This is a genomic window from Vreelandella neptunia, assembly GCF_000712975.1.
GTDB classification, from domain to species: Bacteria; Pseudomonadota; Gammaproteobacteria; order Pseudomonadales; family Halomonadaceae; genus Vreelandella; species Vreelandella qaidamensis.
The window spans coordinates 461,372-519,042 of record NZ_JHQL01000003.1 but is presented as its reverse complement, the minus strand read 5'-3'; the positions used below and the strand labels follow the sequence as shown (position 1 = coordinate 519,042).

Here is a 57,671-nt window from a genome sequence, read left to right as displayed (position 1 = left end):
TAGCCCCGAAGCAAATGCCAAACCACCGGTTGGGCACCACTTTCCCATTGTTTACTTTTTTTAATTAACTTGCTGTGTTTTGTGAAAGCATTATGCAGCTGCGGTAATCTGCCAGTCATCACGCCCTGCGCTCTTTACTCGGTAAAGCGCTTTGTCAGCCGCTTCATAGGCAGTAGAGAGCGTGAACTCCCCTGCAGTAAAGCGCACAGCGCCAATACTCAGCGTTACCCTTTCATTATCTGGATGCGCAGGATGTTTAAAATCGGCTTCCTGTAAAGCAGAGGTCACTTGATCACAATAACTAACCAATAGCGCATCGTCATTACAAGGCACTACAGCAGCAAACTCATCACCTCCGAGTCGATACAGTTTTGCATCTTTACCAAGCACGTGTTTGAGAAGGCGTGCTAGGCGCCGCAATAGTTGATCTCCTTCGGGGTGGCCCAAAAAATCGTTGTATTGCTTAAAAAAGTCAATATCAACCAAAATCAAGGCAAGGGATTCCCCTTCGTTATTGACGATATCTTGATGCAGCGCACTTCGATTGCCTATGCCTGTCAGGGGATCGCACATTGCCTGCTGCATCCAGATCAACATTTGCTCTGTGGCGTGCTCAGTACGTCGCAACTGACGCTCATGCATTCGCCAAAACAGTAGCCCCAGTACAAAAATCACCAAACTAGAATAGGTGACAACCTGATTATGACGGCGTGTGTTTTGAGAAAACTCATTAATCGCCATACCACGCAGATCAAGCTGGTTCATCTCAATGCGTGTTAAGCATTCAATGGGGCCTAATAATTCAGCGGCGGCGTCAAACGGTGCCACGTTATTTTCATCGAGGCGTTGGGTCAGCAACGTTAGGGTCTGAAGACTGGTATTGGTGCAAGTATATTTTTGACGATACACGTCAATATCAATTAACCCATAGGCGAGATCTAGATTAAGCCTAAGCGCTTGCTGCTCATCTTCAAACAGCGATTCGCTAAGTAAATAGCGCTGGGCACGCTGTAAATACTCCCGTGATCGGGTGGCTAACTGTTGTCCTGTCAAACTGCCTGTTTGGCTAAAATACGCTTGTATCTCTGGGTATACCCAGCGAGCTTCGTATACTATCACCACCATTAGCGCCATAAAGCTCATTAGGCTTAACGATAGCCATGTCACATAGCGCCGCTTCCTAGCGAAAGGATTAGGCGGCGGTTGGACGGTCACCACTGAGCCTCGATGCTACGAATCATCCAGATCCAATCATTGAATTCACGCAGATTTTCGATATCTCGTTGATCGTCGTACGACTGTTCTACCAAGCGCAATGGCCCACGAGAACGCAATGTAAGAGGCTCTCCATCCTCTTCTGTCACCATTAACCATTTAGGATCATCCCAGCCACTGAGCGTTACTTCGTAATCATCCCATGCTGTAAAATGCAATGCAGGGGGAACTTCGCCAAACTGATCGACTAAAAAACGACGAAACTCAAGCCCACGCATAGCCACTTCGCGCCCTTGAAAGGGGTCAAATAGAGTCACCGTCGTTGTCGACTGCTGACGTAATTCATCGGTGGAGAGCGTTGTAGTTTTCTCACCATTAATAACACTTAATGCCTGAGCATAAGCTGGCATGGATAGCCAACTAAGTAATAGCAGAAAGCAAACAGCGCTAGCCTTTAGAAAATGATGCGTGAAACCGCGTATGGCAACAATGGAAGTAACAGCATTCATGGCAAACGTTTTCCTAGCAGTTTTATGCCTTAATTTTGCTGCTGTGTACTCTACCAGACAGATCAGCTAATTACTTAGAAACCATTCTTAACGAAACAGTTTTAGGATATCCATTTTTGCCAACAAAATTTTTTACCAACAAAAAAAGCCGGCCCAAATGGGCCGGCAACAGGAAGCTCACTATCAAAAGCAAGCCCCCTCCCCTGACGACTGTCACAACAAGCGGCGTTAATGCTTTTTACGTTCATCCTTTCGGAGATGATCACGCACGACAAAACCTACCCAACCAATCATAAAAACGATCATTAACGCGACAGTAACTAGACCGAAAATAACAGTATCATCCCAGTACATGGTGATCCCCTCCCCCCGTGATGTATGACACCATCGTAGTGTCTTAACACTGGCAGGAAGCTGACCTGGGTCAAGCTTTTTAAAGGGGCTAATTTCGGCCTATCAGGAACTTGATATGGATCAGTTTTTAACGCTTAAAGAGCCTTTCAGCGTTAAATACGTCGTACATTTTGTTCGCATTGACGTTTTAATGGCTCTTAAAATTAAAAGCCCCAGCAATGCACAAAGCAATAGACAATGTCTGCCCATTAACCATTAAAGCACTTTTCGATCTTCTACTTTGCTGTGTTCAGTTCCTGGAGGCAGTGGATGCCCTTTGGCCAATTCTGCACGGGTAGCATCCCGCACTTCTAATACATTAACCTGATAACGAAGTGTGTGACCTGCCAGCGGGTGGTTCGTATCGACCGTTACTATGTCACCATCAATGCTCAGCACCGTGACAATTTGCGGGCCTGCTTCTCCTTCAGTTTGGAAACGGCTGCCCGGTTCCAACACCGCGTTGCCAAACGACGCACGATTAACTTCTTGCACTAAGTCTTCATTGCGAATTCCGTAGGCATCAGCAGGTGCAAGCGTGACTCGCAGCTCATCTCCAGCCGTTTTATCTTCCAAAGCACGCTCTAAACCAGGCAAAATATTATCGTGCCCATGGAGATACTCTAGGGGCTTAGCACGCGCGTTGGAGTCGTCAAGCACGCGGGTGCTGCCATCGCTAAGCACATCGCTTAACACGTAGTGTAAAGTGACTACCTGATGGGCTGTAATCGACATGGAAAACTCCTCTCCGGTAAGCTATCAGCTTTGTCATGGATATCAGGCCTAGTCTATCACTGACCAGTTTTTAGTGGGCCTAGATGCAGACGTTTTCTTTCCAGGAGTGTTAATCCACATGCCCACCCCGATACCCCGGCGTAGTTGGTCGAGTGCGCTCGGTATTTACTGTCGCGCCCCTGTCATCACTATGTTGTTTTTAGGTTTTTCTGCAGGCCTGCCTTTTTTGCTGGTGTTTTCTACCCTTTCTGCATGGTTACGCAGCGATGGAGTAGAAGTGGCCGCTATTGGCTTTTTCGCCTGGATTGGCATGCTCTACTCAATCAAGTTTTTTTGGGCACCTATTGTTGACCGACTTGCACTGCCAATCCTGACGCGTTCGTTTGGACAGCGCCGTGGTTGGATGCTGCTTGCCCAGGGAATGATTGCGATAGGGCTAATTGGCTTAGCGGGGGTAAGCCCGGTGGGCAATTTGGGCTGGGTGGCGACCTTTGCGCTGCTGGTAGCCTTTGGCTCGGCCACCCAGGATATCGCCATTGACGCGTATCGCATCGAATCAGCAGATGACGATGTACAGGCTGCGATGGCTTCTACTTACATTATCGGCTATCGCGGGGGGCTGCTAGCAGCGGGTGCGGGTGCGCTCTACGTTGCCTCAGCATTTTCCTGGAATGCCGCTTATCTTTCCATGGCGGCGCTAGTAGGCATTGGCGTGATCACTGTGCTTATTCGCCCTGAACCAAAGCGCGCTTCGCTCACGGTTCAACTCATTCACGAACCAAAGGTCCGTGCCTTCATTCGTGCCAGCCGTGGCCAACCAAAAGTTTTGCGGCGTTTAGGTGCTTGGGTGATTGGTGCCATTGTGTGCCCTTTTACCGACTTCTTCCGTCGCTATGGGGTAAAGGCGCTAGGCATTTTAGTCTTTATCGCAGTGTTCCGAATTAGCGACCTTGCCATGGCCTCTATGGCAAATCCACTGTATATCGACTTAGGCTTTTCGCTGGCCACTATCGCTAACGTCACCAATATTTTTGGTATTGCCATGAGCATTACGGGAGGAATTCTTGGCGGTTTGCTGGTTGCTCGCTACGGCATTGGGCCACTGCTTATCATTGGCGCTGGCTTTGTCATGGTAACCAATCTACTGTTTGCAGCTTTGGCATTGATTGGCAACCAACTGCCCATGCTGGTGGTCACCATTATTGGCGACAACCTTGCCAACGGATTAGCTAGTGCGGTCTTTATTGCGTTTCTCTCTAGCTTAACGTCGCGGGCGTATACCGCGACTCAGTACGCACTGTTTTCGTCGCTGATGACACTACCAGGCAAATTTCTAAGTGGTTTTGGCGGGCTGGTCGTCACCGCTCAGGGATACGCCACTTTCTTCGTAGTGGCCACTCTGCTCGGGTTACCCGCCATTCTGCTAGCCATCTGGATCAGCCGAGATAAGCAGTTGGTGCCTACCCCAGTGATCGCAGAAGCAAAATAAAGCTAGCGGTGATCCGCTAACCACGCCAGCGCTCCTGGCGTGGTGCGCCACTGGTCACGCATCAACGTACGATATTGCCATGCTTCTGCGCGGGAGCCAGGATCGACCTGACCATCCGCGTGAGGCATTGAAGGCCGCGGGTTCTCGGCGCATAGCAGCTCAAGGGCGTAGCGATTATGGGCGATCACATCCGCCAGTGCTGCTTCAGCGGCATCGTGATTTTCCAACCGATACAGGGCTAGAGTACGGCCCATCAATAACCCCAATTCTAAAGAGCCATCGTCTTTTTGAGGCTCCTCAGTGAGCGCTAGCGCTTCTTCATTGCGGTCATCACGCAATAATTGATCAAGTACCAACTCCCTCAAGCCGAGGCTGTCTTCCGGATCGATAGCGAGCAGCTCTTCGGCCAACTCGCGGGAGTGCTGGCGCGCTCCGCGCTCCATGCCTACCACCAGCGCAAGGCCTGTCCGCAGTAGCATGGCGTTATCTGCATCATCCCAACATAGGCTGCCGTCACCTGCAGCGCGAGCCTGCTCTAGCCAGCGGGAAAGGCGCAACGCCAGCGGTTCCAGCAACCCCGGTGCCATCCACGGCAGGCTACCAAAGCGACTGGTCAGTGCCAGGGTTAAATCTTGCACTACCTGGGGGGCATCCAACCATTCTGGGTGAGCACACAGCTCAGACATCCAGTCTATTGCATTCACCCACGGATCATCGCGAAAGCCCAAGGCAACTTCTTCATCGACCATCACTTGAAACTGTTCGTGCCAGGCCGCAAACAGGGTTTCTTCACGTGCAGTGGTGGTGTAGTGCAACCTTCCGGAATCGGCATCTTGCTCAATGGTAAGCTTTGGAGCGATAGGTAGTGCAGCTAACAGTGCCTGCAACGACACCAGCGGCGTCGCCATATCTTCTTCAGCACTCAACAGCTGGTCGGCTAGGGTGGCACCCGGGTTTTCTGCCAGGGCTGCTAGAAATTCAAGCTGCTCTTCATCTAGCTCACCCTGACGAACAAGACGGCGATACCAGAAATTAGCACGCTCTTTGGCCTCGGCTTCATGGCCTTCATGCAGCAGCAGCATGGCTTCAATATAGGCTAGCGTCGGTGAATCCGGCAGTGCCTGCTGCGCTTTTACGAACGCGGCACGGGCGCTGTCTAAGTCATCGTTATCCAGGTGCATTAAGCACAGCCTTTCTAGCGCTACACCGCGCAAAAACAGCGGGCCGCGTTCCATAACGTCGTCAAGCAGATCAGCACGCTTACGGGTAAAGCCACGCTCTTGATAAATATCTAGCAAAATTTCAAAGGCAGGCTCGGCCTGCTCCGGCAAACGCGACCAATCACTGCCATCAAACAGAGACTCAAGAATCTGCATTGAACGCCCGGTTTGGCCGCTTTCAGCAGCAATTAACCCGGCTTCTAATAGGGCCTGGGCAGGTGCTTGTTGGCTTTCTAGTGCTGCTTTAAGCGTAGCGCCCTTCCACTCACGCAGGGAAAGCATCCACATCATCTGTTCAGGTATATCCGTGGGGAAGTCAACGCGGTAGCAGCACTGTTTGAACTTGCGCCCTGAATCACACCAGCAAGGCTCATTGCGGCCTGGGGTGGCCAACGGTTCGCTTGCAAAATCAAGCCGCTCTAGCGGCGTTTGCGACCATAAAATAGGTGCAAGCGCCTGAGCGGTTGCCACATCGCCATTAAACGCATCCGCGCCTTCGGCACGCACCCAGGTCATAAAATCGGGGTAGTGTTCTTGCTGCCTAATTGCCGAGAGTGCCCCAGAGGCAAATCCCAGCAGTTGATCGACCCATACCGCCAGCATTGCCGTCTCCACTGTCTTCAAAACGCTATTGAAAAGCGCAATAGTCTAGCATGACAGGCGACGCTCCCGCAGCGGCTATTCATTATGGGGTGCGTGCCCAGGCTAGCAGTGGCTCGGTGCGGGTATGCATATCTAGACGTGCTTTAAGGCGCACTAAGTTCCAATAGTGCCCATTCAGCGCGCGGGAAAGCAGCAAAGTATCTGCTGGCGGTTGCAGACGATCCATGGCGGCCCACACTTTTGGCGTTAGCTCGCGCAAGCGACGGTGTACCCGCACATCACTGAAATCCTGCTCACCTGGGGCAAACAGCGGCGATACGCATTCTGCAGACTCCCGATAAAGTGCCAGCGGCGCGCCCTGCCCCTGGCGACCACCCATTTTCATTAGCGCATCATCCATCGCCATGGGGTCTTGAGCCAGCGTGGCATCTAATAACTGCATCATGGCTTTCAAGCGCGCTTCCGGCACTGGTATCACTGCGCCGAAATCATAGATAACCAAGCGCCCTTCTGCATCTGCTGCAAAGTTACCGGCATGGGGGTCAGCGTGCAGCTCACCATAGGTAAACAGCTCCTCGGTAATCCAATCAGCCAGTGCTACCGCAACTTTCTGGCGAGTGGCATCATCGGTGCTTTCTAACTCACGAAGCGGTGTGCCTCCTACGTAACGCATCGCCAACACATGCTGCCCAGATAGTTCAAACAGCGGCTCAGGTATCACCAGCTGAGGATTATCCTGATACCGCTCACGATAGCGGGCCAGCGCTTGCGCTTCAGCGTGATAATCTAACTCTTCACGCAGCCCCGCCGCTAACTCTTCAAAGAGCGCATCCAAACGCGCTTGGGGCACCTTGAACCAACGCCCCAGGCTCATAATACGTTTCACCTGTTTCAGATCGCTCTCAAGCACATCCGCAAGCCCAGGATACTGCACTTTAAGCACTACGGTTTCGCCTGCAAGGGTGATTGCTTTATGCACCTGCCCCATCGAGGCACTAGCAAACGGGCGCTCTTCTATTTGGCTAAAATACTCATCAATATCACCATACTGAAGCACCAACGCTTCACGAATACGCGGCCACGGCATGGGCTCTGCCTGACGTTGTAAGCGAGCGAGTTCGTTCGCTAAATCTGGGGGCAACAGGTCATCCCACTGAGACATAATTTGCGCCAGCTTCATGGCCGGGCCTTTTAGTTCAGAAAGCCCTTCAAACAGCGCTTCACCCAATGCCCGCCAATCAGCTTGGCCACCTAAACGGGTTTTCAGCAGCGCCCCGCCAGTGCGGGCACCTAGCCCTAATAAACGTCGTGTTCTACCGCGCTCGCGCATGTAAACCGCCTCAGTAATTGCTTTCTGACAGCTTACTCAATTTGTTAATTTTATACAAAAACTATACACAAAAATAAACCCATCCACTTATAAAACAACTCCATTTAATTATCTATGGCATAGGCAACACGCTAACCTGTTGCAAGTTCTGCTAAAATGGCAATTTGTTGACCAAACGCCAGGGCCACACACTGTATGCGCTTGATTATCGCCGAGAAACCCAGCCTTGCACGGGCCATTGCTGACGCACTACCCGGCAGCGCAAAACGCCAGGATGGCGCTATGGTCTGCGGCGACACCACGGTAACGTGGTGCCTAGGCCACTTGCTGGAACAGGCACCACCCGAAGCTTACGACCCTGCCGATAAACAGTGGCGACTAGACCGGCTGCCCATTGTGCCGCAGCAGTGGAAACTGATGCCGCGACCTAAGGCGCGTGGGCAACTGGCAGTGATTCGCAAGCTGATTAAGCAGGCCACCAGCGTGGTCCACGCTGGCGATCCAGATCGCGAAGGCCAACTGCTAGTGCAGGAAGTAATTGAGTACATGAAGTATCGCGGCCCTGTTCAGAGGCTGCTGATCAGCGACCTTAACAAACCCGCCGTGAGCCGTGCACTTGCCAAGCTGCGCTCCAATATGGAATACCAGCCGCTGTTTCAAGCGGCACAGGCGCGCTCGCGTGCTGACTGGCTTTACGGCATTAACTTAACCCGCGCCTGGACGCTAACCGGCCGCCAAGCAGGGCATGACGGCGTGCTTTCCGTTGGCCGTGTGCAAACCCCAGTACTGGGGCTGATCGTGCGCCGCGACAATGCCATTCGTGACTTCAAGCCCCACCCGTTCTACCCGCTGTGGGCGGATTTACAGGTGGCCCAAGGCCAGCTGCGCGCCTGGTGGGCACCTAAAGCGCACCAGCCCTTAGATGAACAAGGACGGCTGATTGATCGCACTCCCGCCGATGCCTTAGCAGCACGGCTTCCCGGCGCTCGGGGCACCCTAACCACCCTCGATCAACAGGAAAAACGCCAAGCGCCGCCGCTGCCCTATTCGCTTTCTGCGCTACAAGTAGACGCCGCGCGCCGCCATGGGCTTTCCGCACAGATGGTGCTGGATATTTGCCAGCGGCTTTATGAACAGCACAAATTAATTACTTACCCTCGCTCCGACTGCCGCTACCTGCCCGAAGAGCATCTAGCGCTGGCCCAACGTAGCTTAAGCAGCGCCTGCCAGAACGATGACACGCTGCGTCAGTGGCTGAATGGAGCCGACTTTACCCTGCGCTCAAAAGCCTGGAACGACAAACAAGTAGGCGCACACCATGCCCTAGCACCAACGGGCAAGCCCGCCGACTTTAGCCAGCTTTCCGCTACTGAAGGCCATGTATTTCGGTTGATTGTGCGCAATGTGATGGCGCAGTTTTACCGGCCGCTGCGCACCTTTGAGGTGAAAGCTGAGTTCACCCTGTTAGATGAAGCGTTCCGTGCTCGCGGCCAGAGCATTCTTGATTACGGTTGGAAGCCACTCTTCACCACCCGCGATGAAACTCCACCGCTGCCGCCACTCACCCAGGGGGAAGCTTGCCAAGCACTTGGCGCAGGCGTTGAAGAGAAAGAAACCCGCCCGCCGGAACCGTTCACTGATGCCAGTTTAATTAAAGCGATGATGAACATTGGTCGCTACGTAGATGACCCCAACGTGCGCCGTACGCTACGTGACACCGACGGCCTTGGCACCGAAGCAACCCGCGCAGGTATTATTGAAACACTGGTACAGCGTGGCTACTTGGTGCGTCAGCAAAAAGCCCTGCGTGCCACCAAGCTGGGCTGTGCGCTGATCGCTGCCTTACCAAGCGCCGTAAGCACGCCGGAACGCACCGCCCTTTGGGAACAGCGGCTTAGGGCAATCTCAGAACAGCAGGATGACCCTGGCGCGTTTCAGCAAGCACTCTTGGATGATCTTTGCGGACTACTTACCCACAGCGATGCGGCCAAGCTAAGGCAGAGCCTGCAAACAGCCCAAGGCGAGGCCAGTGGGCAGACAAAGCGTGTTAGTAAGTCGAGAAAAAGCTATACGAAAAAGAAAAGTACCGGTGTCAGAAAAAAGACGAGCTGAAATTATTAACCACCGGCAATCATCATATTGCCGACTAAACCAAGCAAGAAGCCAGTAACCGCACCCACTGCAGGCATACTATGATGTGCAAGCTTAGATTCTGGTGCAATATCCTGGAAAACTAAATAAAGGATTCCCGCACTGGCAAACAGCATTAAAGCGCCCATCAACTCGTCATACTGAGACAATAAGTAATACCCTGTGGCGGCAGAAGCGGGCCCCACTAACGCTAAACCACTAAAAGCTAGCACGATTTTATTTGATGAGAGTTGAGAGTGACTGCTTAACTCCTCAAAAGCATTAAACCCTTCAGGTAAGTTTTGCAGAATCATTAACAGGGCCAACAATAATCCAGCGCTTCCTCCAGCGGCAAAGGCTGCGCCTAAAGCAATGGCTTCTGGGATAAAGTCAGAAAGCATCGCGACCAGCTGTCCAACAGAGCTGTTCAGCCTACTTAAAAAAGTATCCAAAAGATAAAAGCACACCCCTCCAGCGGCAAAACACAATGCGGAAAACAAAGGAGACAGTTTGCTCGTTCCCTCAGGAACTAGCACCAAAGCGACTGCCGATATAAGCGCACCCCCGCCAAAAGCAACAATGAAATGCCGCCACGAAGTACCCAAGAAATAAGGATGCACAAGATCAAGCCTAGCGAGCAATGCCCCCGTGGGCATCGCCGCGCCAGCTAGCAATGATAATAATAAGATATACGTAATTTCAGTCATCGATATTGGCTATCACTCTGCTTATAGACCATAGACTTCAAGCACTGCCCTCTCACGACTTTACAGCTCATCTGACAACAGTGGCGGCATCGGACAGTCGAGGATATCGGCCATTACCCGGAACAACTCAGCTTCAGCTGGGCGAATATGCCCGCTATGCTCAATGCAGCGCGCCATGGCTTGTAAAAGAACGGGCTTTTGCAGCGGCTTTAAGCGCCGTAAGCGCTCCACGGCCAAACTTAACGCCCGCATATCACTTACTTCGTTAGTGGCAGACAAGGCGAACGGCAGCTCGCTTTCCGCTGCGTTAAGCGCCGCGCTAACCTCTTCAGGGTTATCCTGGTCAGGGTTATCCTGGCCAGCTGCCGCTAGCACACTGAGTAGGCGCTGGCACTCTCGCTGTAAATCGCTGAGTTTAAGATGAGCGAGTCCACTGTTCTTTTCGCCCAGATTGTTCAGCAGCAGCTGATACAGCGTCCATTCAAACAAACTGACGTGGCCATCCGCGTTGATCAACCGCTCCATACAGAGGCGAAAGTGTTGAGCCTGCTCAACGGAAAGTGACTTTAAGGCTGGTAATGCCAATTCAACTAGCGGCAGTCGTAACTCAATATCCAACCTCAATACTTCTGGCCCAATGTCCATTAGCACGCGATAAACATCTGGCAAGGCAATTTGTTGTAATGCCTCTAGCTGCTGCTCACGAACTGACGGTTTATCACTTAATAGCAGCGCATAGATTAACGCACGAGCAGTATAAGGTTCATGGGCTGCGGTTTTGATTCGTTCTGGCAGCGCCTCTAGCGTTGCCCTGGCTTGCGCCAGATGGCGTTGAGTGGGCTGGCCGATGGCGTTAATGGCCGTTTGAGCAGAAGCTGCGGTTAATACAGCAGTCATCGTCCCTTTGCTTAGCTTCGCATCAGAGCGGTCTTCACTGCCATCTTCACTATCTTCTGAGCCGGGGGTGTCATGATCAGTTTGCTGCGAGTGCCAGCGAACCTCGAAGCGGCCATCCCAGTCTGGCATTACCCGTTGAATACGATTTTTAAGTGGCGGATGGGTCGCCATCATACGAGTCAACCCCAGTTTTATGCCCTGGCCGAAAAACAGGTGGCTGAATTCCGCTGCCTGAGGCGCTTTCAGGTAGGAACCCTGACGATGCGAGCCGATCTTGACCAGCGCATTACCAATGCCATAGGGGTTACGAGTGAACTGTACTGCCGAAGCATCCGCCAAATATTCGCGCTGCCGACTGACCGCTGACTTAATCAGATTGCCAAAAAAGGTGCCTGCATAGCCGACCACCATTAGCGCCGCTCCCAGCCCCAAAATTACCGCCGCTGAGTTGTTACGTTTACTGCCGCCAGCACGCCGATAGCGCATGCTACGTAGCAAAGTGCCACCCAATAGCCCAATCAGAAGAATACCGTGGAGGATGCTGACCAAGCGTATGTTTAGCCGCATATCGCCGTACAGAATATGACTAAACTCATGCGCAACGACACCTTGCAACTCTTCCCGCGTTAGATTGCGGATGGTGCCACGGGTAATACCAATCACCACATCGGTGGTTTGGAAGCCTGCGGCGAAAGCATTAATGCCCTCTTCTTCTACGACATAAACGGAAGGCACTGGCGTGCCCGATGCAATGGCCATTTCTTCAACCACATTGAGAATGCGGCGTTCATCGGCGTCGTGGGTCGTTAGATTAATCTCTCGTCCACCCAGCGCTTCAGCGACTGCCCGACCACCACCACTTAGCTGACGTTGTTTAAATAGACCGCCGAGCACCACAACAGCCAGCACCCCAATAGCCACACCAGCAACTAGCTGAAATGAGAGCGCGGACCACATTCCCTGTGCCGAAAGGCTGGTTTGTTCTGCACCACTCATCAGATGCAAGGCGATGGCAACGACCAATGTCGTCACGATCACCAACGCCAGCACTGCCAGTACCAGCAAGATAACCAGATGCCAGGTTTTGCGCTGAGCGTGTTCCTGAGCAGTGAAAAAATCCATGTAATCCTGGCTCCTGCGCTATAGCTTAGAACGACACTTTGGGTGCCACCTGGATCTGAGCGCTGTCTTCAAACTCTAACAGCGAAGCATCTTGGCCATGCCCAAACATGCCAGCCACCGCCACTGGGGGGAAGCTCTGCCGATAAGTGTTGTAGTGCATCACCGCATCGTTAAATGACTGACGCGCAAAAGCCACCTTGTTTTCCGTGCTGGTGAGCTCTTCTGACAGCTGCATCATATTTTGCGAGGCTTTCAGGTCTGGGTAAGCTTCCATGACGACATTGAGCCGCCCCATCGCTTGAGTTAGCGCACCTTCAGCACCGCCAAGATCAGCAATTGCTTTGGCGCTACCTGGATTCGCCGCTGCCGCTTTAAGTCCGGCCACTGCCGTGTTGCGAGCCTCAATGACTGACTGCAGCGTTTCCCGCTCATGGCTCAGATAGCCTTTGGCGGTCTCTACTAAGTTAGGAATTAGGTCATGCCGCCGCTTAAGCTGTACTTCAATCTGGGCAAAGGCATTTTGATAACGGTTTCGTAGCGAAACGAGCCGATTGTAGATGGCGACGACATAAAACACGATAATCGCCACTACCACTAAGATAATGATCGTGGTGAGCATATATCCCCTTCCCTAGAGTAAACATTGATAGTTAAAAAAACAGGCCGTGACAACTTATTGACGGGGACGCTTGTTAGGCCGCACAACCAACCAGCTAGCGAATACCAAGCTACCAAACGCCGTATAAATTAGTATAAACACCCACTCTGGTGCAGTGAAATAAAGCAGGCTATTCAACCAGTGTTGAATAAAGGAGCCTGCATAGGTAGCGGCTCCCGCTTCTACCCTCAGTGCCATCTCCCAACGGGTAAGTGGGCAAACGATCCCAAGCCACGCCTGCACGACTACATAACCGATAGCGCAAAGATGGATGAGACGGAAAGTCCGGTTACGCACCCAACCCCAGTTAAGCAAATAGCCTGCGTAGACAGCAATGAGACCAAGTACCACAAAGGCCACAAATAGCACATGAATGACCAAAACGGTGTCTGCTAGAAATAACAGCAGCGCCTGTTGCGACATGACAAGTCACCCCTGAGAGTTAGACAGCTCATGAACTATTTGGTATCACGCTCAGCTGTCTCCAACATTGTCTTTAAAGCTATCTTCAAAACCATTTTCAAAACAATCTTCAAAACCATTCTCAAACAGTGGTTGGCGAATTGACAGAAACCTCTGTTTTCATCAACTATCAGTAGCGATATTGAATAACGACTCATGTACGCTGTGTTCTGCGTCATTCACGCTGGTCAACATACTTGGCGCAGCCCAATGACGCCTTTGCTTTTTGAACAATAATTAATCAATAGTATTTAGGAGTTATTAATGAGCACATCTGTCACGCTACGTGAGCTTTCGGGGCTTGAACTCTCCCCTAGCAAGCTTTCCGAGTCTGCATTAATCCTTATCGACTGCCAAAACACCTACCGGGAAGGTGTCATGCAGTTAGAAGGCGTGGAAGAAGCCTTGGTAGAGGCCAAAAAACTCCTCGAAAAAGCGCGCGACGCAGGCATTCCGATCATTCATATTCAGCATGATAGTGGAGAAGGGTCGCCTTACGATACCAAGGCGCCCATTGGGCAGATAGCGGATATAGTGAAGCCAATCGCTGGCGAGCCGGTGATTACGAAAGCGTTCCCCAACGCCTTCGTTCAGACTGAACTTGAAGCGCAGTTGAAAAAGAGCGGCTGCAATAAACTGGTGCTAGCTGGTTTCATGACCCATATGTGTGTCAACTCCACCGCCCACGGGGCATTTAATCTTGGGTTTGAAGTCACAGTGGTTGCTAGCGCGACGGCTACCCGCTCGCTACAGGCTGACCAAGGCAAGATATTATCAGCTCAAGCGGTTCATGAGGGAGCACTAGCCTCAACACGAGACCTGTATGCTGCCGTAGTCGATACCGTTGACGACTTGCCCGTTTAATTAGTGGAGAGATCGTTTAGCGCGATGCGCGACAAGGTGGGGTTTATTCAGACGTTTACGCTTCGTCGCGCATCATCCTCAGAACTGCTTTACTTGGCTTAATGGCTACTGTTATGCACTAGGTAAGCGCCCAAAAGTGCGCTATGTGACGGGTCGAAGAAATGCCGACTTCCAACATATATTTGTCTTCTTCCCCAAGGCCTTCGTCGCCAACGGCCATAATTGGCGTGCCGTGACCCATCCCTTCGATGATGTACTCTTCAATCACTTCTTTTCCGTCTGTGTTGCACCAAACCTGGCGGGGAAAACCATCGACCTGCTCCACCCGTGTCGGCGATCCTTCAACGTTATGAACTTGCTGCCATTGGCGAACAATGGAGTCAGCATTAGCCTGATCGACAGTCGAATCGCTACCGCCATGCCAGACCGAAATCGTTGGCCAAGGACCCTCATATGTCGAGGCTCCGCGCACCAGCGCGTCGAGCTTGCTATCTGAAGGGCCACCATATCCTTTCATACGAACAACCGCTTCCATCAGGTTATCAGCGCTGCGGTAAGGTAGCCCTGCGATAATCGCGCCGCCCGCAAACACTTCGGGATAAGTCGCCAGCATGACCGATGTCATTGCCCCGCCTGAAGACATCCCGGTAATAAAGACCCGCGTAGGATCAATATCATGGTCCTTCACCACCTGCTCAATCATATGACGAATAGACAGTGGCTCGCCTTTACCGCGGCGGCTGTCGCCAGAACTGAACCAATTAAAGCTACTAATCGGATTATTGCTTTTCCTTTGCCCAGGATATAAAAGTGCTATCCCGCATTCATCCGCGAGCGCCGACCAGCCTGACCCGAGATCATAACTTTCCGCTGACTGGGTGCTGCCATGAAGAACAACCACAAGCGGCCCATTCTTAGAGAAGTTCTTTGGAATATAGGTATCCGCCTGCAACGCCCCAGGGTCCGACCCAAACTCTTTCAAATCAGTTAGTCGATCTTGGCTACCTGAAGTTCTCGGCATAAGGCCTCCTTGACCAGCGTAGTACGGCGCATACTGCTTATAGATACGGCTTGCAGTGGAAAGCATATTCAGAACGGTTCCTTCAGGAATTCTAGTTGCTTCCTGTAGGGAAGACCGCTCATCACTCCAACGATTGATACGTTCAGCTTGCGAGCCCTCGATGCCTTCTGTTCGCTGCCAACAGCCACTGGAATCAGCGCCACTGCATAGAGCGCAAGGCCCACAGAGGCAAGTAAGAGTCGAGCAATAAGTGAATCTTGAGCGGTGACTGCCAAGAGCATGGCTATCGTTCCGAGCGTTAGGGCAAAGATAATTTTCATAACATGTTCCTTACATTGGATCGACTTAATGCAGACTTCTGCGACCCTCTACTCGTAAATACCCTTCAGGCACGCCCGGCATGGTGGCTCACTATGTGTAGTAAATGCTGTTAAACCATCATGACGGCATCTGATCGGCCAAGGGTAAAGATTGCGTGTTGAAATCACTATAAAGCGACCGCCCCTAACAACAAGGACAGCCTGCAAGAAGAAAAGGAAGGTAATAGCAAAGTTTCAAATACGACAAGTAAAGCGCGCTGCATCCCTTGCAGCGCATGGCGCAACGTCCTTGTTTAGGCACTTCCTTTGCCACGCTCACCGTTAGGATGAACCTTAAAATATGCATTCACTGTGCGCTGGCGAACGTAACAGGATTAAATGTTAGAGGCGGCGCTAAACCCTGGCAGGCAGATTAATAACGTTTAGTCAGGCACCCTTCAAAAGATCATCTCATCGTGAAACTAACGCCCCCAGCTCCCTACATTTGAATACTCCTCCAAGAAGGCAACAGAGTTTGTTCATCCATCATTTAGAGTTTGTTCACTTAACGCAGAACTATTGCTAATTGAAATGTTATTACATAACATTAACCGCTTGTATTATTAGCTATTGCCCTACACCCCATCTCTAGGAGCTTCACCATGTCTCGCCGTTTGTTAATGCTCACCCCGATTGCTGCTGCCGTACTGATGGCGACACCTACCTGGGCCGCTGACCATCAGCATGACCATTCTAACCACAATCATTCAGCACATGAGCATAGCCACCATGACCACAGCAGCCACACTCATCCGTCTGAACATGCTAATAACGGCCACGACAAACAGAACTTCAACCTAAACATTTCACTAACCCTGGAAGGTATCTACCACAACCGCTTTTCGGGTGAGGAGCACTCTCCTGCCGGTTTTGGCCATAGTGGACACGACGCCGAGCACGGGCATGATGATCACAGCCATGAAGGCCACGACCACGCCCTGGAAGATGGTTTTAATCTGGGTCATTCAGAAGTAGTAGTGCAAGGAGGAAACGACTACTTGAATGGTACCGCTGTCATTTCCCTAAGTGAGGACGATATCAGCCTGGAGGAGGCTTATCTGACCTCTCAGCAGTTGCCTGCTAACCTGAAACTCAAAGCTGGTAAGTTTCTTTCTGACGTAGGTTATATAAATAGCCGACACCCCCATGCCTGGGACTTTGTCGAACGTCCGCTAGTTAATCAGTATATTCTTGGCGAACATGGTTTGCTGGATACTGGTGTGCAACTTAGCTGGGCGCCTACCGCTAGCGTTTTAGTTGGCACCGAACTTTTCCAGGGAGAAGGCGAAGGCTTTAGCCAGTTCAGCGAAGGCGGCTACGAAGCGCGTAAAAGCGGCCCTCGCGTCAGCACACTGTTTGCCAAATTCCAGCCTGATATCGGTCTAAGACAAACCCTCGACCTGGGTGTTTCAGCAGGTTATAACCGCCAATTTGTTCGCGTTGATGACCACGGCCACCATGCGCATAGCGCCGAAGGCGACAACTGGTTTGCCGGACTAGATGCCCGCTATCAGAGCGATGGCGGCCAGCCGGGTGTTCAGGGCGATTGGCAGCTAGGGGCCGAGTACTTTTATACCGAGCGTGATCTGCGCGAACACGTTCAGCATCACGACCACTTTCATTCCCGGGATGCCTATACCGAGCAGCAGGATGGCGCTTACCTGGAAACCATCTATGGCATCGCGCCACGCTGGGAAATAGGTCTACGCACTGAAGCGCTAGGCATGAGCAATCGCGTGATGGGCACTCATCCTACGGCCATCGTGTCAGAAGATGTTTCTTGGCGTCACAGCGGCCAGCTAACTTGGCATCTACGTGACAACATGTTTCTACGCGCCCAAGTCACCCAAGAAGACTACGCCGGTGAAGAAGAGAGCTGGGTGGGCATGCTGCAGTTCAACGCCACCTTTGGTGGCCACGCTGGTCACGATCACTAGCGTTAACTCTCTTTATACGATGAGATAGAAACAGGGCGGCACCGTTAAAGTGCCGCCCTGCTACGTTTTTACCGCGGTACATTAAAGATTACTAGGGTTGCTGCTGCGCACTGCACTCCTTAAGTGCATCGGCCAGCTGACGCAGCAACTGGTCATAAAGTGTTGGCCCAAGCGGCAACTCGACGCCCAGCGGATCAATCACCCCCATGACAGCCGGGGTATCGCCGAAGACATTTTCTACCATCGCCGGGTTGAACTGAGGCTCACTGAACACGCATTGAATATCATTTTTCAGCACGTGTTGTTGAATAGCTTCAATACGCGCAGGACTTGGCGTTGAGGCATCTCCAAGCGAAATGGCACCTTCCGAAGGCACATCAAAACGCTGTTCAAAATACTGGTAGGCATCATGAAAAACCACGAAGCGTGGTGCTGGCTGCATTGTTAGCTGGTTTTCTAGCGCTATCTGCAAATCCAGCAGACCCGCTTTGGCTTGGGTTGCGTTGGACTGATAAATTTCAGCATTTTCTGGGTCCAGTACGCTTAAACGACGAGCAATGGCATCTAGCCATAAACGCGCATTTTCTGGATCAAGCCAGCCGTGGGGGTCTAACCCGTCATGATGATGATCGTGGTCGTCATGGTCATGGTCATGGTCATGGTCATGGTCGTCGTGTGCTTCCGTAAGGGCAACCGACCTGTCGCGATAATTCAATACCTGCGTTTCTTCCAGCGCCATCAACTCCAAATGCTCCGCCTCTGAAGCCAACGACGCCAGCGGATTTGACAGCCAAGGGGTCAAGTCAGTGCTGACCCATACCACAAGCTCTGCCGTATCTAACGCTTGTGCTTCTGAAGGGCGCAATGAATACCCATGAGGAGACGCCCCTTGTTGCATAAACAGCGTTGGCTTCCCTAGCTCCCCCATCACCTTGCTCACCAGTGAATAAACCGGTGGAATATCTACCGCCACACGCGGCACGTCAGCGATTGCAACTAATGGAAGTCCCGCCAGCAAAGGTAACGTAATTTTAGTAAGTGATTGTTTCATAACAGGCTCCTTTATGGATAGAAAACACTAAACAGTCCAGCAACTGATCACTACAAAGCATCGGATAGTGTCGTCACCAACGCTCTATCGACGCGCCACCATTTAGATCTTGTTAGCCTATTAAATTATGTTATAACATAACAATAAATCAACTCGGAGTTTGCTATGTTTTCGCGTTTATCGTCAACAAGCACGCCTAGCTCTAGCACCTCTCTTCCAGATCAAGCGTTATTGAGTACCGAACAACTTTCTGTTCAATTTGGCCAACGTCCTATCTTGAAAGATATCAACTTGGTGCTACAACCTGGCCGGATTGTCACCCTCATTGGCCCAAACGGTTCTGGAAAGTCCACTCTAGTCAAAACCCTAGTGGGAGCCATAAAACCGGCAGCAGGGCGAATCATCCGCTCTCCTGCTCTCAAAATTGGCTATGTGCCCCAACGGCTTCATCTTGATGACACCTTGCCGATGACAGTGCGCCGCTTTGTTAATCTACCCCACCGACATGCCAGCCGTGATATTACTGAAGCGCTGGAACAGGCAGGCGCTGAACATCTTCTGAATGCAGCTATGAATCACCTTTCTGGCGGCCAGCTACAAAGGGTGCTATTGGCGCGCGCCCTACTTTCACGCCCAACACTTTTATTGCTCGATGAAGCTACTCAGGGCCTGGATCATCGGGGCGTTGCTGAATTTTATCAGCGCATTGAGCAAATTCGTCAGCGCTCTCAATGTGCCGTCTTAATGGTCAGTCACGATCTGCATGTAGTGATGCGCACGGCTGACCACGTGATCTGCCTAAATGGCCATATCTGCTGTGAAGGCCAACCTGAGCAGGTAGCGTCATCACCTCACTATCATGCTCTTTTCGGCGATCAGGTTGCCAGCACGCTGGCTTTTTATCGTCATCAACACGTGGGCCATCATGATGAGGAGAGGCTGCACCATGCTGGATGATTTTATGTGGCGTGCCGCTCTGGCGGGGTTAGGTGTAGGGTTAGCCGCTGCCCCTCTGGGGTGTTTCGTTGTTTGGCGGCGGATGGCCTATTTTGGCGATGCCACCGCCCATGCGGCCATTCTGGGAGTAGCATTGGCGCTACTTTGGAATATTTCCCTCTTTGCCGGTGTGATTAGTGTCGCTCTGCTCATGGCATTGTGCGTGTCAACGCTAAGTGGCAAAGGCTATGCTATGGATACACTACTGGGCGTCATGGCGCATTCGGCCCTGGCCATAGGCTTGGTGGCCGTCTCTTTTGTCTCAGGGGTACGCATTGACCTGCATGCTTATCTGTTTGGTGACATTCTTGCCGTAGGCAAAACCGATCTATTAATTATCTGGTCTGGGGCCCTGCTAGTGATCGGCCTTATGTTTTGGCGCTGGCAAGCGCTATTAACTGCCACGTTAAACGAAGAATTAGCCTATGCCAGCCACATCAACCCACGCCGCGAGCAGTTAGTGCTGACCGTGGCGCTGGCTATTGTCGTGGCCGTCGCCCTTAAAGTGGTTGGCGCACTTTTGATTGCTGCGTTACTGATTATCCCTGCTGCAACGGCACGGCCTTTCAGCCGCACGCCAGAGCAAATGGCTATTATTGCTGCGATGATTGCCATGGCCGCTACAACTGGTGGGCTGCGGACTGCTTATACCTTTGACACACCGACGGGGCCAACCATCGTCACTCTGGCAACCCTATTTTTCGTGATTGGTGCGCTGGCCTCGCGGAGTTGGCATTACTTTTTTTCCACACGGCAATGACCAAACCATGCGTTTTTAACGTATGCGCTAGGCAGCGTCCCAAGATAACCTTCGGCGATACTCTCTTCTGATGATTGGCCGGTTGCCTTCATTTCCTTATGCTGAACACGGTAAGCTTGGCGGTAACACCGCTACTGATGGCTAATAATCAACGATGACTTCCCATTGGATACTTGGCCCTGGGGCCATTGGTCGCCTGTTGGCGCATTCGCTTTCCCCCTTCACTGACGCCACATTGATTGGCCGACGTGCGCTGCCTGAACACCAACGCCTAACAACACCAGAGGGTGAAGAGCGAACTCAGCGGCTAGCCAGCGTTACGGTTGCGGAGCTAGCCTCTTATCCACTGCCCGCGCCTGAGTTTGTACATATCACCACCAAAGCCATGGCCGCTGAGACAGCGCTTGCCAGCATTGCAGATATGGTTCCACCCACTACCCCGCTGGTGCTGTGGCAGAACGGTTTTTTGGCGCAGCCACGGCTGACTGATAGGTGGCCAGGGCCAGTGCTGTGTGCAACGACAACCCAAGGCGCTTACTTAACTGGCAGTGATGGCGTGGTTCACGCCGGGCGGGGGCCGACCTTTATTGGCGACCTGAACAATCAACACGGTGAACTGGCGGAAGTAATGACGCAGGCACTCACCCAGGCAAATTTTGCCGCAACAGCGGTGAGTGATATACGCCAACGCTTGTGGCAAAAATTGGCGGTGAATGCAGCGATTAACCCACTGGTGGCGCTCAATGGGGTGCGTAATGGGGAACTGCGCAGTGACGCGTATGCGGTTCGTGTAGAAGCGGTGATAGCGGAGGTCGCGGCGATTTTAGAGCAGGAAAGCATTGCACCATCGGCTGGTGGCAAAGGCGAAGACGCGTGGTTGGCGTTGGTATGGCAGGTCGTAGAAAACACTGCTAACAATAAGGCGTCGATGCTGCAGGACGTTGAAGCTAAACGCCCCACCGAGCGCGGGGCAATTTTGGGACCATTGATTGAAAGCGCCGAGCGGCATGGGTTGGCGTGTAGGGAGTTGAAGAAGCTTAATAGTGAGTTAGCTAAATTGGAGGCGGCGTTTTAGGAAAACTTAGTGGCTGAAGCATCGCGCGCTAAAGCGCCCTCCCATACTATTCAGTTGCCCGCTGCGCTGCCAGGGGTGTGCCGTACCCACCAATCCCGGCAGCACTGCACGCTGCTTTGCGGGTGCGCTTCGCTTACCACGCCCTACAAAACCACAACTATTTCACACTCCTCACGCCAACTCCTTACTCCTCACGCCTTATCTTGATAGAACGTCAGCAGGCTGGAGAAGTCGAGTTTGCCGTTGCCACCTGCTTTATGCAGGGTGAATAGCGAACGTGCCGCCGACCCCATGGGCACCGGTGAGGCGCTTTGTTGGCTAACATCCATGGCGAGGCCCAGGTCTTTAATCATCAGATCTACCTGGAAGCCGCCTTGATAGCCTTTTGAGGCAGGGGCATTTTCCATCACGCCGGGATAAGGGTTGTAAACGTTAAGCGCCCAGTTCCCCCCAGAGCTTTGCTTCATAATTTCGGACAATACTGCAGGGTCCAGGCCGTTTTTAACGCCCATATTGATCGCTTCGCAGGTGCCCGCCATCAGGATGGAAAGCAGCATGTTGTTGCATACTTTCGCCACCTGCCCTGCGCCATGGTCGCCAGCGTGGAAGATATTCTTACCCATCACCTCAAGGACGGGCTTGGCCTGTTCAAATTGTGCAGCGCTACCGCCAACAATAAAGGTCAAGGTGCCTGCCTGGGCTCCACCTACCCCACCAGACACGGGCGCATCGACAAAGCCAACACCTTTTTCAGCGCCAGCGGCAGCAACGCTGCGGGCGGTATCTGCATCAATGGTCGAGCAGTCAATCACCAAAGCGCTCTTTTTAATGACATCAAACAGCGGTTGGTCACCGTCTACATACAGCCCACGTACGTGCTTGCCTGCGGGCAGCATAGAAATAATAAAATCTGCGTCGGTGGCCGCTGCCTGAGCAGAAGCCGCCACTTCACAGCCTTGAGATTTCGCTGTTTCCAACGCTTGTTCAGAAAGGTCGAACGCGCGAACGTTAAAGCCCGCTTTCGCCAAGTTGGCCGCCATGGGGCCGCCCATATTGCCTAAACCGATAAACGCGACAGTGGTCATCTTTGTTGTCCTTATTCGAAAATTGACTAGGAAACGGATTAGTGAAGATCCGCCAGAGGACTCTTTTCCCACGGCGAAGCCAGCAGCTCTTCAATAAAGGTCTGTTCTACTGACGCGACATCTGGGTATTTCCAGGCAGGCTGGCCATCTTTATCGACTAACAGCGCTCGCACGCCTTCGGGGAATTCCTGATGACGGCAACACTGCACGGAAAGCGCCAGCTCAAACTGAAACACCTCAGCCAACGACATGTGCTTGGCGCGTTTTAGCTGCTCATCAATTAGCTTCACTGATACGGGGCTACCGTGGGAAAGCGTTTTCTGCGCTTTACTGAACCATTTGTCGTCGCTGTTGACCGCCAGCACAGCATCTACAACTTGCTCAACCGTGTCATGATCCATTAGCTCACGAATCAAGGCTGCAGATTTGTGAACCGGCGACTCCAGCTCGGCAAATACCTCTTGAGACGCTTGTTCAAATTCGCGCAATACACTGTTCACCACACCATGAGCATCGGTTTGCTCTCCTTCTCCCCAGGCGGCATCCATCAATTTTTGAGCCAGATCTGCGCGGTAATGGCTAGCAATCGCGCGGTCCGCAAGGCCAAGATGGACGGCATCCGGTGCGTTAATTTGGCTACCGGTCATGGCTAGAAAGCGTCCGGTGCCATTCGGCAGGCGGTTTAAAAACCAGCTTGCGCCAACGTCTGGGTATAGGCCAATGGTCACTTCTGGCATCGCCAGTCGAGACGTTTCTGTCACAATTCGGTGGCTGCTGCCGCTCAACAGCCCCATACCACCGCCCATCACAATACCGCTGCCCCAGCAAATAACCGGCTTGGGATAGGTGTGAAGCAGATAATCTAGGCGGTACTCGTGTTCAAAGAAGCGCTCAGGGAAATCTGGCTCTCCGTCTCCTTTGATCGCTTTATACAAATTGACGACGTCGCCCCCTGCGCAAAACGCTTTTTCACCGGCGCTATCCAACAGAACAGCGACAACGCGCTCGTCGGTTTGCCACGCTTTCAAACGCGGCAGAATCTCTTCAATCATCTCTAACGTCAGGGCATTCAGCGAACGCTCGGCGTTAAGCGTGATCTCGCCAATAACATGGCCATCTTGGGTGGCGTGTTCAGCAAACAGTACGCTACTCATTCCATTGTCCTTGTGGTTGGCTACAGCTCAGAAGCGCCATCAGATAGCACGCGGCGAGAAATAATCAGTCGCATGATTTCGTTAGTGCCTTCCAGAATACGGTGTACACGGGTGTCACGCACATAGCGCTCCATCGGGTACTCCTTAATGTAGCCGTTGCCACCATAGAGCTGAAGCGCCTCATCACACACCTTGAAGCCGACATCAGTTGCAAAGCGCTTAGCCATGGCGCAATAGGTAGTCGCATCGGGGTGGCCAGCATCCAGCTTTGTGGCTGCCATACGCACTAACTGACGAGCCGCCACAAGCTCAGTAACCATATCCGCCATACGGAACTGAAGCGCTTGGAAGTCTGCCAGGCGCTTACCAAACTGCTTGCGCTCCAGCATATAGTCACTGGCTTTATTGATCGCCTGCTGGGCGGTGCCGATTGAGCAGGTGGCGATGTTGATACGTCCGCCATCCAAACCCTTCATAGCAATTTTGAAGCCGTCGCCTTCGTTACCTAGCAGGTGGTTGGCAGGCACGCGTACATCTTCAAAAGTAATCATACGGGTTGGCTGGCTGTTCCAACCCATTTTGTCTTCTTTACGGCCGTAACTAATGCCGCTTGCTTTAGCATCAACCGCGAAGGCAGAAACACCGCTGGGGCCTTCGCCCCCAGTGCGGGCCATCACCACTAAAAAGTCGGTGCTACCAGCGCCAGAGATAAACATCTTGCTGCCGTTGAGTACGTAGTCATCGCCATCACGCTTGGCCGTGGTTTTAAGCGAGGCCGCATCCGAGCCTGAGTTGGGTTCAGTTAAGCAGTAAGAGCCCAGCAACTCGCCTGTGGCGAGCTTTTCGCCCCACTGCTCCACTGCTTCCGGCGTGCCGAAGTCGGCCAGCATCCACGTCACCATGTTATGAATAGTGAGATAGGCAGTGGTTGAGGTACAGCCCATGGAAAGCTGCTCAAAAATAATGCTGGCATCCAAACGGGAAAGACCAAGCCCGCCAACGCTCTCTGGTGCATACAGTGAACAAAAACCTAATTCACCGGCTTTGCGGATGACATCCACAGGAAAGAAGGATTCAGCGTCCCACTGCGCAGCGTGGGGCTCTAACTCATTCTGGGCGAATGCCCGGGCCATATCGGAAAAAGCAACCTGGTCTTCACTTAACTCAAAATTCATGGCGAATCTCCGCAGCATGCTTAGCTGGACAGCCTGCGATCAGGCTGAGTAGCTTAGCGTTTGCTATTATCTTTGTTAGTCATTGACGTTATTGGCGATTGTCTTTAATGGCGATGTTGACGTTTACGTTAACTTATATTCTTACCCTAACAGGTGCAACCGCTTACCCCACTACCTTTGGCGTAGAGCCGCGATTTGAGCAGAAAAAAGGGTGCCCTGAGGCACCCAAACAACGGACAGAACCGGTTATTTAAAGTTTTTGCGGTACATCTTAGCGAGTTCCCCCACAATGCCACTGCGAAAGCTAAGTACGCAGACAACAAAGATAATACCCAAAATGACGCTCACCCAGTTACCCAACGGCGACTGTGCCAAGATGTGTTGTAGACTAACAACTATACCTGCACCCATAAGGGGGCCAAGCAATGTGCCTACCCCACCCAGCAGCGTCATTAAGATAACTTCACCTGACATATGCCAATGCGCATCGGTTAACGACGCCAGCTGAAACACAACGGTTTTAGTAGAACCCGCCAACCCGGCCAACGCCGCAGAAAGCACAAACGCTAGCAGCTTGTAGGCATCTACGTTGTAGCCCAGTGAAATAGCGCGCGGTTCATTTTCACGAATCGCTTTGAGCACCTGCCCAAAGGGCGAATGCACGGTACGCTGAATCACTGCGAAGCCAAATATAAATATCGCAAACACAAAGTAATACATCGCCAAGTTACTGTTCAGGCTGATCATCCCAAACAGGTCACCGCGTGGCACACCGTGCAAGCCATCTTCACCACCAGTGAACGACGACTGGACAAAGACGAAGAACATTAGCTGAGCAAGGGCGAGTGTTACCATGGCAAAGTAAATGCCCTGACGTCGGATCGAAAGCACCCCAAACAGCCCCCCCAAAAGGGTTGCCATTAAAGTACCCGCGATAATCCCCATTTCCGGCGTTAAGCCTGGATAGCTTGCCAATAAGTAGCCGGTAACATAACCACCAGTGGCTAAAAATGCTGCGTGACCGAACGAGAGCAACCCCGCATAGCCCAACAACAGATTAAAGGCGCAGGCAAAGAGCGCGAAGCAAAGAATTTTCATCAGGAAGACGGGGTAAGCCAAAAAAGGAGCGACTAACCCAACGGCCAAGAGCGCAAGATAGAACATATTGCGACGCATTCTGGCCCGTTTCTGTCGTTCTTGTACGGCTGATGGTGCATTGAGTGCTTGAGAGTCTGCCATGGTTATGCCTCCTTACCGAACAGCCCAGCGGGGCGTAACATGAGCACCAATATCATCACCAGGAAGATCACGGTATTGGAGGCTTCGGGGTAATACACTTTGGTTAAGCCTTCGATGATGCCCATACCCAGACCGGTGAGTATCGCTCCCAGAATAGATCCCATACCACCGATGACGACCACCGCAAACACCACAATCAGCAGGCTTGACCCCATCGTAGGTGAAACAGGATACAGCGGTGCTGCCAACACGCCTGCAAAGGCGGCTAGCGCTACGCCAAACCCGTAGGTAAGGGTAATCAACAGCGGTACGTTTACCCCAAACGCCTGCATCAGCTGGGAGTTCTCAGTTCCTGCCCGCAGATAAGCGCCCAACCGTGTACGCTCGATCATAAACCACGTAAATAGACACATGGCCAATGCCGCTACCAACACCCAAGCGCGGTAGGTAGGCAGGAACATGAAGCCTAAGTTTAGGCCGCCTTGAAGTGCTTCTGGGGTCGAGTATCGCGCGCCAGAAACACCAAAGAAATTAACCAGCGTGCCTTCAAAAATTAGCGCCAACCCAAAGGTAAGCAGCAACCCATAGAGATGGTCTAAATGGGCAATGCGTCGTAGCAAAAAACGCTCCATTAGCATGCCGAAACCACCGACGACTAGCGGCACCAGAAATAGCGCCAGCCAATAGTTGATACCTAAATAGCGAAAGCCCAGCAGTGCGGCGAAGGCTCCCAGCATGTATTGCGCCCCATGGGCAAAGTTGACGATCTTCAGTAGGCCGAAGATGACCGCCAGGCCCAAACTAAGCAGTGCATAAAAGGCTCCATTCACAAGCCCAAGCGTTAGCTGGCCCATGAAAACGGCCAATGGCACGCCGAATATCATCGTCATTTTATGACTCTCCTCGCCGCCAAGCGGACAGTAACGCTCGCTACTATCCCTGCGTGTTGCTTATTTTTAGAAGCGCTTACAAAAACGCTTTTTCAATAATATCCAGCGGGTTACATGAATCGCCGAGTTATCCGACAGTGCCTGAACAACTCGACGATTTAACCGCCTGGTTTCTAAGATCGTATGTTTATAAACGCTTATGTTTATAAACTCTTAGCTTCATAAGCTCTTAGTTTTGAACCAGCTTGCACTGGCTATCAGAGAGCGGACGGTAGGCTTCATCGGCAGGAATGGTGCTAAGGATTTCATAAAGATCCCACTCACCGGTAGACTCTTCCGGCGTCTTCACTTGGGCAAGATACATGTCGTGAATCATGCGGCCATCTTCACGAATGGAGCCGTTACGCGCAAAGAAGTCTTCAATGGGCATATCAGCCATTTGGGCGCGTACAGCTTCAGGGTCATCTGTTCCCGCTGCTTCTACGGCTTTCAGGTAGTGCATGGTGCTTGAGTAGATACCCGCTTGAACCATAGTGGGCATACGGCCAACTTCTTCAAAGTAGCGCTCTGACCACTCACGAGAATCTTCATCCATGTCCCAATACCAGCCAGTGGTTAACAACAGACCTTGGGTGGATTCCAAACCTAGCGCGTGCACGTCGTTCAGGAAAATCAACAGACCTGCTAACTGCTGGCCACTCTGAGTGAGCCCAAATTGGCTAGCGGTGGTGATCGCATTGACGGTGTCAGCACCGGCGTTCGCTAAGCCTACAATCTTCGCACCAGACCCTTGAGCCTGAAGGATATAAGAGGAGAAATCGCTCGTTGGGAACGGATGACGCACACCACCAACAATCTCACCGCCATTGGCTTCAACCACATTGGTCACATCAGCTTCCAGTGCATGACCAAACGCATAGTCAGCGGTTAACAGGAACCAGCTGTCGCCGCCCTGCTCTACAACCGCTTTTGCAGTGCCGTTCGCTAGTGGGTAAGTGTCGTATACCCAGTGGATGTGGTTGGGCGTGCAGTGTTCATTGGTAATGCTTGATGCTGCAGAACCCGACACAATGCCCAGGCCGTTGTTTTCTTCGAGTACCTTAGTCACTGCGATAGACACCGAGGACGCCACCAGGCCACCCACCATGTCAACGTTACGCTGGTCGATCCACTCACGTACCGTGTTAGCACCGACGTCAGCACTGTTACGATCGTCAGCGCTAAAAATCACGATAGGCGAACCATTAACGCTACCGCCAAAATCAGCAACCGCCATTTCCATGGCTGTTTGACCACCTGGGCCAGCTAAGTCACGGTAAGTACCTGACATATCAGCCAAATAACCAATGCGAACTTCGCCATCGCTGATTTCAGCATGAGCGGTAGAGATTGCCATCGTAGAGGCGGCAGCAACAGCGATACTGGCGGTCAGCGTTTTTTTCATGAAGGTCATGTTCGTCTCCTGGCCCTCGGGGCCTTTGTTGTTGTGTTACGACGTACCAATGAAGTGCTTATAGAGCGTTTAGTGTTGTTAAAACTGAGTTGTCAAAACTGAATTGTTAAAGCTGGATTGTTAAAGCTCGTTTTATTGATTCAGGTTAGCGTTATACCCCTAGCATGGTATTGAGATGATCTCGACGTGATGGAAGCTGTGCCGCACTAATCTCTTCGACAATCTGACCGTGATCCATGACAAAATGTCGATCTGCCAGCGGCGCTGCAAAACGGAAGTTCTGCTCCACCAGAACAATGGTCATACCGCGTTCTTTTAACTGGATAAGTACTTCGCCAAGTTTTTGCACAATAACGGGGGCTAAGCCTTCGGTAATTTCATCAAGTAGTAAAAGCCTCGCACCAGTGCGCAGAATGCGTGCCATTGCTAGCATCTGCTGCTCACCACCAGAAAGCCGCGTCCCCTGGCTTTTGCGACGCTCGTAAAGGTTAGGAAACATGCCGTAGATTTCATCTAGGCTCATTCCGCCAGAGCGAACCGTGGGCGGAAGCAATAAATTTTCGTGCACATCCAGGCTTGCAAAAATACCGCGCTCTTCGGGGCAGTAACCAATGCCAAGCCTTGGAATATGGTGTGCCTTCATATTCAGCGTTTCGTTGCCATTAATCACAATCGAGCCAGTACGACGCCCCACCATATTCATAATGGATTTCAAGGTAGTACTGCGGCCCGCACCGTTGCGTCCCAGCAGCGTAACCAACTCTCCACGCTTAACATCAAAGTTCACGCCGTGAAGAATGTGTGATTCACCATAGAAAGCGTGTAGGTCTTGCACTCTCAGCATTTCTAGCGTTTGGGAATCAGCTAATTCGTTGGCTTCATAGGCTTCAGCGGTATTCATACGGCAGCCTCCTCTTCTGCAGCTTCACTGCCCATATAAGCCTCACGCACTAATGGATTGCGGGACACCTCTTCATAGTTACCTTCGGCCAACACCGCGCCGCGGGCTAGTACCGTAATACGGTCACAAAGGCGGCTAACCACACTCAAGTTGTGCTCCACCATTAAGACGGTGCGCCCTTTCGAGACACGCTTAATCAGCGCAACGATACGGTCAACATCCTCTGCTCCCATACCCTGAGTCGGCTCATCCAACAGCATCATCGTAGGGTCAAGCGCCAACGTAGTAGCAACTTCAAGTGCGCGCTTTCGCCCATAGGGCATCTCTACCGTTAACGTATCGGCGTATTCACGCAGGCCAACCTCGTCAAGCAGCTCTAACGCACGCTCATTGAGGTGATCCAGCGACTTCTCGGATTTCCAGAAGTGGAACGATGTGCCTAATTGGCGCTGTAGCGCTACCCGAACGTTTTCCAGCGCCGTCATATGGGCAAACACTGCCGAAATTTGAAACGAACGGACGAGACCTAGCTGTGCGATCTCATTAGATTTTTTGCTAGTAATTGGCTTACCGCGATAAAGGATCTCTCCACGAGTAGGCGGCAAGAACTTGGTGAGCAGGTTAAACACGGTGGTCTTTCCGGCACCATTGGGACCAATCAGGGCGTGAATATGCCCTTCCTGCACTTGAAGATTAACGTTATCCACGGCGGTAAAACCGCGGAACTCTTTGGTCAGCCCTCTTGTTTCGAGCACTGGCCCGCTAAGAACATCGTCTGCACGCATGGAGTGGTAAGCCTCTTTTTGTTCTTGTGTTCGGGTGTTCTTGCATCCGGGTGTTTGGTGCTGACGTTTCACCAACCGCTTCACCTTGTGAAACTCGTTAGCCGGCAACACACCCTTACCTGAACGTAAGGTGTAGGTGCAAACTAGCAATCACTTGAGGGGTATTACAATTACAACTTTGGTCTACGCTTCTTTAACGTTTCTTCATTTTTGCAATATAAATTATTATTTTTCAAATAGTTATTAAAAAATATTGGAAATCACAAATGCACAACTACTGCTTTACGTTAACGTAAACTTGTTTTAGCCTCATGGTCAGTGTTCCATAGGGACATCCCCTATCGACGAGAACAACGATCATGAGCAAAACCTACACGATTAGTGAACTGGCCAGTGAGTTCGACGTTACTACTCGAAGCATTCGGTTTTATGAAGACCAGGAGCTACTTCATCCTACCCGCCGTGGTCAAACGCGTGTTTACAGCAGCAAAGATCGCGTGCGCTTGAAATTAACGCTTCGTGGTAAGCGGCTGGGGTTTTCCTTAGCAGAAATTCGCGAGCTATTTGAGCTATGGGACGAAACCCGCAGCGGTAGTGAAAAACAGCTACATCTGATGCTCAGCAAAATTGGTGAGCGACGCGCCGCTTTAGAACAGCAAATGAAAGACATCACAATGGTTCAGCTCGAGCTTGAGAGCGCCGAAATTCGTTGCCGCCAAGCGCTTGAAGAACTCAATGAAAAACCTCCTTTAACAATGACAAGGTGATTGACCATGTTTTCACACTATTCAGAACTCAATTTCGGCCTCGACGACGAACTGAACATGCTGCGCGAGCAGGTCAACGCCTTTGCCGCTAGCGAAATTGCTCCCCGCGCCGCTGAAATCGACCGCACCAACGAATTTCCTAACGATCTATGGAAGAAGTTTGGCGACATGGGTCTGTTAGGAATTACCGTTTCTGAAGAAGATGGCGGTAGCGGCATGGGCTACTTAGCTCACTGTATTGCCATGGAAGAAATTTCCCGGGCAAGCGCCTCGGTCGCGCTTTCCTATGGCGCGCACTCAAACCTGTGCGTTAACCAGTTAAAGATTAACGCCACCGCCGCACAAAAAGAGAAATACCTGCCCAAGCTGATTAGCGGCGACCACGTAGGTGCATTAGCAATGTCAGAGCCCGGCGCTGGCTCTGACGTTGTTTCCATGCAGCTGCGTGCCAAGCTAGATGGTGATCATTACATCCTTAACGGCAACAAGATGTGGATCACTAATGGCCCCGACGCCGATGTCCTGGTGGTGTACGCCAAAACCGACCCCGACGCAGGCTCTAAAGGCATCACCGCCTTTATTATCGAAAAAGGCATGCCTGGCTTCTCTACTGCCCAAAAGCTCGACAAACTAGGCATGCGCGGCTCCAACACCTGCGAACTGGTCTTCCAGGACTGCAAAGTCCCTGCCGAAAACGTGCTTGGCGAGGTTGGTAAAGGGGTTCGCGTTCTCATGAGCGGGTTGGATTACGAGCGCGCCGTACTGGCGGCTGGTCCTATTGGCATTATGCAGGCCGCCATGGACGTTGTGCTGCCCTACATTCATGAGCGTAAGCAGTTCAACCAGTCGATTGGTGAGTTCCAGCTAGTGCAAGGCAAGGTGGCAGATATGTACACCACGCTGAACGCTTGTCGCGCTTACCTGTACGCCGTTGCCGGTGCCTGCGACCGCGGCCAGACCTCGCGTAAAGACGCGGCTGGCGTGATTCTTTACTGCGCAGAGAAAGCCACCCAAGTTGCCCTAGATGCCATTCAGCTACTGGGCGGCAACGGCTATATCAACGAGTACCCCACCGGTCGCCTTCTGCGCGATGCCAAACTGTATGAAATTGGCGCGGGCACCAGCGAAATTCGCCGGATGCTGATTGGCCGCGAACTCTTCACCGAAACAAAGTAAGGGCCGCGCCATGAGCACACTCTCTACACAGATCAATCCCCGCAGCGACGTCTTTCAAACCAACGCCGCCTCCATGCTAGGGGAAGTTTCCAAGCTCCGAGAATTAACCGCTGCCGTCGCTCAGGGCGGCGGTTCAAAGGCGCGTGAGCGTCACGAAAGCCGCGGCAAGCTATTTGTGCGTGACCGTATCGATCACTTAATTGACGAAGGCTCGCCGTTTTTAGAGTTTTCCGCCTTGGCAGCCCATCACGTTTACGATAGTGACGTACCTGCAGCAGGCGTGGTAACGGGCATTGGCCGAGTATCTGGCGTTGAGTGCGTGATTGTGGCAAACGATGCCACGGTAAAAGGCGGTACGTATTTTCCGCTCACGGTGAAAAAGCACCTGCGTGCCCAAGAAATCGCCCGCAAACACCGTTTACCGTGTATCTATTTAGTGGATTCTGGCGGCGCTTTCTTGCCCCGCCAGGATGAAGTATTCCCCGATCGCGACCACTTCGGGCGCATTTTCTATAACCAAGCCACCATGTCGGCAGAAGGCATCCCTCAAATAGCCGTGGTGATGGGTTCCTGCACGGCTGGCGGTGCTTATGTACCCGCCATGGCGGATGAATCCATCATCGTTAAAGAACAGGGCACGATTTTCCTGGGCGGCCCGCCGTTAGTAAAAGCGGCCACCGGCGAAAACATCAGTGCAGAAGACCTTGGCGGTGCGGATGTTCACGCTAAAGTGAGCGGCGTGGCCGACCACTACGCTGAAAACGACGCTCACGCCCTGCAGCTGGCACGCGCCTGTGTGTCGCGCCTGAACTGGCAAAAGCGCGGCAAATTAGCCATGCAAGCGCCCAAGCCACCCAAACTCGATCCTAGCGAATTGTACGGCATTGTCGGCACTGACCTTAAAAAGCCTTACGACGTTCGCGAAGTGATCGGGCGGATTGTCGATAGCTCTGATTTTGACGAGTTCAAACGCTACTACGGCGACACGCTAGTCACCGGTTTTGCGCATATCCACGGCTACCCAGTTGGCATCGTCGCGAACAATGGCGTGCTGTTCTCAGAGAGTGCGGTTAAAGGTGCGCACTTTATTGAGCTATGTGCCCAGCGCAAAATTCCGCTGGTATTCCTGCAAAACATTACTGGCTTCATGGTTGGCTCGAAGTACGAGCATGAAGGCATCGCTAAGCACGGCGCGAAGTTAGTCACCGCCGTGGCATGTGCCAAAGTGCCTAAGTTCACCGTTTTGATTGGCGGCAGCTTCGGCGCGGGCAACTACGGTATGTGTGGCCGCGCCTACGACCCTAATCTGCTGTTTATGTGGCCCAATGCGCGCATTTCGGTCATGGGTGGCGAGCAGGCAGCAGGCGTGCTTTCCCAGGTCAAACGTGAGCAGTACGAGCGCGATGGCCGCGAGTGGACTAAAGAGGAAGAAGAAGCCTTCAAACAGCCTACCCGCGATCAGTATGAGCACCAGGGCCACCCTTACTATGCCAGTGCCCGCTTATGGGACGATGGCGTGATTGACCCACTTCAGACCCGGGATGTACTAGGGCTTTCGCTAGCCGCCGCCATGAATGCTGAAGTAGAAGAGACACGCTTCGGCGTGTTCCGGATGTAAGGGCAAACACGATGGCTTACTCAACACTACTGATCGAAAAGGGCGTGGCACGCCTGACCTTAAACCGCCCAGAGGTGCATAACGCCTTTGACGACAGCTTAATCGCTGAATTAAATGCGCATCTAGACGAATTGCATGCGCTAGCCAACGCCGGTGACGTTCGGGTGGTGGTGCTTGGCTCTGAAGGTAAAAGCTTCTCTGCGGGCGCTGACCTTAACTGGATGAAGCGCATGGTCGATTACGACCTGGAAAACAATCTAGCGGACTCACGCAAACTCTCAGCGCTGATGCATGGGCTAGATACCCTGCCTTGCCCCACGGTTTGCCGTGTGCAGGGGGCAGCCTTTGGCGGTGCAGTGGGCCTCGCTGCCTGTTGCGATGTGGTGGTTGCCTCAGATAAAGCTAAGTTCTGCCTGTCGGAAGTAAAAATTGGCCTATCGCCTGCGGTGATTAGCCCCTATGTGCAGCGCGCCCTTGGCGAACGCCAAATGCGCCGCTACGCACTCACCGCTGAAGTGATGGATGCGCCCACGGCGCTGGCGCTAGGCTTGGCACATCACGTGGTTGAACACGATGCCTTGGATAGCGCCGTAGATGCCATGCTCGATACCCTTCTGGGAGGCTCTCCCCAAGCTCAGCGGGCGACCAAAGCGTTGTTGGCAAACGTGGCCCAAGCACCCGACAGCGATACCACTCGAGAGCACACCTGCCAAGTGATCGCCAAACTGCGAGTGAGCCAAGAGGGTCAAGAGGGCTTAGCTAGCTTTTTTGAAAAGCGCCGCCCTTCCTGGACACAACCGTCAGGCCTTCAAGAAAACAATACTGCTGCGGAGCCACGCTCATGACGCTTGACCTTACTAAATTCGATACGTTGCTAGTGGCCAACCGCGGTGAAATTGCCTGCCGCGTGATGCGCACCGCCCGCCGTATGGGGCTAAAAACCGTTGCCGTTTATTCAGACGCCGATGCCACCGCCCGCCATGTTCGTGAAGCCGATGAAGCCGTTCGCTTAGGCCCCGCCGCCGCTCGCGAAAGCTACCTTAATGTTGACGCGGTTATCGACGCGGCCAAGCGCACCGGTACCGGCGCTATTCACCCCGGCTACGGCTTTCTTTCAGAAAATGGTGGGTTCGTTAAAGCGCTTGAGCAGGCAGGCATTATCTTTGTTGGCCCCCCTGCGTCGGCGATTGCCGCCATGGGCGACAAATCTGCTGCAAAAGCGCGTATGGCCAATGCAGGCGTGCCGCTGGTACCTGGCTACCATGGCGATGACCAAGATGACGCTCTGCTGCGCAGCGAAGCCGACAAAATCGGTTACCCAGTGATGCTGAAAGCCAGCGCTGGTGGCGGTGGTAAAGGCATGCGCGTGGTTGAAAGCGGTGAAGGCTTTCAAGCAGCGCTTGATGGCTGTCGGCGCGAATCCAAAGCCGCTTTCGGCGACGACCGCATGTTGATTGAGAAGTACCTGGTGCAGCCCCGCCACGTCGAAGTACAGGTATTCTGCGACCGCTATGGCAATGGCGTCTATCTGTTCGAACGGGATTGCAGCGTTCAACGCCGCCATCAAAAGGTGATTGAAGAAGCGCCAGCCCCCGGCATGACGCCTGAACTGCGCAGTGCAATGGGTGACGCCGCCGTTCGCGCCGCAAAAGAAATTGGCTATGTGGGTGCAGGTACCGTGGAATTCCTGCTCGACGCCGACGGCTCGTTCTACTTTATGGAGATGAACACTCGCCTGCAGGTTGAGCATCCTGTTACCGAGATGATTACCGGCCAAGATTTAGTCGAGTGGCAGCTGCGCGTTGCCATGGGCGAACCGCTCCCCTGCACCCAAGGCGAGCTGACCATCACCGGCCATAGCTTTGAAGCACGCCTGTATGCCGAAGACCCAGAGCAAGACTTCCTGCCGGCTACCGGCTTATTAACTCGCTTCGCCCTAGATTTAGAAGGTGCTGACTTAGATAGCGATCGGGTGCGGTTAGATAGCGGTGTGGAAAGCGGTGATGTGGTTTCTATGCACTACGACCCCATGCTGGCCAAACTGATTGTTCACGGCGCTGACCGAGATGCGGCACTCGCTACCCTCAACCGCGCTTTGGCGGCACTGGATGTGCAGGGCGTGGTGACCAACCGCGCCTTCCTGCAGCGCTTGGCAAATCACCCTGGCTTTAAAAACGTTGAGCTTGACACGCGTTTTATTGAACGCAATGAAGCTACGCTATTTGCCCCGCGCAGCTACTCTACCGAAGCTTATGCCAGCGCCGCACTTATCGGCCTGAACCAACTAGCCCAGGAATGCGAAAGCGACTCCCCCTGGGATCGTCACGACGGCTTCCGCCTAAATGCCCCCCATACCATTCGTATTGCACTGTGTGACCCGGCAAGTGCCCAGGCAGCCGACAGCGACGAAGCGGTGGTGGTTGTTGAAGGTAAGCGTGAAAGCGGCGAATCGCTTTGGAATCTGACCATCGGTGATCAAACGCTGACCGCTAGCCTACAATCGCTGACTGGCGATGCGGTAGCCGTCACGCTAAACGGCCACCGCCGCCGTCTACAGGCACGACGCGATGGCCATATTGTAGTGATGGCTGAACCCAGTGGCGAAACACGCCTCTTCTGGCGGCGTATTGATGCCATTGACCACGGTCACCATGAAGCCGAATCGACGCTCACCGCCCCCATGAATGGCACCGTTGTCGCGCTGCTGGTAGAACCTGGCGCGGCGGTCGAGAAAGGCATGCCATTGATGGTGATGGAAGCGATGAAGATGGAGCACACGATGACTGCGCCTACCGATGGTAGCGTGGAGACGTTCCACTTCCAGTCGGGTGATACCGTGAGTCAAGGTGACGTGCTACTCGACTTTGCCCCCAGCGAATAGGAGCTAACCGATGGCACTGCCTACGTCTATTAAACTGTTTGAAATGGCCCCCCGCGATGGCCTGCAAAACGAACCGGGCACCCTGGTGCCCACCGCCACTAAGATAGAACTGATCGAACGGCTGGCTAATGCTGGCCTCACCCATATTGAGGCCGCCAGCTTTGTCTCGCCTAAATGGGTACCGCAAATGGGCGATGCCAGTGAGGTAATGCGCGGTATTGCTCGCAAACCCGGCGTGGTTTACTCAGCGTTAACCCCTAACCTGAAGGGGCTAGAAGGCGCATTGGCAGCTGGCGTTGAAGAAGTGGCGGTATTTGGCGCCGCCTCTGAAGCGTTCTCTCAGAAAAATATCAACTGCTCGATTGCGGAGTCGCTGACGCGCTTTGAACCAGTGCTTGCGCGAGCCAATGAAGCAGGCGTGCGGGTGCGGGGTTATGTGTCCTGCGTCCTGGGCTGCCCCTATGAAGGGGACATTTCGCCGCAAAAAGTCGCCGAGGTAGCCAACGCACTGTATGAGATGGGCTGCTATGAAATCTCCCTGGGTGACACCATCGGTGTAGGCACGCCGCTAGCCGCTAAGCGGATGATTGAAGCTACCCGCCAGCAGGTACCCATCGAGTATTTGGCCGCCCATTTCCACGATACTTACGGCATGGCGCTAGCTAACCTGTATGCCGTAATGGAAGAAGGCGTGGGCGTGATTGACGCAGCGACAGCAGGGCTTGGTGGCTGCCCCTATGCCAAAGGTGCCTCCGGCAATGTGGCCACTGAAGACGTACTTTATCTTCTTGAGGGGCTGGGCATTAACACCGGCATCGACCTCCAGGCAGTGATTGATACCGGCGTCTGGATCACTCAACAGCTTGGCCGCAAGCCCAGTTCTAAAGTCGCGTTGGCCAAAGGCACTGGCACACAATAATAATTAGACGCCACCTGCTTTCCCGTTTAGACAAAAAAAAGACTTCGGAGAGATACTCATGGCATCACCTGCACACACCCTACCCAGCTATACCAGCAGCACTGCAGACAAACCGCTGCTAGGCATGACCATTGGCGATAAATTTGACCAAATCGCCGCACAATATCCTGATAACGACGCGCTGATCGCTCTTCATCAGAACATCCACTGGAGCTACCGCCAACTTCAGGAAGAAGTGAACCGCTGCGCCCGCGCGTTGCTGGCTATTGGCGTGCAAAAAGGCGACCGAGTTGCTATCTGGGCACCCAACTGCAGCGAGTGGACCCTGACCCAGTTTGCCACCGCCAAGATTGGCGCCATTTTGGTGAATATTAACCCTTCTTACCGCACCCATGAGCTGGACTACGCGCTCAATCAATCTGGGGCGCGTTTTCTGATTACTGCTAATCAATTCAAAAGCTCTGATTACACCGCCATGCTGTTTGAGCTTGCACCTGAGCTAAACAGCAGCGCAGAAGGCCAGCTAAAAGCACAAAAGCTGCCCAAGCTTGAGTGCATCATCAACCTGAGCAGTGACAAGCATCGTGGCATGTGGCGCTGGGAAGATTTTATTCAGGAAGCCAACAAAGTCAGCCAGACAGATGTTGATGACCTACAGGCCACGCTGCAGTTTGATGACCCGATCAATATTCAGTACACCTCGGGCACCACGGGCTTTCCAAAAGGCGCGACGCTCTCCCACCACAACATTCTTAACAATGGCTTCTTTGTTGCCGAAAGCATGGGCTTTACCAGCGAAGACCGCTTGGTCATCCCCGTGCCACTCTACCACTGCTTCGGCATGGTGATGGGTAACCTGGGCTGCATGACCCATGGCGCAGCGATGATTTACCCGGATGAAGGCTTTGACCCCGGTAAAGTGCTAAAAGCAGTACACGAGCAAAAAGCCACCGCGCTGTATGGCGTACCCACCATGTTTATCGCCGAACTAGAGCACCCCGACTTTGCCACTACTGATTTTTCCTCGCTGCGCACCGGCATTATGGCGGGCTCTATCTGCCCTGCAGAAATCATGAGGCAGGTCATCGAAAAGATGAACATGAAGGGCGTACAGATCGCCTATGGCATGACCGAAACTAGCCCAGTGTCTACCCAAACCGGCGCGAATGACACGATTGAAAAGCGCGTTTCGACCGTTGGCCGCACCCAGCCCCACCTGGAGAGCAAGATTGTCGACCCCGGTAATGGCGGCATTCTGCCCCGTGGTGAAATTGGCGAGCTGTGCACCCGTGGCTACAGCGTGATGCTCAAGTATTGGAACAATGAGAAAGCCACGGTTGAAGCCATTGACGAAGCTGGCTGGATGCACACGGGCGACCTTGCCACTATGGACGAGGAAGGCTATATCCAGATCGTTGGCCGCATTAAAGATATGGTGATCCGCGGCGGTGAGAATGTATACCCCAAAGAGATCGAGGAGTTTTTATACGCCCACCCAGCGATTTCAGAGGTACAGGTCACCGGCGTGCCAGACAAGAAGTATGGAGAAGAGTTAATTGCCTGGGTGAAGCTCAACAGCAGCGCAGGAGACGTTACAGGAGAAGACCTGCGCGAGTATTGCAAAGGCAAAATCACGCACTTCAAGATTCCCCGCTACTTTAAATTTGTTGATGAGTTCCCAATGACGGTGACGGGTAAAATTCAGAAATTTAAAATGCGCGAAATTTCTATCCAAGAGCTTGGGCTTGAAGATCAGAAATAACCCTTTAATTAACGCCGGCCCATGGTCGTAATGCCAGTCAGCTAAGGCTACTGGCATTACTCCCTAGCCCCATATAGCAAAGCGGCCTCCTCAAGCGTGCATCGCACGTTATTCCCGAGTCACCGCACTGTCATTCCCGAGTCACCGCATTGTCATTCCCAAATCACCGCACTGTCATTCCCGAGTCACCGCACTGTCATTCCCGAGTGGGGTTATCGGGAATCTACCTTGACCTTGACCTGCAGCAGCCCGCAACCCCAGGTCAACATGGATTCCCGCTAAGGGCCTGCGGGAATGACGAAGTGGCAGAGCCTGCGGGAATGACGAAGTGGCAGGGCCTGCGGGAATAACGAAGTGGCAGGGCCTGCGGGAATGACGAAGTGGCAGGGCCTGCGGGAATGACGAAGTGGCAGAGCCTGCGGGAATGACGAGGGCGGCTCGGAGGGCTGGGGTGGAGTCATCGTCAAGCACTTATTAAACAAAAAACCAGCCCACCAGCTAATGGTCGGCGTTAATTTTTGTAAGGTATTGAGACACCAATATGTCCACTCAACAGCAGCTAGCCGAGCACTACCACCAAGGGTTACGCGATGACGATATTGTTCGCCAAATTCGCACCCACTACCCTGATGGTCCGACGCTTCACCAACTTGCCCCGCTAGACCAGCTACACATCGGTGGCATTGCCGCTTCTAAAAAGCTGCTTAACCTGCTTGATCCTTCGCAGCATACAAAGGTGCTTGATATAGGGTCGGGATTGGGCGGATTAATGCGCCAAGGGGCAGCGCTAGGTTTTCAACTTACCGGTTTAGATATCACCCACCGCTTTAACGTCCTTAACCAGGCGCTGACGGACTTATCAGCCTCTCCTGCCAACGCACCACTTTGCTGGGTGACGGGGGATGCTTGCGCGTTACCCTTTCCAGAGAACACTTTTGATGCAGTGCTGTTTCAGCATAGCCTGATGAATATGCCTGACCCAGCCCGCGTTATTGCCGAAAGCCGACGTGTGATTCGCCCAGGCGGCCAGCTTGTCATGCATGAAGTGGTCAGCGGTGAAAACCTTGCCAATCTACGCTATCCCGTGCCTTGGGCTGCATCACCAGAGCACTCACACTTGCTCACGATGACCGAACTAACGGGCTTATTGGAAGCAAACGGCTTTCAGCTTGAGCACAGTGAAGATTGGAGCAGCACAGCGCTTGAGTGGCGTCAGCGGCAACGCCAAAAAGAGCAGACCAATACTGACGCTGTGCTCTCTCCACAATGGGTATTTGGCGAGCGTTTTTTAAAAATGGGCAAAAATCTGCTAGATAATTTATCGAATAATGCAATTAACGTGGTAGAAATCAGCGCCCGTTGCTAGGCTGGTTAAGATAACTTCCTTAGCAAGGGACACGAGGAACGCCAATGAAACGCTTGGCAAGCACCCTATTTTGTAGCTTTGCTGGCTCCATGCTGCCATTTATGAGCTGTTTAGCCAACGGCGGAGATACCGATCTCGCCTATGCGTCTCCTAACAGCGAGTTTATGTCCCTGCGCAACGGTGTCGTTTTAGAAGGCAGTGACTTAAGCAGCCTTGATAGTTACACCACTGGCTTTCGCTTTACGGCAGGTTTTAGCCCATGGCAGCTACCACAGTTGGATATTGGCGCTGAAATTGCCTACCGCGAAAGTGAAGAAGTTCCCATCTCTTCCAGTGTTGACCCTCTTATCATGGATACTCTCAGCTTGGGCGGAGCAATCGTAGCTGGCGTGAGAATGGGCGCTTTTAGTATTTACGCTAAGTCTGGCCTCACCGAGTGGCGTGGCGAAACCGATCAACCACTAGCCGATGATGGCGGCACCGCCTTTCTTCAGGGCTTTGGTGCCACAATGACCATCAATCGCTTAGTCAGCCGGGTAGAGTACGAACGCATCGATGCCCCCACCCTCAGCCACCTCAATATGTTAAGCGCCTCCCTGCACCTGCCGTTCTAACTCAAACTGTTCACTGTTACTAATTTATCCTTATTTAAAACTTCTGCTTGGCATTTCACCTCTTTTTGTAAGAGGTCTCCTACCCCTTGTAAGCCATAGCCTACAAGATCGTAAACGATTGTTTAAAAACAACTTTAGTGATTGCGGTTTGTGTTCAAAACGCTACGGTGGTCGATTCTGACTTTTTCAGTAACGACCCAAGGAGCGGCACAATGGCACAGGGAACGGGCCTACAATTCACCCTCACGCTACCCGGCACCACGGACACAGCCGTGGTGCGTTTTACCCACCGCGAGGCGCTATCAGCGCCGTTCTTGCTCTCGGTGGAATTTGCCAGCCGTACCCATGACCTGTCGCCCACTGATTGTTTGGATCAGAACGCCACGCTGTCTATTTGGCAGGACGGTGAGCCGCTGCGCCGCGTGCATGGCATCGTTAGTGAGTTTCATCGCGGTGATCGCGGCCATCGCCGCAGCTTTTATCGCGTCGAGATCCGCCCCGCTCTGTGGCGGCTCTCGCTGCGTCACAACTCGCGTATCTTTCAAGACATCGCGCCGTTTGATGCCATCACCACCCTGGCCGATGAGCGCGGTCTTATCGACATGGGCGTGGCGGCCTTCCGTGAGCCCGCCGAGCGGGAGTTTCTGGTTCAGTACCGCGAGACCGATCTGGCCTTTATTGAGCGCTTAGCCGCTGAAGAGGGCTATTTCTACTTCCACGAGTTTGAGAATGCGGACGGCGGTCAACACCGCTTGGTGTTTGCTGATGCCTCGATCATGCTGCCCAACGTCGGTGAGCGCACCTACCACTGCCGTGCGGGCGGCACTCCGCCCCAGCGCCACCTGCGCAAACTGCGTCAGGTCAGCCGCGTGCGTCCTGCCTCGGCCACGCTCAAGGATTACAGCTTTAAGAACCCCGCCTATGCACAGCGTCACCAGCATGAGGCCCCCCATCTGGGGGAGCATGCCCAGCGAGAGGATTACGAGCACTTCGACTACCCTGGCCGTTATAAAAAAGATGCCTCCGGCAAGCCATTCACCCGTCACCGCCTGGAAGCGCTGCGCGCTGATGCCACCACCGCCGAGGCCGAAAGTGACCTGCCCGAACTGGCCCCCGGCCTGTGCTTTACCCTCACCGGCCACGACACGGAAAGCCTGAACCAGGAATGGCAAGTGGTCTCGGTGGTCCACCACGGCGAACAACCCCAGGCCCTGGAAGAAGATGCCGCAGAGACCGACGGCATGACCCGCTACCACAACGAGGTGGTGATCATGCCGCGGGATCAGACCTTTCGCCCGACGCCCACCCCCAAGCCCCGGGTCGATGGTCCTCAGGTAGCGTTTGTGGTCGGGCCAGAAGGCGAAGAGATCTACTGCGACGAACATGGCCGCGTTAAAGTGCAATTTCCCTGGGACCGCTACGCCGAGCCAGACGAGACCGCCAGCTGCTGGGTACGGGTCGCCCAAGGCTGGGCAGGCGGCGGCTATGGCAGTATGGCGATACCACGGATCGGCCATGAAGTGATTGTCTCGTTTTTAGAAGGCGACCCGGATCAACCGCTGATTACTGGCCGCACCTACCACGCGGTGAACCGGCCCCCGTACCCTCTACCGGAGCACAAAACCCGTACCGTCTTGCGCACCCAGAGCCACCACAGTGACGGCTTCAACGAACTGCGCTTTGATGACAAAACCGACCAGGAGCAGATCTGGCTCCACGCCCAAAAAGACCTGGAGCTGCTGACCCTCAACGATCGCACGGAAGCGATCAAGCGCAACAGCCACCTCACCGTTCACCACGACCGCCTCAGCGAGATCCACCACGATGATCACCTGACGGTACACGGCAAACGCCACGCCCTGATCAAAGGCGATGATCACCTCCAGGTCGATGACACCCGCCATGAACACTACGGCGAGGCGCAGTTGGTCGAGGCAGGCCGTGAACTGCACCACAAAGCGGGCAGCCAGATCGTGTTGGACGCGGGCAGTGAGATTACCCTTAACGCGGGCGGCAGCTTTATCAAGCTGGACAGCGGCGGTGTGACCATCGTCGGCGCCATGGTCAAGATCAACTCCGGCGGTAGCCCTGGGCGCGGCCAGGGGCAGGCCATTGTGCTGCCCCAGCTCCCCGGCGAGGCCGCCCCGGAAGCCAGTGAGGACGTCACCCTGGCGCCACACCAAACCCCGCTGCTGGTCAGCGATATTATCGCCGCCACGCTACTCGCGATGGAGGATATCGACATCGCCGATGGCCTGGCCAACCAATGTAGCGCCTGCGAGCCTGCGGTGGGCAGCCCGGTCAACCCGCTGCTCGGTGCCAAGCTGCTGCCCGCCGAGACCGATTTTGCGCTACCGGCGCCACGGCCGTTTGTGTTCAGCCGCGGCTACCTTTCCAGCAATGCGCATATCGGCGCGCTTGGCCAAGGCTGGTCGTTGCCTGGGGAGAGTCTGGCGATCACCCTCAACGAAGATGCCTGCATTATCCACGACGCCCAAGGGCGCGAGATTACCTTTGGCTCACTGGCCCCCGGTCAGGCGCGCTACTCGCCCACCGAGCAGCTATGGATACGCCGTGGGGGTGCCTCAGTCGATGAAGAGAGCAACGCGTCTCGCTGGCAAGCGTTAGACGAAACGCTGCGAAGTGATCCTGAGCGTATCGTGTTAAGCGATGCCAGCGGCCTCTATTATGTATTTGCGCCAAGTTCCCACTTCTCTAGCATTGAGCAAGGGGAAGACACCGCATCTGCGGCCAACAATGCCTACTGGCCCCTGGCCGAAGAGCGCGACCGCAACGGCTATACCACCCAGTACCACTGGGAAGCAGACCTGCTGGTACGGGTGATCGACAGTGCCCAGCGTCACTATCAGCTGGTCTATGACAGTGTCCTTCCCTCCCAGCCTGATGATTCGGGGCAGCGCTTAACCGGCGTCAAGCTGATCCAGGATCACGACGGCAGCGCCCACGACGACTGGTTAGTCCGTTACTCGTTTAGCCCCGTCGGTGACTTGATCGCCGTGCGCCACCGCCACGGCGAGGTGGTGCGCGAGTTCGAGTGGGACACTCATATGCTCACCGCCCACCGTATCCCCGGGGGGATAGAAGCCCACTACACCTGGGATCGCCATGCCCCGGATGGCCGAGTGATTGGTCAACAGGAAGCCGGCGGCCTGGCGCGGTCGTACCGCTACCATGTGGATCACACCCTGGTCACCGACAGCCAGGGCCGCGAAGAGCGCTTCCACTTTGTGGGCAGTGGCCCCGGCAAACGCTGGACGGCCCACACCCGCGCCGACGGCTCACGCATCGCGTTTCGCTACGACCGTGCCGGGCGTAAGATCGCCACGATTGATCCGCTAGGGCGTGAGACGCTGATCGAGCGCGACGACCACGGCCAGGTGGTCGGCCAGACCACCCCGGATGGCAGCCGCTGGACCATCGAACGGGATGCCCTGGGACAGCCGATTCGCCTCGACGGCCCCGACGACCAACGCTGGCAGATGACGCGCAACGAACGAGGACACCCAATAGAAGTCACCGGGCCAGAAGGCACCACCGCCTTCGCCTATGAGAACGCGTCACTTCCTGACCGGCCCACCACGCTGACGGATGCGGTTGGGGCCACCCATCAGCGCGAGTACAACGCCCTGGGCCAAATCACCGCCCAGACCGACTGCTCCCAGCAGCGTACCACCGTCACCTACGACCGCCACGGCTATCTCGCCAGTGTGACCAACGCCTTGAATGAAACCACCCGCACCCAGCACGACAAGATGGGTCGGCGACTCGCCACCCAGCTCCCCGACGGACTTTACTGGCACCACCATGTGGACCCTCAAGGGCGGCTGGTCGAGTTGGAAGGGCCCCACGGGTTCCGGCAGCAGATCTTCTATGATGACCACGACCGCCCCTCTTTGCGCATCGACGCCGATGGCAGTCAACAGCACACCGCCTACGATGACGCTGGGCGACTCAGTGAACTCACTCTAGGCAACGGCGCGGTGTACCGCTTTACCTATGACACCATGGATCGTCTCGCCAGCGAGACCGGCCCCGATGGCCGGGAACAGCAGTACCGCTACGATGCCGCCGGGCAACTGATCGAGCGAGTGGAAGCCAACCGCCCAGGCCCCGACGGCCAGCCACTAGTGACGCGGTACGACTACGATAACGCCGGGCGTCTCACTGTCCGCCACTTGCCCGCCACCGAGCACGCCCCCGCCAGCAGTGAACACTACCACTGGGGCACCCATGGGCAACTGGACAGCGTCACCAACGACCACGGCGAAGTCACGTTCCGCTACGACCACGCCCAACGGATGATCGGCGAACAGCAACGCCATACCAGCATCGAAGGCACCACCAACGAACACACGGCGTGGAGCTGGCAACACCAGCACACACTCACTGCTACCGGCGCGCCCCAGGCGAGCCAGTTCGGCGAGTTACCGACCCTCAACTGGCACACCTACGGCAGCGGCCACCTGCACGGTCTCAGCGCCCCCGATCTCCACCTGGAGATCGCCCTCGAACCTGATGCCTTGCACCGCGAGACCCAGCGCCGCCTAAGCGTAAACAGCGGCGATCACACCCAGCCACTGATCTTAGAGCGTGGCTACACCGCCACGGGCCAGGTGGAGCACCTCGCATTGCGCAGCCCCCATAGCGCCAGTGAGCAGCACTACCAATACGACGCCCTGGGCAGAATGCTGTTTCGCAGCCAACACGCCCAAGGCCAGGGCCACAGTCAAACTAGCAGCCCGACCATTGCGTATAACTACGACGCGGCGGGACGCTTAATCGGCAGCCAGCACGGCCACGATGCCCACCGCTACCCGGTGGATGCCGCCGGTAACCGCAGTGCTGCGAGCAGCTCCACACCTAATGCCACCAACCAGCTCGCCCAGCTCAACGGCACCCGCTACCGCTACGACGGCGCAGGCAATCTGATCCATCGCGAACACCCCGACGGCGAGCGCCTCACCTTGGGTTACGACGGCGCCAACCGGCTGGTGCAACTGACCCACATCAGCAAACTGGGCTATACCCGCCACGCCCACTACCGCTACGACGGCCTGGGGCGGCGGATCAACAAAACCGTGCGCCACACCGATGGCACCACCGCCACCACCCACTACGGCTGGGGCGGCGACCGCATCGTCCACGAAGATACCAGCAACCAACGCACCACGGTGGTCTACGAGCCGGGCAGTTTTGTTCCCATGCTACGCATTGATGAAACCCAAGACCCGCAAGGCAACCAAGACACGCAACTCAGCGCCTATATCACCGACGCCCTGGGCACCCCGCTGCAACTGCTCAGCCCCAACGGCCAACCCCGTTGGCTCGCCGAGCCCGACGACTGGGCCGCCGTCACAAAACAACGTGCCGTGCGTGGCGTCACCCAACCGATCCGCTTCCAGGGCCAATGGCACGACGAAGAAAGCGGCCTCTACTACAACCGCCACCGCTACTACGACCCCGAGCAGGGGCGTTATATCAGCCAGGATCCGATTGGGTTAAGAGGCGGTACGAATTTGTATGGGTATGTGACCAACCCGACGGGGATGGTGGATCCGCTGGGGTTGAGTGGTGCGCCTTATGGATTAGGCGGAGGCCCGTATTCACAGTCAAATCGAATTTCCAGGTCTGTGGAGCAAACTGAATCAGCAACTAAGAGCTGTAGCGCCAGTAGTAATCATTTAATTGGCTTTGGACAAGGTGCTGCATCCATCCTTGGAGGAAATATTAACTTCCTTAGAACTCTATCTAGGAATATGGGGCTGTTAGGTAGAGAAGAGATGAGGCGAGTAACGATAGAGGGTAATACAATTGATGAGGCAGCTAGGCTGTATGCTTCGAATGACTTGGTGCGGGAAGAGGCAAATTCCAGGGTAAAGGATTACTGCGGTGAAGGATTCATGGCTGGAAGAGCTTTCATGGGGACACTTACCGGCTTGGGCCCTACCGCTTTATATGGTGATGTGTCCGTAGCAGTAGAGGATCTAATCAAAGAAAATCCTCATGTAGAAAGCGAAGAAGTTGTCTATCGAGTTCTGGAGGCAACATTTCATGGGAACTAAAATACCTGCAAAAATATTGATATCATTTTGTTTTTTTTGTGCTTTTTTATGGGCTAGCTTACTACTGTATAGGGAATATTTTGCCGTATGGATGATAATCTTATTTTTATATCCACAAGTTATGGGAGTGCCAAAGGATGATGGATTTTGGAAAATAATGATTTTCGTTAATCTATATTTTGCCGCACTGACTTCGATGGTAGTGGATTACTATATGTGACCATATGAATCCTGAACTCAACCAGTAACTGCAATACAGATGTTGCTCCCTCCACCAAGGAAGTCACTGGCTGCCTTCCTTGGTGGTAGCATAGCAGTAACCGCTTTCTTACCATGACACACATCAGACTTAAACACGCCTACGGCAGCGGCCACCTACACGGCATGAGCGCCCCGGGCCTGGAGCTGGAGATCGCCCTCGAACCCGATGCGCTGCACCGCGAGACCCAGCGCCGCCTAAGCGTAAACAGCGGCGATCACACCCAGCCACTGATCTTAGAGCGTGGCTACACCGCCACGGGCCAGGTGGAGCACCTCGCATTGCGCAGCCCCCATAGCGCCAGTGAGCAGCACTACCAATACGACGCCCTGGGCAGAATGCTGTTTCGCAGCCAACACGCCCAAGGCCAGGGCCACAGTCAAACTAGCAGCCCGACCATTGCGTATAACTACGACGCGGCGGGACGCTTAATCGGCAGCCAGCACGGCCACGACGCCCACCGCTACCCGGTGGATGCCGCCGGTAACCGCAGTGCTGCGCCCAACGCCACTAACCAGCTCGCCCAGCTTAACGGCACCCGCTACCGCTACGATGGCGCGGGTAACCTGATCCATCGAGAACACCCCGACGGCGAACGCCTCACCCTGGGTTACGACGGCGCCAACCGACTGGTGCAACTGACCCACATCAGCAAATTGGGCTATACCCGCCACGCCCACTACCGCTACGACGGCTTAGGCCGCCGCATCAACAAAACCGTGAGCCACACCTATGGCACCACCGCCACCACCCACTACGGCTGGGACGGCGATTGCATCGTGCGGGAAGAGACCAACAACCAACGCACCACGGTGGTCTACGAACCGGGCAGCTTTGTGCCCATGCTACGCATTGATGAAACACACGTACTCGGAGACAGCCAAGAAAGCCAGGAAAAACAGGTAAGCGCCTATATCACCGACGCCCTGGGCACCCCGCTGCAACTACTCAGCCCCAACGGCCAACCCCGCTGGCTCGCCGAGCCGGATGATTGGGCGGCCGTCACCAACCAACGCGCCGTGCGCGGCGTCACCCAACCGATCCGCTTCCAGGGCCAATGGCACGATGAAGAAAGTGGCCTCTACTACAACCGCCACCGCTACTACGACCCCGAGCAGGGGCGTTATATCAGCCAGGATCCGATTGGGTTAAGAGTCGGTACGAATTTGTATGGCTATGTCACCAACCCAACCGGCATGGTGGATCCGTTGGGGTTGTTTGGGGCTGGGTTTAATAGCGTAAGCGGCGCCTACGGTCCTCAGGCATTAGAAAAACACGGTGCGAATATACCACTGCCGTCACCAGAGCCTATGGGGCAAGTAATGACAGGAGGTGATTACCGTCCCGGTATAGGCGCACTCTTCCCCTCCAGCATGTCAGCCTTTGCTAAAGACCCACAAATGCGGGATGCGTTAGTCTTTCAGGGCGCTTCGAGAAATGATATTACGCTGCCAGCGGCAGCAGGAGCCTTAGGCATGCCCATGGCAGGCGCTGCCGCGCCGGGGGCCGCAAAAGTGGCAGCAGGAGCGAGCAGTGCTGTCGCCGCAAGTGCTAATCAGCTCAGCCTTAAGGCCGTCTGCAGTGTTGCGACCGTATCGCCAGGAGCGGCAACTGCCATTGCTAGTCCGGCTGTGCAAGGAGTTGCCTTAGACTTTATTGGAAGTGCTCTGCCTGGGCCTCCGACACCAAATAAATCTGGTGCTTTTGGCTATGTCTTTGGTCAAGAGTTTAGTCCAGAGGAGTGGGGGCGATGAAAAATAAAAAATGGAATGATATAGCTAATTTTTCCCTTGGAATTTTATTTATTACTTTGGGTGTGAGTGTGCTGGTAAGCGGAAAAATAAAAGGAATGACGTTAGGAGATGAGCGGGTAATCCCAGCTGCTGCAGTGCTAGCCGTCGGTGGATGGATTTTGATCTCTTATATACTCAAGTTTTTAAAAAAACATAGGCTAAAGAAGTAAGATGAGGACATAGTGCCAGGTCACAATCCGCCAGGGGGGGCACTGTGCTGTATTCCTTGGCGGTTGCAGGGCAATCACAATCAGCGCTATTCACTATGACTCAATCACATTAAACTTAGGTACACCTACGGCAGCGGCCACCTGCACGGTCTCAGCGCCCCCGACCTCAACCTGGAGATCGCCCTCGAACCTGATGCCCTGCACCGCGAGACCCAGCGCCGCCTAAGCGAAGCGTAAACAGCGGCGATCACACCCAGCCACTGATCTTAGAGCGTGGCTACACCGCCACGGGCCAGGTGGATCACCTCGCATTGCGCAGCCTCCATAGCGCCAGTGAGCAGCATTACCTCAATAGATAGCGCCCTCCTTAGCCATTTCAATATGTTAAGCGCTTCCCTGCACCTGCCATTTTAGCGGTTTTCTTCGGATGTCTGTTCAGGCGGCGTCCATACGGGTTCGTCAGCTTGATTTGACTCATCCCAACCGTGCCGCATTGACCTACTCAGCGCTTCTTCCAGTTTCATAAACAGTTCGCCGTAACGCGGACTAAAGCTAATGCCCTCTTCAATTTCTTTCCAGGCTTCAAACAGCTCATCTTCATGAGCATTTTCATGTTGTTCAAACGTATCTGTCATCTGCTTGGCACGCATAGGGTGAATCCCCATTGCCGTTAACGTATGACCACCAAGCGTCAGTGCAGAGTGATAAACCTCTCTGGTCACATCGTCAGCCCCCGCTTCGCGAAGCTGATACCCATGGCCGCGATCAAATGCACGCGCCAATACCCAAACGTTGGGGTAGTAATGCTTGACGTGCTTAACCATATCAACAGCACGCTCGCGATCATCAATCGCCACCACCATCACTCGCGCGTTGGCGATACCCGCAGTTTCTAGTAAATCTGAACGGCTGGCATCGCCAAAATAGCTTTTAATTCGAATATGGCGGAGCAGTTCAATTTGCTCCATTTCAAGATCTAAGGCCACGATGGGAATGTTATTGGCGCGCAACAAGCGACATACAATCTGCCCAAAACGACCGACACCGGCGATGATCACCGGCGCTTGCTCTTCGATCCTATCGGCATCGCGAGTACTGTTTTCAGCTGTTTGATAGCGCGGCAGTACTAAGCGGTCATAGGCAATAAACAAAAGCGGCGTTGCAAACATGGAAAACGCGACAACTAGTGACAGTAATTGCGATACATCCAGCGGAATAACATTGCTCTGCACGCTGTAAGTTAACAGCACAAACCCAAATTCCCCTGCCTGAGCAAGGCTTAACGTAAACAGCCAACCATTGCTGCTTCGAACCCGGAACAGTAATGCTAAACCAAATAAAACGATGCCCTTTACAAGGATAACGACAAGCACGAGCACTACTACCATTGCCCACTGCTCGGCAAATACTTGGAAATTTATACCCGCCCCGACGGTGATAAAAAACAGTCCTAGTAAAAGCCCTTTGAACGGCTCGATATTGGCCTCTATCTCGTGCTTGAATTCGCTGTTAGCGAGTACGATACCTGCTAGAAACGCACCAAGTGCTGGAGACAAATTGACAATTCCCATCAGCGCAGCAATGCCAATAACCAGCATTAAAGCGGCAGCCGTAAATACTTCTCTCAAGCCGGAAGAAACTACGTAGCGAAACAGTATTGGGCCAAGATAATGTCCACCCATAATCACAACGCCTATGGCTCCCACTACTACCAGGCCATGGAGCCATGCCGACATACCCTCTACAAGACTAAGGCTGCCGTGTTCAATATTATTTCCGCTTTCTCCCGTTAGCTCGGGTAGCGCCAATAACGGAATCAGCGCCAGCATCAAAATCACCGCGATATCCTGAAACAACAGCACTGAAAAAGCGCTACGCCCACCTTCGGTTTTTGTAAGCCCTTTTTCATTTAAGGTTTGCAGCACAATCGCTGTTGAGGAAAGTGCGAAAATCAGCCCAATAGCAAGAGACGTTTGCCAAGCAAGTCCCAGCCACCAGGCAATGGCCGCGCCTGCAGCAGCAGTAATCACTACCTGCAAACCGCCTAGCCCTACTAGCCGTATCCGCATGGCCCACAGACCTTTTGGGTCAAGCTCCATACCGACTAAAAACAGCATCATCACAACGCCGAACTCAGCAAAATGCTGAATAGTAGTGGTTTCTTGCCCTACTAGCCCCAACACAGGGCCAATCACTACCCCTGCTACCAAATAACCAAGCACCGAACCCAGCCCTAAACGCTTGGCCAGGGGAACAGCAATCACCGCTGCAATAAGATAGATAAACGCTTGAATAAAGTAACCAGTCATTGGGTTTCCTCAAATTGCCGCGAACGGCTTGACTTCGCTGAGCAATAAGTTACTGTACTAGTACGCTAGTACAGTAACTTATTACTTAATTGTTGTGGCTACACAGTGAGCTCGCTCTATGTCATTTGATGATGACCTTCAGGCGGATTTAATACGCTACCTGCTTGCCATTGATTCGCCGAAGGCGATGCACGAGGCACTGGCTAGTTTATTAACGCCCGCAGAGTACCAAGAAATCAGTAAGCGCCTACAGATTTTTAAGCTTCTACGTGACGGTGTCCCCCATCGCAAAATTGCTGAAACGCTGGGCGTTGGTATTGCCACGGTTTCCCGGGGTTCACGCGCTTTAACAGCGCAACCCTCTTCATCGTTACCCTCATTAATACCGTCACCCACTTCACGGACCGATTAATCATGACGACGACTACGCCTGCTTCATCAGGCCCGCAGCCTTTCACGCTGCCGCGCAAGCCTCACTACGTTACCTTGGCAGCAGACTGTGATTTTTTTGCACTGTTTCAAAAAATTGAGCGTCAATTTGATACCTGTTACATGCTGGAATCGCTCGGCGAAGATAGCCATATGGCGCGCCACTCTATTATTGGCTTTGACCCGGAATACACGCTCTACGCCAATGGCAGCACGCTGACGATTGAAGATCGTGACGGCCATGCAAACCACTATCCAAGCGATAACCCTTATGAACTGCTGCGCAGCCTGATTCCCCAGAATATTATTTCCCGTAAGTATGCAGGTGGGCTAAGCGGTTATCTCGGTTATGACGCCATGCAATACTTTGAGCCTTCGCTAACGTTGAAAGCTAGTGACGATTTCGACACGTTTCGGTTTGGCCTTTATAAAGATGGCTTGATCCTCGACAAAATGACCGGGGAAGTCACCTATTTTTATTACGACAATAGCCGCTATGAGTTTTTGCAAACCTTGATCGACGCTGATGATTTACCTGCTGGCGCGTTGCACATCACTGCGTTGGGCGACACCATGAGCCGCGAAGAGCATGCTGAAGCAGTGGCCAAAGTGAAACAGGATATTATCGACGGTAAGGTGTTTCAGTGCGAAGTCGGCTTTAAAAAACGCTTTAGCATTAAAGGCGACACATTAGCGCTCTACGATCAGTTGCGCACGATCAACCCATCGCCACAGATGTACTACGTAAAATTCGGCGAGCAGAAGCTAATTGGTGCAAGCCCGGAACTTCTGTTCAGGCTCCGCCAGGGCGAAATGGAGACCTTCCCGCTGGCAGGAACCACCACGCGTGGCAAAACCCCGCAAGAAGACACTCAGTTAGCTCGTGCACTACTCAACGACCCTAAAGAGATTGCCGAACACAATATGATTGTGGATCTACACCGCAATGATATTGGTCGAGTGGCGCAGTTTGGCACGGTAAAAGTGCGTAGCCTGATGGATATCAAACGCTTTAGCCACGTGCAGCATATCTCCAGTGAAATTGTCGGTATTATTGCTGAAGGCGAGGATATGTTTACCTCACTTGCCAGTAACTTCCCCGCGGGTACGCTGACAGGCGCGCCTAAAATTGAAGCAATGAAAATTATCGATGATTTGGAAATCGATGGGCGTGGCCCTTACGGCGGCGCAGTTGGCCAGTTCTCTTTCAACGGCGACTGCACCTTCGCGATTCCGATTCGTACGGTGTTTGTAAACGGTGAAAGCGCTTACGTACAAACCTGTGGCGGCAACGTGTTTGATAGCAACGCCGAAGACGAGTACGAGGAAATTCGCCGTAAATTTGCCGGCACACGCGAAGCCCTTGCCCCTTTTATGAGCGCAGGTACGGACATGGAGAGCCAAGCATGAAAGTGCTAATTATCGATAACTATGACTCCTTCACCTATAACCTGTATCAGTTTATTGGTGAGATTTTGACCACGGAGAAGAATCGCGGCGAGCTGCCCCATTTCGAGATACTTGTTAAGCGCAACAACCAGATCGACTTCAAAGCCATTGAAGCCATGGCACCTGATCGCATTATCATCTCTCCTGGCCCAGGCTCGCCGGATGACCCGCGTTACTTTGGGGTCTGTGCTGAAGTCATCGAAAAACTAGGCAAAACTACGCCACTGTTGGGCGTTTGCTTAGGCATGCAAGGCATTGTGCATGTCTTTGGCGGCAAGGTAGTGAAAGCACCGCTGCCGATGCACGGCAAAATCAGCCCGATCAACCACAACAACCGCTCGGTGTTTAATGGCGTACCCGACCAGCTTGAGGTAATGCGCTATCACTCATTGATTGCCGATGCGTTCACTCTGCCCGACTGTTTGGAAGTAACCGCAGCGGTAGGCGCTTTAGGCGCTGATAAGTTTGAACAACGCAGCCACTGGCAAACGATAGACGAATTTGAATTAATGGGCGTAAAGCACCGCGACTACCCCATTCATGGCATTCAGTTTCACCCTGAATCGTTTGCTACTGAAGGAGGCAAAGAGTTAATTGCTAACTTCCTTTTTGCACCTGCTTTTGCACCTAACCCAGCGGCATAACGGCTAACAGCCCCGATAGTGCAGCCACATTGAGCACCACGGTGACCCAAAAGAGACGCCGAAAGCGGGTCTTTTGGGTCTTATGCCGTAGACGTTGTTGCGCCAGCCACGCTCCCGGCCAACCACCCGCAAGCGCCATCAGGTGGAGCGTTTTCTCGCTCACTCGGCGGCGCCGTTTAACTGCCGCCCTTTTATCCACGGCATAAACCCCATATGTGATCACGCTGACCAACACATAGGACGCTGCAACAAGACTTATCATTTGTTAGTCATCTTAATCTGCTCGGCGCACGCATTATTTGCGCCGCTGTAGCGGCTTGCTCGTAGCAAGCTTGCTACGCCCAGCGCGATTTTTATTGACCGGCTTTCCTTTGCCTTTAGCAGCCGGCTTTCCAGATGGTTTGCCCCTACCGCTGGGCTTACCGGAAGCAGCCGTTTTGGCTTTAGGGTCTTGGTGCTTTTTATTGGCTGCTTTAGCGTCAGGTGGTGCTCGTTTAGCTGCTGGTTTCTTTGCTTTTTTCGCACTGGAGCGTGCACTGTAGTTAGGCCTTTCGGTCGCATCGAATTTTTTGGGTTTGTTTTTTTCGGGCGCAGCCCCAGAGCGTTCGGTTAACGCAATGATAGTGTCAATCTCTTTGGGAGTTAAATCCCGCCAGTCGCCCAGAGCCAATCCTTGCAGAGAGACATTCATAATTCGCGTGCGAACCAGCTGGGTGACCTCGTAGCCAAAGTACTCGCACATACGGCGGATCTGGCGGTTCAGCCCTTGCACCAGCGTAATAGTGAACACAAACGTCGACTCTTTGGTCACTTTACACTTTTTAGTCACTTGCCCCAGGATAGGCACACCCTTTTGCATGCCTGCCACAAATTCATCGGTAATCGGCTTATTGACGGTTACCACATACTCTTTTTCGTGATTGTTATTGGCGCGCAGGATTTTATTAACCAAGTCGCCGTTATTGGTCAAAAAGATAAGCCCTTGTGAATCTTTATCCAGCCGCCCGATCGGGAAAATTCGTGTACCGTGCTTAACGAATTCAACAATATTGTATTTTTCGCTGGACTCAGTGGTGCTGACAATTCCCACCGGCTTATTTAGCGCAATAAGCACTAAATCCTCTTCTTCCTGAGGCTCTATGTCCTGACCGTTGACCTTAACCCGATCACCCGGCACCACTTGGTCGCCTGTCGTTGCCCGACGCCCATTAATCCAAACGTTGCCTTGCTCAACATAGCGGTCAGCCTCTCGGCGGGAACATAAACCACTTTCGCTGATGTATTTATTGATACGGGTAGATTTTCGTAACGACATAAAGCGTCAACCAACGGTAGTCGATTAAAAAAGCGCTGCCGCCAAATGGCCGCAGCGCTGATTGAGCAAAACAGTGGGCTTAACCCGTATTGCGTAAACCTGCCGCAATACCGGCCATGGTCACCATAAGCGCACGAGAGAGATCTGCACTAATAGCACCATCGGCGTCCCGATTACGCTGTAGAAGCTCCGCTTGCAAGCCATGAAGCGGGTCGATGTAAGGGTTGCGCACATCAATTGCTTGGCGAATAAGCGGGGTGTTTTCAAGCAGCTTCTCTTGCTGGAGAATATCCAACACCACGTTTTCAAGCCGCTCAAAACGCTCACGTAACTTCTTACCCAGCGCTTTCAGCGAAGGCTCATCGACCAAACGATGCTCATAGTAAGCGGCAATCGCGACATCCGCTTTGGCCAATAGCATCTCTAACATATCAAGATAGGTGCCAAAAAAGGGCCACTGACTGCGCATTTCTTGCAACACTTCCCGACCACCTGGCTGCTCTATACGCCGCGAGAATGCTTCTCCGCTGCCCAACCAAGCGGGTAGCATCAGGCGAATCTGTGTCCAGGCAAAAATCCATGGAATCGCTCGCAAGGTTTCCACGCCGCCATCTTGACGGCGTTTAGTCGGCCGAGAACCAAGCGGCAGTCTGCCCAGTGCGCCTTCCGGCGTAACCGCTCGGAAGTAGGGAACAAAGTCAGGATCTTCACGCACCACGCCCACGTAGGCGGCATGGGCCACTTTCGCCAGCTGCTCCATCTCTTCACGCCAGTGAGGCTCAGGTGCAGGCGGTGGCAATAATGTCGCCTCCATGACCGCACAGGCGTAAATTTCCATAGAGCGCAGCGCGATATCTGGCTGACCAAACTTAAAGCGGATCATTTCGCCTTGCTCTGTTACCCGTAGGCTGCCATTCACTGAGCCCGGCGGCTGGGAAAGGATCGCCGCATGCGCGGGGCCGCCACCACGACCAACGGTGCCACCACGACCATGAAAGAGCGTCAAATCCACGCCATGTTTTTCACATACGTTCACTAACGATTCTTGGGCACGGTACTGTGCCCAGGCAGCAGCAAGCTGTCCGGCGTCTTTAGCAGAGTCTGAATAGCCAATCATGACCTCTTGGCGGTCTTTCGCCAGGGCCCGGTAACCGGGAAGCGCCAGCAATTGGTCAACCACATCGCCCGCATGATCAAGGTCGTTGAGGGTTTCAAACAGTGGTGCAATAGGCAATGTGACTTGGCCGCCCACCTCCTTCATCAATAACGCAACGGTTAATACGTCAGAAGGCTCGGCAGCCATCGAGATAATATAGGTACCCAACGCTTCAGCATGCTCTTGGGCAATCACTTTGAAGGTATCGAGCACTTCACGGGATTCTGCCGAACACTCCCAACGGCGTGGGATCAGCGGCCGCCGTGATTCAAGCTCAGCGAGCAGAAACTCTTGGCGCTGTGCTTCGTTCCAGTCCTGGTAATGGCCCAAGCCCAATGCACTGGTGAGTTCTTCCATTACCTGGGCATGGCGACTGGCCTCTTGGCGCAAGTCAAGTTTGGTCAGCGTGACACCGAACACTGCTACCCGACGCAAGGTATCCAGCAGCGCACCGTTTGCGATGGTGTCCAGCCCGACATCACACAGCGAGCGGTAGCATGCCAGCAGTGGCGCGTAGAGCTGGTCTCGGGTTTCAATAATTGGTCCACCGTCATAGTTACGGCCGTCCAACTCTGCTTTAGCCCAGTCGCGTGTGGCTTCCATTTTATTTAGCAGACGCTTAAGCAGCTCGCGGTAAGGCTCGGCAACTTCTCCCACCTCTGCCTTCAAGGCGCTGTTGGCTTTCCACATTGAAAGCTCGGTTTTCAGCTGTTCAAGATCACGTAAATAGAGATCAGCGGCCATCC

47 protein-coding genes and 1 pseudogene (1 of these 48 cut by a window edge) are annotated in these 57,671 nt (G+C 53.5%); 23 read left to right on the top strand and 25 right to left on the bottom strand.

The window, feature by feature from the left end; all coding sequences use genetic code 11:
- Positions 1-90 precede the first annotated feature (90 nt).
- The 4 genes from CR46_RS0110420 to CR46_RS0110400 form a co-directional block, all read right to left on the bottom strand.
- A complete protein-coding gene (locus CR46_RS0110420; RefSeq protein ID WP_084180443.1) occupies positions 91-1,167 on the bottom strand; it encodes a GGDEF domain-containing protein in 1,077 nt (358 codons plus the stop codon).
- A gap of 44 nt (positions 1,168-1,211) precedes the next feature.
- A complete protein-coding gene (locus CR46_RS18560; RefSeq protein WP_030072593.1) occupies positions 1,212-1,724 on the bottom strand; it encodes a hypothetical protein in 513 nt (170 codons plus the stop codon).
- Between the two features lie 228 nt (positions 1,725-1,952).
- On the bottom strand, positions 1,953-2,078 hold the full coding sequence (gene ccoM, locus CR46_RS18675) for a cytochrome c oxidase subunit CcoM (RefSeq protein ID WP_009724614.1): 126 nt from the start codon (positions 2,076-2,078) through the stop codon (positions 1,953-1,955).
- A gap of 255 nt (positions 2,079-2,333) precedes the next feature.
- Positions 2,334-2,852: an FKBP-type peptidyl-prolyl cis-trans isomerase gene (locus CR46_RS0110400; protein WP_030072591.1), complete on the bottom strand. Its 519-nt coding sequence runs from the start codon at positions 2,850-2,852 to the stop codon at positions 2,334-2,336.
- A 118-nt stretch (positions 2,853-2,970) separates the two neighbouring features.
- Here CR46_RS0110400 and CR46_RS0110395 point away from each other — a divergent pair, with 118 nt between their 5' ends.
- Positions 2,971-4,341 carry an AmpG family muropeptide MFS transporter gene (locus CR46_RS0110395; protein WP_030072589.1) on the top strand — a complete coding sequence of 457 codons (1,371 nt, stop codon included), beginning with the start codon at positions 2,971-2,973 and terminating at the stop codon, positions 4,339-4,341.
- A 2-nt stretch (positions 4,342-4,343) separates the two neighbouring features.
- On the opposite strand, the gene CR46_RS0110390 is transcribed toward CR46_RS0110395, so the two are convergent.
- Together CR46_RS0110390 and CR46_RS0110385 are read right to left on the bottom strand one after the other, a co-directional pair.
- Positions 4,344-6,164, bottom strand: coding sequence for an SEC-C domain-containing protein (locus tag CR46_RS0110390; RefSeq protein ID WP_030072587.1), 1,821 nt, complete (start codon positions 6,162-6,164; stop codon positions 4,344-4,346).
- An 82-nt stretch (positions 6,165-6,246) separates the two neighbouring features.
- Positions 6,247-7,494: an ABC1 kinase family protein gene (locus CR46_RS0110385; protein ID WP_030072585.1), complete on the bottom strand. Its 1,248-nt coding sequence runs from the start codon at positions 7,492-7,494 to the stop codon at positions 6,247-6,249.
- Between the two features lie 195 nt (positions 7,495-7,689).
- Between CR46_RS0110385 and CR46_RS0110380 the strand changes: the two genes are divergently transcribed.
- On the top strand, positions 7,690-9,606 hold the full coding sequence (locus CR46_RS0110380; RefSeq protein WP_030072583.1) for a DNA topoisomerase III: 1,917 nt from the start codon (positions 7,690-7,692) through the stop codon (positions 9,604-9,606).
- 5 nt (positions 9,607-9,611) lie between these two features.
- Here CR46_RS0110380 and CR46_RS0110375 read toward each other — a convergent pair whose 3' ends face one another.
- From CR46_RS0110375 to CR46_RS0110360, 4 genes are read right to left on the bottom strand one after another with little or no spacing between them, the layout of a single operon-like run.
- Complete coding sequence (locus CR46_RS0110375) at positions 9,612-10,331, bottom strand: ZIP family metal transporter (RefSeq protein ID WP_030072581.1); 720 nt, start codon at positions 10,329-10,331, stop codon at positions 9,612-9,614.
- A 60-nt stretch (positions 10,332-10,391) separates the two neighbouring features.
- Complete coding sequence (locus CR46_RS0110370) at positions 10,392-12,350, bottom strand: M48 family metallopeptidase (protein WP_030072580.1); 1,959 nt, start codon at positions 12,348-12,350, stop codon at positions 10,392-10,394.
- Positions 12,351-12,375: 25 nt separating this feature from the next.
- Complete coding sequence (locus CR46_RS0110365; RefSeq protein ID WP_030072578.1) at positions 12,376-12,969, bottom strand: LemA family protein; 594 nt, start codon at positions 12,967-12,969, stop codon at positions 12,376-12,378.
- Positions 12,970-13,023: 54 nt separating this feature from the next.
- Positions 13,024-13,431, bottom strand: coding sequence for a DUF2784 domain-containing protein (locus CR46_RS0110360; RefSeq protein WP_030072576.1), 408 nt, complete (start codon positions 13,429-13,431; stop codon positions 13,024-13,026).
- 303 nt (positions 13,432-13,734) lie between these two features.
- Here CR46_RS0110360 and CR46_RS0110355 point away from each other — a divergent pair, with 303 nt between their 5' ends.
- Positions 13,735-14,334, top strand: coding sequence for a cysteine hydrolase family protein (locus tag CR46_RS0110355; protein WP_030072575.1), 600 nt, complete (start codon positions 13,735-13,737; stop codon positions 14,332-14,334).
- A 118-nt stretch (positions 14,335-14,452) separates the two neighbouring features.
- On the opposite strand, the gene CR46_RS0110350 is transcribed toward CR46_RS0110355, so the two are convergent.
- Positions 14,453-15,355 carry an extracellular catalytic domain type 1 short-chain-length polyhydroxyalkanoate depolymerase gene (locus tag CR46_RS0110350; protein ID WP_030072571.1) on the bottom strand — a complete coding sequence of 301 codons (903 nt, stop codon included), beginning with the start codon at positions 15,353-15,355 and terminating at the stop codon, positions 14,453-14,455.
- Between the two features lie 68 nt (positions 15,356-15,423).
- Positions 15,424-15,675 carry a hypothetical protein gene (locus CR46_RS0110345; protein ID WP_030072569.1) on the bottom strand — a complete coding sequence of 84 codons (252 nt, stop codon included), beginning with the start codon at positions 15,673-15,675 and terminating at the stop codon, positions 15,424-15,426.
- A gap of 641 nt (positions 15,676-16,316) precedes the next feature.
- Between CR46_RS0110345 and CR46_RS0110340 the strand changes: the two genes are divergently transcribed.
- Complete coding sequence (locus tag CR46_RS0110340; protein WP_030072567.1) at positions 16,317-17,651, top strand: TonB-dependent receptor; 1,335 nt, start codon at positions 16,317-16,319, stop codon at positions 17,649-17,651.
- A 91-nt stretch (positions 17,652-17,742) separates the two neighbouring features.
- On the opposite strand, the gene CR46_RS0110335 is transcribed toward CR46_RS0110340, so the two are convergent.
- Positions 17,743-18,702 carry a zinc ABC transporter substrate-binding protein gene (locus tag CR46_RS0110335; RefSeq protein WP_030072565.1) on the bottom strand — a complete coding sequence of 320 codons (960 nt, stop codon included), beginning with the start codon at positions 18,700-18,702 and terminating at the stop codon, positions 17,743-17,745.
- Between the two features lie 165 nt (positions 18,703-18,867).
- Here CR46_RS0110335 and CR46_RS0110330 point away from each other — a divergent pair, with 165 nt between their 5' ends.
- The 3 genes from CR46_RS0110330 to CR46_RS0110320 all read left to right on the top strand — a co-directional run bounded on the left by CR46_RS0110330 (position 18,868) and on the right by CR46_RS0110320 (position 21,533).
- Positions 18,868-19,659, top strand: a complete 792-nt coding sequence (locus CR46_RS0110330) for an ATP-binding cassette domain-containing protein (protein WP_051690159.1) — start codon at positions 18,868-18,870, stop codon at positions 19,657-19,659.
- Positions 19,649-20,458, top strand: coding sequence for a metal ABC transporter permease (locus CR46_RS0110325; RefSeq protein ID WP_030072561.1), 810 nt, complete (start codon positions 19,649-19,651; stop codon positions 20,456-20,458). Before CR46_RS0110330 ends, CR46_RS0110325 begins: the two co-directional genes overlap by 11 nt.
- A 154-nt stretch (positions 20,459-20,612) precedes the next feature.
- On the top strand, positions 20,613-21,533 hold the full coding sequence (locus CR46_RS0110320) for a ketopantoate reductase family protein (protein ID WP_030072558.1): 921 nt from the start codon (positions 20,613-20,615) through the stop codon (positions 21,531-21,533).
- 191 nt (positions 21,534-21,724) lie between these two features.
- On the opposite strand, the gene mmsB is transcribed toward CR46_RS0110320, so the two are convergent.
- The 8 genes from mmsB to CR46_RS0110280 form a co-directional block, all read right to left on the bottom strand.
- The gene (gene mmsB / locus CR46_RS0110315) at positions 21,725-22,633 is read right to left on the bottom strand and encodes a 3-hydroxyisobutyrate dehydrogenase (protein ID WP_269556864.1); all 909 of its coding nucleotides are present in this window, start codon (positions 22,631-22,633) and stop codon (positions 21,725-21,727) included.
- Between the two features lie 23 nt (positions 22,634-22,656).
- A complete protein-coding gene (locus tag CR46_RS0110310) occupies positions 22,657-23,772 on the bottom strand; it encodes an enoyl-CoA hydratase/isomerase family protein (protein WP_030072554.1) in 1,116 nt (371 codons plus the stop codon).
- Positions 23,773-23,792: 20 nt separating this feature from the next.
- Complete coding sequence (locus CR46_RS0110305; protein ID WP_030072552.1) at positions 23,793-24,947, bottom strand: acyl-CoA dehydrogenase family protein; 1,155 nt, start codon at positions 24,945-24,947, stop codon at positions 23,793-23,795.
- A 246-nt stretch (positions 24,948-25,193) separates the two neighbouring features.
- A complete protein-coding gene (locus tag CR46_RS0110300; protein WP_030072550.1) occupies positions 25,194-26,186 on the bottom strand; it encodes a branched-chain amino acid ABC transporter permease in 993 nt (330 codons plus the stop codon).
- A 2-nt stretch (positions 26,187-26,188) separates the two neighbouring features.
- Positions 26,189-27,076, bottom strand: a complete 888-nt coding sequence (locus tag CR46_RS0110295) for a branched-chain amino acid ABC transporter permease (RefSeq protein ID WP_009724569.1) — start codon at positions 27,074-27,076, stop codon at positions 26,189-26,191.
- Between the two features lie 229 nt (positions 27,077-27,305).
- A complete protein-coding gene (locus tag CR46_RS0110290; protein WP_030072547.1) occupies positions 27,306-28,529 on the bottom strand; it encodes an ABC transporter substrate-binding protein in 1,224 nt (407 codons plus the stop codon).
- Between the two features lie 151 nt (positions 28,530-28,680).
- Positions 28,681-29,430 (bottom strand): ABC transporter ATP-binding protein, encoded by a 750-nt coding sequence (locus CR46_RS0110285; protein ID WP_030072546.1) that lies wholly within the window; start codon positions 29,428-29,430, stop codon positions 28,681-28,683.
- Positions 29,427-30,215 (bottom strand): ABC transporter ATP-binding protein, encoded by a 789-nt coding sequence (locus CR46_RS0110280; RefSeq protein WP_030072544.1) that lies wholly within the window; start codon positions 30,213-30,215, stop codon positions 29,427-29,429. The genes CR46_RS0110285 and CR46_RS0110280 overlap by 4 nt, the downstream gene beginning before the upstream one ends.
- Before the next feature lie 359 nt (positions 30,216-30,574).
- On the opposite strand from CR46_RS0110280, the gene CR46_RS0110275 reads away from it, so the two are divergent.
- From CR46_RS0110275 to CR46_RS0110210, 13 genes and pseudogenes are all read left to right on the top strand, one after another.
- A complete protein-coding gene (locus CR46_RS0110275; protein ID WP_030072541.1) occupies positions 30,575-30,982 on the top strand; it encodes a MerR family transcriptional regulator in 408 nt (135 codons plus the stop codon).
- Positions 30,983-30,988: 6 nt separating this feature from the next.
- Entirely contained in the window at positions 30,989-32,158 is a 1,170-nt protein-coding gene (locus CR46_RS0110270; protein ID WP_030072539.1) for an isovaleryl-CoA dehydrogenase, read from the top strand.
- A gap of 10 nt (positions 32,159-32,168) precedes the next feature.
- On the top strand, positions 32,169-33,776 hold the full coding sequence (locus tag CR46_RS0110265; protein WP_030072537.1) for a carboxyl transferase domain-containing protein: 1,608 nt from the start codon (positions 32,169-32,171) through the stop codon (positions 33,774-33,776).
- A gap of 11 nt (positions 33,777-33,787) precedes the next feature.
- Positions 33,788-34,621, top strand: coding sequence for an enoyl-CoA hydratase/isomerase family protein (locus tag CR46_RS0110260; RefSeq protein ID WP_030072535.1), 834 nt, complete (start codon positions 33,788-33,790; stop codon positions 34,619-34,621).
- Complete coding sequence (locus CR46_RS0110255) at positions 34,618-36,657, top strand: acetyl/propionyl/methylcrotonyl-CoA carboxylase subunit alpha (protein WP_030072534.1); 2,040 nt, start codon at positions 34,618-34,620, stop codon at positions 36,655-36,657. The genes CR46_RS0110260 and CR46_RS0110255 overlap by 4 nt, the downstream gene beginning before the upstream one ends.
- 10 nt (positions 36,658-36,667) lie before the next feature.
- On the top strand, positions 36,668-37,576 hold the full coding sequence (locus CR46_RS0110250) for a hydroxymethylglutaryl-CoA lyase (protein ID WP_030072533.1): 909 nt from the start codon (positions 36,668-36,670) through the stop codon (positions 37,574-37,576).
- A 58-nt stretch (positions 37,577-37,634) separates the two neighbouring features.
- Positions 37,635-39,338 carry an AMP-binding protein gene (locus tag CR46_RS0110245; RefSeq protein ID WP_030072532.1) on the top strand — a complete coding sequence of 568 codons (1,704 nt, stop codon included), beginning with the start codon at positions 37,635-37,637 and terminating at the stop codon, positions 39,336-39,338.
- A 541-nt stretch (positions 39,339-39,879) separates the two neighbouring features.
- Complete coding sequence (locus CR46_RS0110240) at positions 39,880-40,704, top strand: class I SAM-dependent methyltransferase (RefSeq protein WP_030072531.1); 825 nt, start codon at positions 39,880-39,882, stop codon at positions 40,702-40,704.
- Positions 40,705-40,748: 44 nt separating this feature from the next.
- Complete coding sequence (locus CR46_RS0110235; RefSeq protein WP_030072530.1) at positions 40,749-41,318, top strand: hypothetical protein; 570 nt, start codon at positions 40,749-40,751, stop codon at positions 41,316-41,318.
- A 212-nt stretch (positions 41,319-41,530) separates the two neighbouring features.
- Positions 41,531-43,510, top strand: a pseudogene (locus CR46_RS18555) (type VI secretion system Vgr family protein); the annotation flags it as partial.
- A gap of 36 nt (positions 43,511-43,546) precedes the next feature.
- A complete protein-coding gene (locus CR46_RS18140) occupies positions 43,547-47,401 on the top strand; it encodes an RHS repeat-associated core domain-containing protein (protein WP_232222381.1) in 3,855 nt (1,284 codons plus the stop codon).
- 333 nt (positions 47,402-47,734) lie between these two features.
- Positions 47,735-49,414, top strand: coding sequence for an RHS repeat-associated core domain-containing protein (locus CR46_RS0110215; RefSeq protein ID WP_030072527.1), 1,680 nt, complete (start codon positions 47,735-47,737; stop codon positions 49,412-49,414).
- On the top strand, positions 49,411-49,623 hold the full coding sequence (locus CR46_RS0110210; protein ID WP_009722102.1) for a hypothetical protein: 213 nt from the start codon (positions 49,411-49,413) through the stop codon (positions 49,621-49,623). The genes CR46_RS0110215 and CR46_RS0110210 overlap by 4 nt, the downstream gene beginning before the upstream one ends.
- Positions 49,624-50,033: 410 nt before the next feature.
- Here the strand turns inward: CR46_RS0110210 and CR46_RS0110205 are convergent, their stop codons facing one another.
- Positions 50,034-51,932, bottom strand: coding sequence for a monovalent cation:proton antiporter-2 (CPA2) family protein (locus tag CR46_RS0110205; protein WP_030072524.1), 1,899 nt, complete (start codon positions 51,930-51,932; stop codon positions 50,034-50,036).
- Positions 51,933-52,050: 118 nt separating this feature from the next.
- Here CR46_RS0110205 and CR46_RS0110200 point away from each other — a divergent pair, with 118 nt between their 5' ends.
- From CR46_RS0110200 to CR46_RS0110190, 3 genes are read left to right on the top strand one after another with little or no spacing between them, the layout of a single operon-like run.
- Positions 52,051-52,344, top strand: a complete 294-nt coding sequence (locus tag CR46_RS0110200; RefSeq protein WP_030072522.1) for a Trp family transcriptional regulator — start codon at positions 52,051-52,053, stop codon at positions 52,342-52,344.
- A 2-nt stretch (positions 52,345-52,346) separates the two neighbouring features.
- Complete coding sequence (locus CR46_RS0110195) at positions 52,347-53,771, top strand: anthranilate synthase component I family protein (protein WP_030072520.1); 1,425 nt, start codon at positions 52,347-52,349, stop codon at positions 53,769-53,771.
- Positions 53,768-54,454, top strand: coding sequence for an anthranilate synthase component II (locus tag CR46_RS0110190; RefSeq protein ID WP_030072518.1), 687 nt, complete (start codon positions 53,768-53,770; stop codon positions 54,452-54,454). Before CR46_RS0110195 ends, CR46_RS0110190 begins: the two co-directional genes overlap by 4 nt.
- On the opposite strand, the gene CR46_RS0110185 is transcribed toward CR46_RS0110190, so the two are convergent.
- The 3 genes from CR46_RS0110185 to ppc all read right to left on the bottom strand — a co-directional run.
- Positions 54,438-54,716 carry a DUF1294 domain-containing protein gene (locus tag CR46_RS0110185; protein ID WP_030072516.1) on the bottom strand — a complete coding sequence of 93 codons (279 nt, stop codon included), beginning with the start codon at positions 54,714-54,716 and terminating at the stop codon, positions 54,438-54,440. The genes CR46_RS0110190 and CR46_RS0110185 overlap by 17 nt on opposite strands.
- Positions 54,717-54,749: 33 nt before the next feature.
- On the bottom strand, positions 54,750-55,769 hold the full coding sequence (gene rluF, locus CR46_RS0110180) for a 23S rRNA pseudouridine(2604) synthase RluF (RefSeq protein ID WP_030072515.1): 1,020 nt from the start codon (positions 55,767-55,769) through the stop codon (positions 54,750-54,752).
- Between the two features lie 79 nt (positions 55,770-55,848).
- A protein-coding gene (gene ppc, locus CR46_RS0110175) for a phosphoenolpyruvate carboxylase (protein WP_030072512.1) crosses the window boundary here: on the bottom strand, positions 55,849-57,671 show its 3' portion. The gene runs 826 nt beyond the window's last position; 1,823 of the gene's 2,649 nt are visible here — the last part of the coding sequence; the start codon falls outside the window, past its right edge; its stop codon occupies positions 55,849-55,851.

Coding starts and splice junctions, on each gene's coding strand:
- CR46_RS0110235 (WP_030072530.1), top strand. CDS start 40,749: ATGAAACGCTTGGCAAGCACCCTATTTTGTAGCTTTGCTGGCTCCATG.
- CR46_RS0110265 (WP_030072537.1), top strand. CDS start 32,169: ATGAGCACACTCTCTACACAGATCAATCCCCGCAGCGACGTCTTTCAA.
- CR46_RS0110370 (WP_030072580.1), bottom strand. CDS start 12,350: ATGGATTTTTTCACTGCTCAGGAACACGCTCAGCGCAAAACCTGGCAT.
- CR46_RS0110375 (WP_030072581.1), bottom strand. CDS start 10,331: ATGACTGAAATTACGTATATCTTATTATTATCATTGCTAGCTGGCGCG.
- CR46_RS18140 (WP_232222381.1), top strand. CDS start 43,547: ATGGAGGATATCGACATCGCCGATGGCCTGGCCAACCAATGTAGCGCC.
- CR46_RS0110395 (WP_030072589.1), top strand. CDS start 2,971: ATGCCCACCCCGATACCCCGGCGTAGTTGGTCGAGTGCGCTCGGTATT.
- CR46_RS0110295 (WP_009724569.1), bottom strand. CDS start 27,076: ATGACGATGATATTCGGCGTGCCATTGGCCGTTTTCATGGGCCAGCTA.
- CR46_RS0110200 (WP_030072522.1), top strand. CDS start 52,051: ATGTCATTTGATGATGACCTTCAGGCGGATTTAATACGCTACCTGCTT.
- CR46_RS0110345 (WP_030072569.1), bottom strand. CDS start 15,675: ATGAAAATTATCTTTGCCCTAACGCTCGGAACGATAGCCATGCTCTTG.
- CR46_RS18560 (WP_030072593.1), bottom strand. CDS start 1,724: ATGAATGCTGTTACTTCCATTGTTGCCATACGCGGTTTCACGCATCAT.
- CR46_RS0110260 (WP_030072535.1), top strand. CDS start 33,788: ATGGCTTACTCAACACTACTGATCGAAAAGGGCGTGGCACGCCTGACC.
- CR46_RS0110280 (WP_030072544.1), bottom strand. CDS start 30,215: ATGCGTGCAGACGATGTTCTTAGCGGGCCAGTGCTCGAAACAAGAGGG.
- CR46_RS0110270 (WP_030072539.1), top strand. CDS start 30,989: ATGTTTTCACACTATTCAGAACTCAATTTCGGCCTCGACGACGAACTG.
- CR46_RS0110360 (WP_030072576.1), bottom strand. CDS start 13,431: ATGTCGCAACAGGCGCTGCTGTTATTTCTAGCAGACACCGTTTTGGTC.
- CR46_RS0110310 (WP_030072554.1), bottom strand. CDS start 23,772: ATGAGTAGCGTACTGTTTGCTGAACACGCCACCCAAGATGGCCATGTT.
- CR46_RS0110285 (WP_030072546.1), bottom strand. CDS start 29,430: ATGAATACCGCTGAAGCCTATGAAGCCAACGAATTAGCTGATTCCCAA.
- CR46_RS0110325 (WP_030072561.1), top strand. CDS start 19,649: ATGCTGGATGATTTTATGTGGCGTGCCGCTCTGGCGGGGTTAGGTGTA.
- rluF (WP_030072515.1), bottom strand. CDS start 55,769: ATGTCGTTACGAAAATCTACCCGTATCAATAAATACATCAGCGAAAGT.
- CR46_RS0110400 (WP_030072591.1), bottom strand. CDS start 2,852: ATGTCGATTACAGCCCATCAGGTAGTCACTTTACACTACGTGTTAAGC.
- CR46_RS0110380 (WP_030072583.1), top strand. CDS start 7,690: ATGCGCTTGATTATCGCCGAGAAACCCAGCCTTGCACGGGCCATTGCT.
- CR46_RS0110255 (WP_030072534.1), top strand. CDS start 34,618: ATGACGCTTGACCTTACTAAATTCGATACGTTGCTAGTGGCCAACCGC.
- CR46_RS0110215 (WP_030072527.1), top strand. CDS start 47,735: ATGACACACATCAGACTTAAACACGCCTACGGCAGCGGCCACCTACAC.
- CR46_RS0110300 (WP_030072550.1), bottom strand. CDS start 26,186: ATGGCAGACTCTCAAGCACTCAATGCACCATCAGCCGTACAAGAACGA.
- CR46_RS0110210 (WP_009722102.1), top strand. CDS start 49,411: ATGAAAAATAAAAAATGGAATGATATAGCTAATTTTTCCCTTGGAATT.
- CR46_RS0110195 (WP_030072520.1), top strand. CDS start 52,347: ATGACGACGACTACGCCTGCTTCATCAGGCCCGCAGCCTTTCACGCTG.
- CR46_RS0110205 (WP_030072524.1), bottom strand. CDS start 51,932: ATGACTGGTTACTTTATTCAAGCGTTTATCTATCTTATTGCAGCGGTG.
- CR46_RS0110185 (WP_030072516.1), bottom strand. CDS start 54,716: ATGATAAGTCTTGTTGCAGCGTCCTATGTGTTGGTCAGCGTGATCACA.
- CR46_RS0110320 (WP_030072558.1), top strand. CDS start 20,613: ATGACTTCCCATTGGATACTTGGCCCTGGGGCCATTGGTCGCCTGTTG.
- CR46_RS0110390 (WP_030072587.1), bottom strand. CDS start 6,164: ATGCTGGCGGTATGGGTCGATCAACTGCTGGGATTTGCCTCTGGGGCA.
- CR46_RS0110330 (WP_051690159.1), top strand. CDS start 18,868: ATGTTTTCGCGTTTATCGTCAACAAGCACGCCTAGCTCTAGCACCTCT.
- CR46_RS0110250 (WP_030072533.1), top strand. CDS start 36,668: ATGGCACTGCCTACGTCTATTAAACTGTTTGAAATGGCCCCCCGCGAT.
- CR46_RS0110385 (WP_030072585.1), bottom strand. CDS start 7,494: ATGCGCGAGCGCGGTAGAACACGACGTTTATTAGGGCTAGGTGCCCGC.
- CR46_RS0110240 (WP_030072531.1), top strand. CDS start 39,880: ATGTCCACTCAACAGCAGCTAGCCGAGCACTACCACCAAGGGTTACGC.
- CR46_RS0110335 (WP_030072565.1), bottom strand. CDS start 18,702: ATGAAACAATCACTTACTAAAATTACGTTACCTTTGCTGGCGGGACTT.
- ccoM (WP_009724614.1), bottom strand. CDS start 2,078: ATGTACTGGGATGATACTGTTATTTTCGGTCTAGTTACTGTCGCGTTA.
- CR46_RS0110305 (WP_030072552.1), bottom strand. CDS start 24,947: ATGAATTTTGAGTTAAGTGAAGACCAGGTTGCTTTTTCCGATATGGCC.
- CR46_RS0110365 (WP_030072578.1), bottom strand. CDS start 12,969: ATGCTCACCACGATCATTATCTTAGTGGTAGTGGCGATTATCGTGTTT.
- CR46_RS0110290 (WP_030072547.1), bottom strand. CDS start 28,529: ATGACCTTCATGAAAAAAACGCTGACCGCCAGTATCGCTGTTGCTGCC.
- CR46_RS0110340 (WP_030072567.1), top strand. CDS start 16,317: ATGTCTCGCCGTTTGTTAATGCTCACCCCGATTGCTGCTGCCGTACTG.
- CR46_RS0110275 (WP_030072541.1), top strand. CDS start 30,575: ATGAGCAAAACCTACACGATTAGTGAACTGGCCAGTGAGTTCGACGTT.
- CR46_RS0110245 (WP_030072532.1), top strand. CDS start 37,635: ATGGCATCACCTGCACACACCCTACCCAGCTATACCAGCAGCACTGCA.
- CR46_RS0110355 (WP_030072575.1), top strand. CDS start 13,735: ATGAGCACATCTGTCACGCTACGTGAGCTTTCGGGGCTTGAACTCTCC.
- CR46_RS0110190 (WP_030072518.1), top strand. CDS start 53,768: ATGAAAGTGCTAATTATCGATAACTATGACTCCTTCACCTATAACCTG.
- CR46_RS0110350 (WP_030072571.1), bottom strand. CDS start 15,355: ATGCCGAGAACTTCAGGTAGCCAAGATCGACTAACTGATTTGAAAGAG.